Annotated in this window: 49 protein-coding genes and 3 pseudogenes; 21 read left to right on the top strand and 31 right to left on the bottom strand. The window is 71.3% G+C overall.

The features are described from left to right. Positions 1-333: 333 nt before the first annotated feature. Positions 334-1,155: a chitosanase gene (locus ABT112_RS26540; RefSeq protein WP_351513679.1), complete on the top strand. Its 822-nt coding sequence runs from the start codon at positions 334-336 to the stop codon at positions 1,153-1,155. Positions 1,156-1,198: 43 nt separating this feature from the next. Here ABT112_RS26540 and ABT112_RS26535 read toward each other — a convergent pair whose 3' ends face one another. The 7 genes from ABT112_RS26535 to ABT112_RS26505 all read right to left on the bottom strand — a co-directional run bounded on the left by ABT112_RS26535 (position 1,199) and on the right by ABT112_RS26505 (position 7,183). Beyond that, the gene (locus tag ABT112_RS26535) at positions 1,199-2,614 is read right to left on the bottom strand and encodes a nucleobase:cation symporter-2 family protein (RefSeq protein ID WP_351513678.1); all 1,416 of its coding nucleotides are present in this window, start codon (positions 2,612-2,614) and stop codon (positions 1,199-1,201) included. Between the two features lie 228 nt (positions 2,615-2,842). Next, positions 2,843-4,216 carry an 8-oxoguanine deaminase gene (locus ABT112_RS26530; RefSeq protein WP_351513676.1) on the bottom strand — a complete coding sequence of 458 codons (1,374 nt, stop codon included), beginning with the start codon at positions 4,214-4,216 and terminating at the stop codon, positions 2,843-2,845. Between the two features lie 206 nt (positions 4,217-4,422). Continuing rightward, positions 4,423-5,379 (bottom strand): factor-independent urate hydroxylase, encoded by a 957-nt coding sequence (gene pucL / locus ABT112_RS26525; RefSeq protein ID WP_351513674.1) that lies wholly within the window; start codon positions 5,377-5,379, stop codon positions 4,423-4,425. A 7-nt stretch (positions 5,380-5,386) separates the two neighbouring features. Further along, complete coding sequence (locus ABT112_RS26520; RefSeq protein WP_351513672.1) at positions 5,387-5,812, bottom strand: hydroxyisourate hydrolase; 426 nt, start codon at positions 5,810-5,812, stop codon at positions 5,387-5,389. Then, positions 5,809-6,324, bottom strand: a complete 516-nt coding sequence (gene uraD, locus ABT112_RS26515) for a 2-oxo-4-hydroxy-4-carboxy-5-ureidoimidazoline decarboxylase (RefSeq protein WP_351513670.1) — start codon at positions 6,322-6,324, stop codon at positions 5,809-5,811. The genes ABT112_RS26520 and uraD overlap by 4 nt, the downstream gene beginning before the upstream one ends. 233 nt (positions 6,325-6,557) lie before the next feature. Next, positions 6,558-6,881: a helix-turn-helix domain-containing protein gene (locus ABT112_RS26510; RefSeq protein ID WP_351513685.1), complete on the bottom strand. Its 324-nt coding sequence runs from the start codon at positions 6,879-6,881 to the stop codon at positions 6,558-6,560. Between the two features lie 50 nt (positions 6,882-6,931). Continuing rightward, positions 6,932-7,183: a hypothetical protein gene (locus tag ABT112_RS26505; RefSeq protein WP_351513668.1), complete on the bottom strand. Its 252-nt coding sequence runs from the start codon at positions 7,181-7,183 to the stop codon at positions 6,932-6,934. A 348-nt stretch (positions 7,184-7,531) separates the two neighbouring features. Between ABT112_RS26505 and ABT112_RS26500 the strand changes: the two genes are divergently transcribed. The 3 genes from ABT112_RS26500 (at position 7,532) to gcl (ending at position 11,462) form a co-directional block, all read left to right on the top strand. Next, entirely contained in the window at positions 7,532-8,431 is a 900-nt protein-coding gene (locus ABT112_RS26500) for a TIM barrel protein (RefSeq protein ID WP_351513666.1), read from the top strand. 291 nt (positions 8,432-8,722) lie between these two features. Beyond that, positions 8,723-9,676, top strand: a complete 954-nt coding sequence (locus ABT112_RS26495; protein WP_351513664.1) for a 2-hydroxy-3-oxopropionate reductase — start codon at positions 8,723-8,725, stop codon at positions 9,674-9,676. Between the two features lie 79 nt (positions 9,677-9,755). After that, complete coding sequence (gene gcl / locus ABT112_RS26490; RefSeq protein WP_502975453.1) at positions 9,756-11,462, top strand: glyoxylate carboligase; 1,707 nt, start codon at positions 9,756-9,758, stop codon at positions 11,460-11,462. Positions 11,463-11,774: 312 nt separating this feature from the next. Here gcl and ABT112_RS26485 read toward each other — a convergent pair whose 3' ends face one another. Beyond that, complete coding sequence (locus ABT112_RS26485; RefSeq protein WP_351513663.1) at positions 11,775-12,269, bottom strand: lamin tail domain-containing protein; 495 nt, start codon at positions 12,267-12,269, stop codon at positions 11,775-11,777. Between the two features lie 315 nt (positions 12,270-12,584). Further along, a complete protein-coding gene (locus ABT112_RS26480) occupies positions 12,585-13,343 on the bottom strand; it encodes a GntR family transcriptional regulator (RefSeq protein WP_351513661.1) in 759 nt (252 codons plus the stop codon). 246 nt (positions 13,344-13,589) lie between these two features. Between ABT112_RS26480 and ABT112_RS26475 the strand changes: the two genes are divergently transcribed. The 3 genes from ABT112_RS26475 to ABT112_RS26465 all read left to right on the top strand — a co-directional run bounded on the left by ABT112_RS26475 (position 13,590) and on the right by ABT112_RS26465 (position 17,059). Beyond that, on the top strand, positions 13,590-14,366 hold the full coding sequence (locus ABT112_RS26475) for a hypothetical protein (protein WP_351513659.1): 777 nt from the start codon (positions 13,590-13,592) through the stop codon (positions 14,364-14,366). Positions 14,367-14,607: 241 nt separating this feature from the next. After that, positions 14,608-16,065 (top strand): catalase, encoded by a 1,458-nt coding sequence (locus tag ABT112_RS26470; RefSeq protein WP_351513657.1) that lies wholly within the window; start codon positions 14,608-14,610, stop codon positions 16,063-16,065. 247 nt (positions 16,066-16,312) lie between these two features. Beyond that, a complete protein-coding gene (locus ABT112_RS26465) occupies positions 16,313-17,059 on the top strand; it encodes a hypothetical protein (RefSeq protein ID WP_351513655.1) in 747 nt (248 codons plus the stop codon). A 92-nt stretch (positions 17,060-17,151) separates the two neighbouring features. On the opposite strand, the gene ABT112_RS26460 is transcribed toward ABT112_RS26465, so the two are convergent. Further along, on the bottom strand, positions 17,152-18,774 hold the full coding sequence (locus ABT112_RS26460; protein WP_351513653.1) for an AMP-binding protein: 1,623 nt from the start codon (positions 18,772-18,774) through the stop codon (positions 17,152-17,154). Beyond that, on the bottom strand, positions 18,771-20,444 hold the full coding sequence (locus ABT112_RS26455; RefSeq protein ID WP_351513651.1) for an AMP-binding protein: 1,674 nt from the start codon (positions 20,442-20,444) through the stop codon (positions 18,771-18,773). The genes ABT112_RS26460 and ABT112_RS26455 overlap by 4 nt, the downstream gene beginning before the upstream one ends. Before the next feature lie 90 nt (positions 20,445-20,534). Between ABT112_RS26455 and ABT112_RS26450 the strand changes: the two genes are divergently transcribed. Further along, positions 20,535-21,407 carry a helix-turn-helix transcriptional regulator gene (locus ABT112_RS26450; protein ID WP_351513650.1) on the top strand — a complete coding sequence of 291 codons (873 nt, stop codon included), beginning with the start codon at positions 20,535-20,537 and terminating at the stop codon, positions 21,405-21,407. A 369-nt stretch (positions 21,408-21,776) separates the two neighbouring features. Here the strand turns inward: ABT112_RS26450 and ABT112_RS26445 are convergent, their stop codons facing one another. Beyond that, positions 21,777-22,517, bottom strand: a complete 741-nt coding sequence (locus tag ABT112_RS26445; protein ID WP_351513648.1) for a PP2C family protein-serine/threonine phosphatase — start codon at positions 22,515-22,517, stop codon at positions 21,777-21,779. A gap of 479 nt (positions 22,518-22,996) precedes the next feature. Between ABT112_RS26445 and ABT112_RS26440 the strand changes: the two genes are divergently transcribed. Continuing rightward, entirely contained in the window at positions 22,997-24,163 is a 1,167-nt protein-coding gene (locus tag ABT112_RS26440; protein ID WP_351513646.1) for a magnesium and cobalt transport protein CorA, read from the top strand. A gap of 84 nt (positions 24,164-24,247) precedes the next feature. Here ABT112_RS26440 and ABT112_RS26435 read toward each other — a convergent pair whose 3' ends face one another. Then, positions 24,248-25,405 carry a Dyp-type peroxidase gene (locus ABT112_RS26435; RefSeq protein ID WP_351513644.1) on the bottom strand — a complete coding sequence of 386 codons (1,158 nt, stop codon included), beginning with the start codon at positions 25,403-25,405 and terminating at the stop codon, positions 24,248-24,250. Positions 25,406-25,493: 88 nt separating this feature from the next. Between ABT112_RS26435 and ABT112_RS26430 the strand changes: the two genes are divergently transcribed. After that, positions 25,494-26,837, top strand: coding sequence for a right-handed parallel beta-helix repeat-containing protein (locus ABT112_RS26430; protein ID WP_351513642.1), 1,344 nt, complete (start codon positions 25,494-25,496; stop codon positions 26,835-26,837). A gap of 7 nt (positions 26,838-26,844) precedes the next feature. On the opposite strand, the gene ABT112_RS26425 is transcribed toward ABT112_RS26430, so the two are convergent. Beyond that, positions 26,845-27,573: a hypothetical protein gene (locus ABT112_RS26425; RefSeq protein ID WP_351513640.1), complete on the bottom strand. Its 729-nt coding sequence runs from the start codon at positions 27,571-27,573 to the stop codon at positions 26,845-26,847. A 252-nt stretch (positions 27,574-27,825) separates the two neighbouring features. Beyond that, positions 27,826-30,369, bottom strand: a complete 2,544-nt coding sequence (locus ABT112_RS26420) for an SdrD B-like domain-containing protein (protein WP_351513638.1) — start codon at positions 30,367-30,369, stop codon at positions 27,826-27,828. 502 nt (positions 30,370-30,871) lie between these two features. Here ABT112_RS26420 and ABT112_RS26415 point away from each other — a divergent pair. The 3 genes and pseudogenes from ABT112_RS26415 to ABT112_RS26405 all read left to right on the top strand — a co-directional run. Further along, positions 30,872-31,060: pseudogene (locus ABT112_RS26415) on the top strand (CorA family divalent cation transporter); the annotation flags it as partial. 544 nt (positions 31,061-31,604) lie between these two features. After that, positions 31,605-31,781, top strand: a pseudogene (locus ABT112_RS26410) (CorA family divalent cation transporter); the annotation flags it as partial. Positions 31,782-31,974: 193 nt separating this feature from the next. Beyond that, complete coding sequence (locus tag ABT112_RS26405) at positions 31,975-32,424, top strand: hypothetical protein (RefSeq protein ID WP_351513637.1); 450 nt, start codon at positions 31,975-31,977, stop codon at positions 32,422-32,424. Positions 32,425-32,595: 171 nt separating this feature from the next. On the opposite strand, the gene ABT112_RS26400 is transcribed toward ABT112_RS26405, so the two are convergent. The 4 genes from ABT112_RS26400 to ABT112_RS26385 all read right to left on the bottom strand — a co-directional run bounded on the left by ABT112_RS26400 (position 32,596) and on the right by ABT112_RS26385 (position 36,463). Further along, positions 32,596-33,396, bottom strand: a complete 801-nt coding sequence (locus ABT112_RS26400) for a hypothetical protein (RefSeq protein ID WP_351513635.1) — start codon at positions 33,394-33,396, stop codon at positions 32,596-32,598. A gap of 245 nt (positions 33,397-33,641) precedes the next feature. Beyond that, positions 33,642-34,691 carry a fatty acid desaturase family protein gene (locus tag ABT112_RS26395; RefSeq protein WP_351513633.1) on the bottom strand — a complete coding sequence of 350 codons (1,050 nt, stop codon included), beginning with the start codon at positions 34,689-34,691 and terminating at the stop codon, positions 33,642-33,644. Beyond that, positions 34,691-34,999 (bottom strand): YihY/virulence factor BrkB family protein, encoded by a 309-nt coding sequence (locus ABT112_RS26390; RefSeq protein WP_502975452.1) that lies wholly within the window; start codon positions 34,997-34,999, stop codon positions 34,691-34,693. The genes ABT112_RS26395 and ABT112_RS26390 overlap by 1 nt, the downstream gene beginning before the upstream one ends. 570 nt (positions 35,000-35,569) lie before the next feature. Continuing rightward, the gene (locus tag ABT112_RS26385; RefSeq protein WP_351513629.1) at positions 35,570-36,463 is read right to left on the bottom strand and encodes an SDR family oxidoreductase; all 894 of its coding nucleotides are present in this window, start codon (positions 36,461-36,463) and stop codon (positions 35,570-35,572) included. Between the two features lie 241 nt (positions 36,464-36,704). Here ABT112_RS26385 and ABT112_RS26380 point away from each other — a divergent pair, with 241 nt between their 5' ends. Next, complete coding sequence (locus tag ABT112_RS26380) at positions 36,705-37,082, top strand: hypothetical protein (RefSeq protein WP_351513627.1); 378 nt, start codon at positions 36,705-36,707, stop codon at positions 37,080-37,082. Positions 37,083-37,251: 169 nt separating this feature from the next. Then, positions 37,252-38,076, top strand: coding sequence for a YhjD/YihY/BrkB family envelope integrity protein (locus tag ABT112_RS26375; protein ID WP_502975451.1), 825 nt, complete (start codon positions 37,252-37,254; stop codon positions 38,074-38,076). Positions 38,077-38,519: 443 nt separating this feature from the next. Here the strand turns inward: ABT112_RS26375 and ABT112_RS26370 are convergent, their stop codons facing one another. Both ABT112_RS26370 and ABT112_RS26365 read right to left on the bottom strand, forming a co-directional pair. Continuing rightward, positions 38,520-39,476, bottom strand: a complete 957-nt coding sequence (locus tag ABT112_RS26370; RefSeq protein WP_351513625.1) for an NAD(P)-dependent alcohol dehydrogenase — start codon at positions 39,474-39,476, stop codon at positions 38,520-38,522. Between the two features lie 206 nt (positions 39,477-39,682). Beyond that, the gene (locus tag ABT112_RS26365; RefSeq protein ID WP_351513623.1) at positions 39,683-40,591 is read right to left on the bottom strand and encodes an NADP-dependent oxidoreductase; all 909 of its coding nucleotides are present in this window, start codon (positions 40,589-40,591) and stop codon (positions 39,683-39,685) included. 209 nt (positions 40,592-40,800) lie between these two features. On the opposite strand from ABT112_RS26365, the gene ABT112_RS26360 reads away from it, so the two are divergent. Continuing rightward, positions 40,801-41,403 carry a TetR/AcrR family transcriptional regulator gene (locus tag ABT112_RS26360; RefSeq protein WP_351513622.1) on the top strand — a complete coding sequence of 201 codons (603 nt, stop codon included), beginning with the start codon at positions 40,801-40,803 and terminating at the stop codon, positions 41,401-41,403. Between the two features lie 239 nt (positions 41,404-41,642). Here ABT112_RS26360 and ABT112_RS26355 read toward each other — a convergent pair whose 3' ends face one another. The 4 genes from ABT112_RS26355 to ABT112_RS26340 all read right to left on the bottom strand — a co-directional run bounded on the left by ABT112_RS26355 (position 41,643) and on the right by ABT112_RS26340 (position 45,443). Beyond that, positions 41,643-42,182, bottom strand: coding sequence for a MarR family winged helix-turn-helix transcriptional regulator (locus ABT112_RS26355; RefSeq protein ID WP_351513620.1), 540 nt, complete (start codon positions 42,180-42,182; stop codon positions 41,643-41,645). A 418-nt stretch (positions 42,183-42,600) separates the two neighbouring features. After that, positions 42,601-43,323 (bottom strand): DUF4142 domain-containing protein, encoded by a 723-nt coding sequence (locus tag ABT112_RS26350; RefSeq protein WP_351513618.1) that lies wholly within the window; start codon positions 43,321-43,323, stop codon positions 42,601-42,603. Positions 43,324-43,641: 318 nt separating this feature from the next. After that, entirely contained in the window at positions 43,642-44,478 is an 837-nt protein-coding gene (locus ABT112_RS26345; protein WP_351513616.1) for an ABC transporter permease, read from the bottom strand. Next, positions 44,475-45,443 (bottom strand): ATP-binding cassette domain-containing protein, encoded by a 969-nt coding sequence (locus tag ABT112_RS26340; RefSeq protein WP_351513614.1) that lies wholly within the window; start codon positions 45,441-45,443, stop codon positions 44,475-44,477. Before ABT112_RS26340 ends, ABT112_RS26345 begins: the two co-directional genes overlap by 4 nt. Before the next feature lie 89 nt (positions 45,444-45,532). Between ABT112_RS26340 and ABT112_RS26335 the strand changes: the two genes are divergently transcribed. Both ABT112_RS26335 and ABT112_RS26330 read left to right on the top strand, forming a co-directional pair. Beyond that, complete coding sequence (locus tag ABT112_RS26335; protein ID WP_351513612.1) at positions 45,533-46,270, top strand: TetR/AcrR family transcriptional regulator; 738 nt, start codon at positions 45,533-45,535, stop codon at positions 46,268-46,270. Between the two features lie 229 nt (positions 46,271-46,499). Next, positions 46,500-46,985, top strand: a complete 486-nt coding sequence (locus ABT112_RS26330) for a hypothetical protein (protein ID WP_351513610.1) — start codon at positions 46,500-46,502, stop codon at positions 46,983-46,985. A 370-nt stretch (positions 46,986-47,355) separates the two neighbouring features. Here the strand turns inward: ABT112_RS26330 and ABT112_RS26320 are convergent, their stop codons facing one another. Together ABT112_RS26320 and ABT112_RS26315 are read right to left on the bottom strand one after the other, a co-directional pair. After that, complete coding sequence (locus ABT112_RS26320) at positions 47,356-48,024, bottom strand: DUF4232 domain-containing protein (RefSeq protein WP_351513609.1); 669 nt, start codon at positions 48,022-48,024, stop codon at positions 47,356-47,358. 259 nt (positions 48,025-48,283) lie between these two features. After that, the gene (locus ABT112_RS26315; RefSeq protein ID WP_351513607.1) at positions 48,284-48,913 is read right to left on the bottom strand and encodes a GNAT family N-acetyltransferase; all 630 of its coding nucleotides are present in this window, start codon (positions 48,911-48,913) and stop codon (positions 48,284-48,286) included. A gap of 163 nt (positions 48,914-49,076) precedes the next feature. Between ABT112_RS26315 and ABT112_RS26310 the strand changes: the two are divergent. Further along, positions 49,077-49,184 (top strand): annotated as a pseudogene (locus ABT112_RS26310) (SMI1/KNR4 family protein); the annotation flags it as partial. Positions 49,185-49,308: 124 nt separating this feature from the next. Here the strand turns inward: ABT112_RS26310 and ABT112_RS35430 are convergent. The 4 genes from ABT112_RS35430 to ABT112_RS26295 all read right to left on the bottom strand — a co-directional run bounded on the left by ABT112_RS35430 (position 49,309) and on the right by ABT112_RS26295 (position 52,069). Beyond that, a complete protein-coding gene (locus ABT112_RS35430) occupies positions 49,309-49,401 on the bottom strand; it encodes a DUF1963 domain-containing protein (protein ID WP_502975450.1) in 93 nt (30 codons plus the stop codon). A gap of 108 nt (positions 49,402-49,509) precedes the next feature. Further along, on the bottom strand, positions 49,510-49,944 hold the full coding sequence (locus tag ABT112_RS26305; RefSeq protein ID WP_351513605.1) for a hypothetical protein: 435 nt from the start codon (positions 49,942-49,944) through the stop codon (positions 49,510-49,512). Positions 49,945-50,379: 435 nt separating this feature from the next. Continuing rightward, positions 50,380-51,132, bottom strand: coding sequence for an ABC transporter permease (locus tag ABT112_RS26300; RefSeq protein WP_351513603.1), 753 nt, complete (start codon positions 51,130-51,132; stop codon positions 50,380-50,382). Between the two features lie 157 nt (positions 51,133-51,289). Then, positions 51,290-52,069, bottom strand: coding sequence for an ABC transporter ATP-binding protein (locus tag ABT112_RS26295; RefSeq protein ID WP_351513602.1), 780 nt, complete (start codon positions 52,067-52,069; stop codon positions 51,290-51,292). Positions 52,070-52,143: 74 nt separating this feature from the next. On the opposite strand from ABT112_RS26295, the gene ABT112_RS26290 reads away from it, so the two are divergent. Together ABT112_RS26290 and ABT112_RS26285 are read left to right on the top strand one after the other, a co-directional pair. Continuing rightward, entirely contained in the window at positions 52,144-52,782 is a 639-nt protein-coding gene (locus ABT112_RS26290; protein ID WP_351513600.1) for a TetR/AcrR family transcriptional regulator, read from the top strand. 11 nt (positions 52,783-52,793) lie between these two features. Further along, positions 52,794-53,090: a DUF6204 family protein gene (locus tag ABT112_RS26285; protein WP_351513598.1), complete on the top strand. Its 297-nt coding sequence runs from the start codon at positions 52,794-52,796 to the stop codon at positions 53,088-53,090. Positions 53,091-53,183: the final 93 nt, after the last annotated feature.

Genomic DNA, 53,183 nt, shown 5'->3' with positions numbered 1-53,183 from the left:
CTTCCGTGTATTTGTGGCCCCCAGGGCCGTAAATATACGTTCCGGAACCCCCCACCCCTGCGCCCCCACCCCCTTGCGTACGGACCACCAGCCCGTCGTGGCGCGCCGCCGTCTTTGTCCGGTGCCCTGTGGCCTTTGTGGACTGGCCCGGCTTTGTCTTTGCCCCTGGCGGTCGTCCAGCCCATCGCCTGCGGGTCCATGCGTTGACGTCCGAACGGCCTCGGTTCACTCCGGTCGGCGTGCGCGGTGGCTGGAATGTGGGTTGTCGGGGTGGTGGGGTCCTGGGGATACGAGAATGCCGGTGCTGATGGATTCGTGGCATCGGAGGAGCGCATGGCTCGGGGCGGCAGGGGGCGCGCGGTCTCGTGGACGGCGCTCGGGCTGGTGGTGCTCGCGGTGCCGGTTGTGGCGGTGGCGGTGTCCTCCGAGCCGCCCCGGGCGTCGGCGCCCGTGGTGCGGGCCGGGCTGGACGATCCGGTGAAGAAGGAGATCGCCATGCGGCTGGTGTCCAGTGCGGAGAACTCCTCGCTGGACTGGCGGGCCCAGTACGCGTACATCGAGGACATCGGGGACGGGCGCGGCTACACCGCGGGCATCATCGGGTTCTGTTCGGGCACCGGTGACCTGCTGAAGGTGGTGCGGGCCTACACCGACGCCCGGCCGGGCAACGGGCTCGCCCGGTATCTGCCCGCGCTGCGGCAGGTCGTGGGCAGTGCCTCGCACGAAGGGCTGGATCCCGGGTTTCCGCGGGCGTGGCGTGCGGCGGCGAAGGATCCGGCGTTCCGCCGGGCGCAGGACGAGGAGCGCGACCGGGACTACTTCGGTCCCGCGGTGCGGCGGGCGAAGGCGGACGGGGTGGGTGTGCTGGGCCAGTTCGCGTACTACGACGCGGCGGTGGTGCACGGTGTGCGCGGTCTGCGTGCGATTCGGGAGAAGGCCGTGCGCGGGGCGGAGCCGCCGGCCCGGGGCGGTGACGAGGTGCGGTATCTGCACGCCTTCCTCGATGCCCGGGTCGCCGCGATGCGTCAAGAGAAGGCGCACCGGGACACCAGCCGGGTCGACACCGCCCAGCGGGTCTTCCTGGAGCGGGGCAATCTCGCGCTGGACACGCCGCTGGACTGGAAGGTCTACGGAGACCGGTACCACCTCGACTGATGCCCGTGAGTGGGTGCCGGGCCCCGGGGCCCGGCACCCGGGGTCAGGCGGCCACCGTCGGTTCCGGTGCGGGGGCCTCCGTGCCGGTGGGGCCGGGGTTCCGGTCCCTGCTGCCCAGGTGGTTGAAGAGCAGGTTGAGGACGATCGCCACGATGCAGCCGGTGCTGATGCCGGAGTCCAGGATGACCAGCAGGTCGTCCGGGAAGGCGTGGTAGAAGTCCGGCGCGGCGATGGGGATCAGCCCGACGCCGACCGACGCGGCCACGATCAGCGCGTTCTCGCCCTGCTCCAGGGCGGCCGTGGCCAGGGTCTGCATTCCGCTGGCGGCGACCGAGCCGAACAGCACGATGCCGGCGCCGCCCAGGACCGGCAGCGGTACGAGCGCGATGACGGAGGCGGCGACGGGACACAGGCCGAGCAGGACCAGGATGCCGCCCGCGGTCGCCACGACGTACCGGCTGCGCACCCGGGTCATGGCCACCAGGCCGATGTTCTGGGCGAAGGCGCTGCACGCGAAGCCGTTGAAGACCGGGCTGAGGGCGGTGCCGAGGGTGTCGGCGCGCAGGCCGCCCTCGATGGTCCGCTCGTCGGCCGGGCGGTCCACGATCCGGCCGAGGGCCAGCATGTCCGCGGTCGACTCGGTCATGCAGACCAGCATCACGATGACCATGGAGACGATCGCGGCCGTGTCGAACTGCGGTGCCCCGAAGTGGAACGGGGCCGGAAAGCCGATCAGTCCGGCGTTCCTCAGGGCGCCGAAGTCGGTCATGCCGAAGGGGATCGCGAAGAGCGTTCCGGCCACGAGGCCGAGGAGGATGGCGATCTGCTGGAGGAAGCCGCGCAGCACCCGGCGCAGCAGCAGCACGATCGCGAAGGTCAGGGCGGCGAGGCCGATGGCCCGCGGGGAGCCGTAGTCGTCGGCGGCCGGGTTGCCGCCCTGAGACCAGTTGAAGGCGACCGGCAGCAGCGACACCCCGATCAGGGTGATGACGGTGCCGGTGACCACCGGTGGGAAGAACCGGACGAGTTTGCAGAACCAGGGGGCGAGGAGGAAGCCCAGGACGCCGGCGACCATCACCGCGCCGAAGATGACCGGCAGAGCGTCGTCGGGGCTGTGGGCCTTGCCGATGGCGATCATCGGGGTGACGCCGGCGAAGGAGACGCCGTTGACGAAGGGCAGCCGGGCGCCGACCTTCCAGAAGCCGATGGTCTGGAGGAGGGTGGCCAGGCCCGCGGTGAAGAGGCTGGCGCCCATCAGGAAGGCGGTCTCGGTGGCGGTCAGGCCGACGGCGGGCCCGAGGATCATCGGCGGGGCCACCACGCCCGCGTACATGGCGGCCACGTGCTGGAGGCCGCTGGTGAACATCCTCAGCGGCGGAAGGGTGCGGTCGACCGGGTGCGTGGCCGGGTCGGGCTGCGGGGAGCGGGTGGTCCTGGGGAGCCTGGGCGCTGCGGCCACGGGGGTTCCTCCTGTCGATTTTCGTGTCGCGGACGACACGGCTTTCCGGGAGGCCTTGCGGGTGCGGTGCGTGGGGGTGCGGGGCGGGGCCGCTGTCGGTGGTGCGGGCAGGGCGCGGCCGGCGTACTCGGGGGCGCGGAGTCCGCGCCCCCGAGTACGGCCTGCCACGGCTCCCGCTCGGTGCCGTGGCCGCCGGCCGGGAGCCGTCCCTCCCGGCCGGACGTCGGGTCAGCTCTCGGCGGCGATCCGCGCGAGCCGCTGGGCCTCGTCGCGCGCGGTGCGGGCGATGTCGTCCTCGTCGGCGGTGGTGAGCCGGCTGTCCTCGACGACGGGCCGGCCGTTGACGAGCAGGAGGGTGAGCGGTGCGGCGGCGCCGAGGACGAGGGCCGCGACCGGGTCGGCGATCGTGGAGTGGCCGAGGCCGTCCAGCTTCCACAGCGCCAGGTCGGCCAGCTTCCCGGGTTCCAGGGAGCCGATCTCCTTTTGCCGGCCGAGGACCTGGGCGCCTCCGTAGGTGCCCAGTCGCAGGGCCTGACGGACGTTCAGGGCCTTCTCGCCGCCGGCGAGGCGGTGGACGAGGAGGGCGTTGCGCAGTTCGGTGTGGAGTTCGCCGGACTCGTTGGAGGCGGTGCCGTCCACTCCGAGGCCGACCGGCACCCCGGCCCCCAGCATGTCGGGGACGCGGGCGGTGCCCGCGGCGAGCCGCGCGTTGGAGGACGGGCAGTGGGCCACGCCGGTGCCGGTGCGGGCGAACGCCGCGAGGTCGGTGTCGTTCATGTGGACGCAGTGCGCCATCCACACGTCGTCGCCGAGCCAGCCGGTGGACTCGAAGTAGTCGGTGGGCCCCATCCCGAACAGCTCCTTGCAGAACTGTTCCTCCTCGACGGTCTCCGAGCCGTGGGTGTGCAGCCGGACGCCCTTGCGGCGGGCCAGGGCGGCCGCCTCGCGCAGCAGTTCGGTGGAGACGGAGAACGGCGAGCAGGGGGCGACGCCGATGCGCAGCATCGAGTCGAACGAGGGGTCGTGGTGGGTGTCGATCGCCTCCTCGGTGGCGATCAGGGCGGCCTCGGTGGTCTCGACGGCGAAGTCCGGGGGCAGGCCGCCGTCGGAGGCGCCGCGGTCCATGGAGCCGCGGGTGGGGCTGAACCGTACGCCCAGCTCGCGGGCGGCCCGGATCTCGGCGCCGAGCAGGTCACCGGCGCCGCGGGGGAAGACGTAGTGGTGGTCCATGGCGGTGGTGACGCCGCCGCGCACCATCATGGCGAGCGAGCCGCGGGCGGCGGCGTACACCATCTCCTCGTCGATCCGCGCCCAGGTCGGGTACAGGGTGACCAGCCAGTCGAAGAGGTTGGAGTCCTGGGCGAGGCCGCGGGTGAGCCACTGGTAGAAGTGGTGGTGGGTGTTGACCAGGCCCGGGGTGAGCAGGTGTCCGGTGCCGTCGACGCGGCGCACCACGTCCCGCAGATCGTCGGGGGCTCTGCCGGCGCCCACCGATTCGATGCGGTTCCCGGCGACGACGACATGGCCCGAGGCGTGTTCGGTGTCGTGCGCGTCCACGGTGGCGATGGCGCAGTTCTCGATGACGGTGCGCGGGGCTGCCATGGCGGTTCCTCGTTCTTCCGTTGGTGGACGGGCCCGGGGGCCGGGCGGGGTGACGACCGGGTCCGTGGTGCCCGGGCGTTTCCGGACGGCCGGGCGGTGGCTGCGCAGCTGCCCCCGCTCCCCTCCGTGCCCCCGGGGCGGGATGCCCCGGGGACCGACGCCGGCGCGCACGTCGGAGGGTGTCGCCGGGAGGCGACGGGTGGTTGCTAGAGGTTGGTCAGGTCGGTCGGGATACGCGGTTCCACGCCGTCCCGGAGGACGGTCGCCTCGATGAGCCCGTAGGGGCGGTCCGCGGCGAAGTAGACGGCTCCGTCCTTGGCGTCGTTCTGCAGCCCGAACGGCTCCAGATCGACCTGGAAGTGGTGCTTGTTGGGGAGCGAGAGCCGGATCTCGTCGATCTCGGTCCGGCTGCTGATGACGCGTGACCCCATCTGGTAGAGGGTCTGCTGGAGGGAGAGGCTGTAGGTCTCCGCGAACGCCTCCAGCAGGTGCTTCCGGGCCCGGTCGTAGGAGGTGTTCCAGTCGGGCATCCGGTCGTCGTCGGCGGCCCAGCGGTAGCGCCAGCGGGCGTGCACCTCCGTGGCGAGGATGCGGTCGTACGCCTCCGGCAGGGTGGTGTACTGGTCCTTCACATAGCCCCAGAACTCCGAGTTGGTGGAGTTGAGGACGGTGAGGTCCTTCAGGCCGCCGATGACCTCGAAGGACGTTCCGTCGTAGGTGATCTGGGCGGTGCGGGTCTCCTGGCCCTTGCGGACGAAGGAGTGCCGCACCTCGTCGGCGCCGATGAAGCGGGAGTTGGCGTCGGAGGGGGCGATCCGCTCCCAGGCGTACTCCTCGATGCGGATGCGCGCCCGGTGGATCGGCTCCTGGCTGGTCACGAAGTGCCGGGCCAGATGGATGCCGAACTGCTCGGCCGACGCGATGCCGTGCTCCTTGGCGAAGGCGAACACGGTGTTCTTGGTCGTGTCGGTGGGGAGCACGTTGGCGTTGCTGCCCGAGTAGTGGACCTCGTCCATGTCCCCGGAGAGGGAGACGGAGACGTTGAGGTCCTTGATGTGGTGGGTGTCCCCCTCGCGCACGATCTTGACGACGCGGTTCTCCGCCTTGCCGTACTGGTTCTGGCCGAGAACCACGGGCCTGGCGGGCGGCTGGTTCGGTGACATGTCGGTGCTAGCTCCCTCGGTATACGGAGTAGCCGAACGGGTTGAGCAGCAGCGGCACGTGGTAGTGCTCGCCCGGTTCGACGGCGAACGTGATCGCCACCTCCGGGAAGAAGGCTCCGCTGTCCCTTGCGCGGGGGGCGTCCTGCTGTTCCTCGGCTGGCCGGTCGTGACGGTGCTGGTGGCTGTGGTGGTCGCTGGTGCGGTGGGTGAAGTACGGCTCGACGGCGAAGAAGAGCCGTACCCGGGTGGTGCCCTCCGGCAGGGCCGGAAGGTCCTTGCAGCGCCCGTCCGCGTCGGTGACGGAGGTGCCGTGGACGGTCCATGCGGCGCTCTCGCCGCAAACGGACATCTCGACGGCCACTCCGGCGGCCGGGCGGCCGATGCTGGTGTCCAGGATGTGGGTGGACACGGAGGTGGTGGTGCCGTCGCTCATGCCGCGGCCCCTCCTTCTGCGAGACGGGTCAGCCGGATGCGGTTGATCTTCCCCAGTTCCCGCCGGACGATCTCGCGCTCCTGCTCCGGCGCGTTGCCGCTGCGGGCGCGGAGAGCGTCCCGCATCTGCTCCCCGGTGAGGCCGGTGGCACAGATCAGGAAGACGTGCCCGAACTTCTCCTGGTAGGCCAGGTTGAGTTCGAGCATCTCGGCCTTGAGCCGGTCGGACGCGCCGGACATCCCGCTCTGCTCGCGGGCGGAGGTGGGGTCGCCGGGCTTCGGTCGCCCGATCGGCGGATGTCCGGCCATGGCCTCGGCGAGATCCGCCGCGGTGAGCCCGGCCATGGCGGCGTCGCTCGCGGCGAACAGGGCGTCGAGGCCGGCGTACGGGCGGCCGTCGAGGATCCGGCTCCCCCACGCCGTACTGGCGCACACCTCGTGCAGGGCGGCGCGGGCGGCACCGGCCTCCGCGGTGTTGAACCGGGCGAGACCCGGTGGCGAAGTCGACGTCACGGGTGCCTCCGTGGCCTGGGCTGGACGGGCTCCGCCCGTGGCTGGTGCCGGACGGGCTTCGCCTAGCTAACGCCTTCCCGCAACATCACGTCAACACTTTGTTGAAGCTATCTTGTGAACGGTGTGTTACGCGCGGCGCAGTGCCGTGCGGCCGAGGCGTGCGGCACGGAATCCGCGGACCCGGGGCCCGTTCGGCCGTCACCCTCGGCCGCTCAGCCGTCGCCGTTCGCCGGTCAGCCGTCACCCTTCGCCGCGTTCTCGCGGTTCAAGTAGTTGTAGACGGTGAACCGGCTGACCCCGAGGGCGCCGGCCACCGTCTCCACGCCGTGCCGCACGGAGAACGCGCCCCGCGCCTCCAGCACCCGGACCACCGACTGCTTCGTCTTGCGGTCGAGCTGGGCCAGCGGCACCCCGTGACGCCGCTCCAGGTCCGCCAGGATGTGGTCGAGCGAGTCGGACAGATGGGGCAGCCGCACGGCCAGGACGTCCCGGCCCTCCCAGGCGAGGACGACGTCGTCCCCGCGGGCGTGCTCGGGCGCCACCATCTCGCCGCCCATGGCGTCGACCAGCGGCTTGACCGCAGCGATGAAGGGGTGGTCGGCCTCGGTCACGCGTCGCCCTCCCCGACCACGTTCACCTGCAGGGAGACCCGAGTGGCGCCCGCCTCGAGGGACTTGCGCAGCAGGGTGTCGACCGCGCTCAGCACCGCCCCCGACGCCCCCTCGGCGGTGTTGCCGAACGGGCCGACGTCGACGGCGTCCAGCTCGGCGGACTGGACGACCTCGCGCGCGACCACCGCATGGGGCGGCGCCTCGTCGAGGTCGAACGGCTCGGTGGTGAATTCAACCCTGAGTCTCACGCCCCTCAACCTACTGCGCCGCCCCCGGGCCGCGACATCTCCGGACGGGGACGCGCCCGGACCGTGACACCGTGCCCGCCGCACCGGGTCCGCCGCACCGGGTCCGCCGCACTGGTCGACCGCCCGCCGCCGGTCCGGCGAGGGTCGGCGTGAGTCGGCGTGGGCGGCCTGGCGCGGGCGGTCGGGCGCGGGCGGGCGGCCCGGCGTGGGTGGCGGGGAACCCGGCCGCGCCTCTTGACAGCCTCGGCGAGGCTGGGCACTCTTCCATCAGGCAGAAACTAGATTCCACATTATGGAATTACGCGATGATGGGAATCGGTCACCCGAGACGGAAGTGAGGCAGGTGTCATGGCTCTTCCGGAGACCGGCGGCACGGACCGGCGCGACTGGCATGACCGGCACGACCGGCATGACTGGCACGACTGGCGCTTCGATGTGAACCTCTCGATCCTCTTCACCGAGCTGCCGCCGCTGGAACGGCCGGCGGCGGCCGCCGCGGCCGGGTTCACCGCGGTCGAACTCTGGTGGCCGTGGACCGGCACCCCCACACCGGAGCAGGCGGAGCTCGACGCCCTGCGGGCGGCACTGCACCGGGCGGGCACCCGGCTCGTCGGCCTGAACTTCTACGCCGGCCGGCTGCCCGGACCGGACCGGGGCGCCCTGTCGCTCCCCGGCGAGGAGTCCGACCGCTTCCGCGCGAACATCGACCTCGCCGCCGACTTCGCCGGATCCGTCGGCTGCCGGGCGCTCAACGCGCTGTACGGCAACCGGACCGACGGCGTGGACCCGCGGGTGCAGGACGCCCTGGCGCTGGAGAACCTGACCCTGGCCGCCCGCGCCGCCGACCGGGTGGGTGCGACGCTGCTGATCGAGACCCTGAACCGGGCCGAGTCACCGCGGTATCCCCTGCAGACCGCCGACGCCTCCGTCGAGCTCGCGGACCGGGTGAACGCCGCCACCGGGCTCGGCAACGCCGCGTTCCTGATGGACCTCTACCACCTGTCCCGGAACGGCGAGGACCTGCACGAGGTCATCCGCCGCCACGCCGGGCGGACCGGGCACGTGCAGATCGCCGACGCCCCGGGCCGCGGCGCCCCCGGGACCGGCGACCTGGACCTGGCCGGAGCGCTGAACGCCCTCCGGGCGGCGGGTTACGACGGCTGGATCGGCCTGGAGTACCGGGGCGAGGGCCCGGAGGCGTTCGCCTGGCTGCCGGCGGACCGCCGCGCGGCGCCGGCCGGGCGCTGATCCGGGCGCCGATCCGGCCGCTGCCCCCGGTCCGCCCTGGTCCCGCCCCCGCTTCCCTGCCGTTCGGCACCGCCCGCCCGTTCAGCGCTGCCTTGCCGTTCAGCGCTGCCTTCCCGTTCGACCCCGCTTTCCCATTCGGCCCTCTTCTCCCCGTCCCGCCCCGACCGTTCGGCCCAGCCGTTCGGCCCGGCCGCCCGCACCCACGAAGGCCGCATCCCCGAAGACCGCACCCACGAAGGCCGCATCCCCGAAAGCCGCACCCTCCCGCACGTTCCCAGAGAGGCACCCCTCATGGCCCCTGACTCCCCGCGCACCGCGCTCCCGCCGGACACCGGCCCAACTCCCTCCGACGACGCCCTTCCGCGCATCGCCTGGATAGGCCTCGGCATCATGGGCTCACCGATGGCCGAGAACCTGGTCAAGGCCGGCTACCCCGTCACCGGCTTCACCCTGGAGCGGCAGAAGCTGGACCGGCTCGCCGCGAACGGCGGCACGGCCGCCGCTTCCGTCGCCGAAGCCGTCCGGGACGCCGACGTGGTGATCACGATGGTCCCGGCCTCCCCGCAGGTCGAGGCGGTCGCCTACGGCGAGGACGGCATCCTGGCGAACGTCCGGCGCGGCGCCCTGCTGATCGACATGTCCTCGATCACCCCGCAGACCTCCGTCGACCTGGCCGCGGCCGCGGCGCCGTACGGGATCGACGTCCTCGACGCCCCCGTCTCCGGCGGCGAGGCGGGAGCCGTGGAAGCGGCCCTCTCGATCATGGTGGGCGGCGAGCGGGCGGTCTTCGACCGGGCTCGGCCGATCCTCGAAGCGCTGGGCCGGACGATCGTGCTGTGTGGCGCGCACGGCTCCGGACAGACCGTCAAGGCCGCCAACCAGCTGATCGTGGCGGTCAACATCCAGGCGGCCGCCGAGGCCGTGGTGTTCCTGGAGAAGTCGGGGGTGGACCTCCCGGCGGCACTCGACGTGCTCGGGGGCGGGCTGGCCGGGTCCACCGTGCTGGCCCGCAAACGGGCCAACTTCCTGGACCGGGACTTCACTCCGGGCTTCCGGGTCGACCTGCACCACAAGGACATGGGCATCGTCACCGACGCGGCGCGCGCCGTCGGGGCGGCGCTGCCGGCCGGCTCGCTGGTGGCCGGGCTGGTCGCCTCGCTGCGCGCCCAGGGCGACGGCGGACTCGACCACTCCGCCCTGCTGCGGGGCGTCGAGCGGCTGTCCGGATCGTGGGCCGGGGGCTGACGCCATGACCGCGGAGACGATCGCACAGCACACCGCCGACGGCACGGCGCCCCGGCCCCCGTACACCGGCGCGGTGCGGATGCCGGCCATGGAGGCGGCGGTCCACATCATGAAGGACGAGGGCGTCGACATCGCGTTCGGCTGCCCGGGCGCCGCCATCCTGCCGCTGTACCAGGCGATGGTACGGGTCGGCGGGATCGAGCATCTGATCGTCCGTCACGAAGAGGGCGCGACCCACATGGCCGACGGCTGGGCCCGGACCAACGGCCGCGTGGGCGTGGCCCTCGCCACCTCGGGGCCGGGCGCCACCAACTTCGTCACCGGCCTCTACACCGCGCAGGCGGACTCGATCCCGCTGCTCTGCGTCACCGGTCAGGCGGTCTCCCCCAAGCTGCACCAGGAGGCCTTCCAGGCGGTCGACATCGTGGAGATCGCCCGGCCGGTCACCAAGTGGGCCGTGCAGATCAAGGAGGCGGCGCAGATCCCCTGGGCTTTCCGGGAGGCGTTCCGCATCGCCCGGGAGGGCCGTCCGGGCCCGGTGCTCATCGACATCCCGGTGGACATCGCCCGGCGGGAGATCGCCTACGACGCCTCGCTCGACACCCCGCTGCCCGTACCGGCCGTCCCGCCTCACCTGCCGCGCGTCGAGGCCGCCCTCGATCTGCTGCTGGCGGCCCGGCGTCCGCTGGTCCTCGCCGGCGGCGGAGTGATCCTGGCCGAGGCGTCGGCGGAGCTGCGGGAACTCGTCGAGTATCTGCGGGTGCCGTTCCAGGTCACGCTGATGGGCAAGGGCGTCATCGAGGACGACCACGAGCTGAACCTGGGCACCACCGGCATCCAGACTTCGCAGCGCTATGCCAACGCCTCGTTCCTGGAGTCGGATTTCGTGCTGGCGGTCGGGGCCCGGTTCGGCGACCGGCACACCGGCGCGGACCTCTCCGTCTACCGCGGCGACCGGACCTTCGTGCAGGTGGACATCGAACCGCGCCAGCTGGGCCGGGTGTTCGAACCTGACCTGGGCATCGTCTCCGACGCGCGGCTCTTCCTGCGCGCCCTGCTGGACGCCGCACGCCGGCGCGGGGCACGGGCGGATGTCGCGGCCTGGGTGGCGCGCTGCCAGGAGCTCAAACGGACGCTGGTGCGCAGGGAGGACTTCGACTCGGTCCCGGTCAAGGCCCCGCGGATCTACCGGGAGATCAACGAGATCTTCGACGAGCACACCTACTTCGTCACCGCGATCGGCCTGTACCAGATCTGGGGCGGCCAGCATCAGAAGGCCCATCTGCCGCGCCACTACCAGGTGTGCGGCCAGGCCGGTCCGCTCGGCTGGGAGATCCCGGCCGCGATCGGAGTCCGCAAGGCGCTGGACGGCATGGGCCGGTCCGACGCCGAAGTCGTCGGCATCGTCGGCGACTACGGCTTCCAGTACATGGTCGAGGAGCTGGCGGTCGCGGCGCAGTACCGGGTGCCGTACGTCCTGATCATGCTCAACAACGAATACCTCGGGCTGATCCGCCAGGCCTCCCTCGGCTACGGGATGAACTACCAGGTCGACATCCACTACGACGAGCACGGCACGGACAACGTCCGGCTCATGGAGGCGTACGGCTGCTCCGGCCGCCGCGTCGCCGACCCGGCCGGCATCCGCCCGGCGATCGAATGGGCTCGCCGGGAAGCCGTCGCGACCTCCCGGCCGGTGCTGGTGGAGATCCTCATCGAGCGCGAGGCGAACACCCCGCACGGCCCGGACATCGACGCGGTGCGGGAGTTCGAACCGGAGCCCTGACCGGGCCGCCCTCAGCCCCGGGCGGCGGCGCCGACACCTGTCCTGTCGCGCCAGGCGCCGCCGCCCGGAACCCTCGGTCCACCCTTGCCGCCCGTCTACCCCGCCCCACGGGCGCTACCCCCGGTAACGGCTCACAGGGCGGGCCCCGCCTCCACGTCGATACGTCGGTACATCGACACGTCGGAAGCGGGGTCCGCACGGACTGCTCACGAGCCCAGGAACGCAACCAGCTCACAGACCCCAGGAGTTCAGGGACTCAGGAATTCAGGAGCTGCGGAACCCGGAGAGCCCACGACCCGAGGAAGCGATCCCTCAGGAGTGGTAGCCGATGTAGCCGTTGCCGTCGCGGTCGGATCCGCTCCGGGTGTAGGAGTGGACGTCCGCGCGGCTGCCCGAGGGCTTGTACAGGTAGATCGTGTCGCGGTCGTTGTTCCACAGGAAGTTGCAGTTGTCGCGGTAGACCACGTTCCGCGCGTCGGAGTCGCCGCCGTGGCCGCCGCGGAGCTTCACATGGTCACCGGGCTGCAGGTAGTGGTTCGCGGTGAAGGTGAAGCGGTTCCCGGTGGCGTCCTTCACGACATACCCCTTGAGGTTCACGGTCGCCGAGGACGAGTAGTTCTTGACCGTCAGGTACTCCTCGTCGGTGTTGCCGGACGAGCAGCTGTTGGAGTCCCGGCCGGGCGCGTCGTACTGGACGCCACGCACCTTCAACGCCGAGCCGTACTCCGCGGCCTGAGCCGGAACGGCGGTGAGAACGGCCATCGCACCGGCAGCGACGGCTGCGGCTATGACGGGAAACTTGCGCATGAGAGATCCCCCTCCATTGGTGATGAAACTGTGTTGCATGTGGAGGACTCGCAACGGGGCGCGATGGTTGCACGGTGAACTACATTGACTGCGGCTGATCAGAAGTGATCACCAAGAGGCGGAGAAGGGCGCAGAATCCGGGCACGGATCGCGGTTGAGGGCGCGGCTATCGCGGGCAGCCGGGACCGGACGCCGTACTAGTCAACCGACGGGCCCATGAGGTCGGGGCTTCACCAACGCCACGCCGACCGGCAACCGGCACGCAGCCCGGGCCGACCAGGTAGCGAGCCTCGGAGCTCGACGAAGAGGGTCGGATCACCCGTCGAAGTCGTACTCGAGGACGTACGAGGCCGAGTCGAGGGTCATCTCGTTGACCTCCACCGCTCCGCCGTCAGCAGTGAAAGCCGTCCGGGCGATCAGGAACACCGGCGTACCCATGGTCAGTTCCAGATCGTCGGCCTCATCGGCGGAGGGCATCCGGGAGCGAATCTCCTCCCGGAAGTGCACCGGCTTGTGACCGAGGTCGGCGAGGCGCGCATAGATGCCACCCGGCCCGGTGTCCTGCCGAGTGATCGCCGAGCCGGAGACCAGGGCCGCCGGGAGGTACGACACCGCGAGAAGAACCGGCTTGCCGTCGAGGACGTACCGCCGACTCCTGACACAGACGGCGTCACCCTCGTCCAGCCCGAGTACCACAGCGACCCGTGCCGGCGCAGGCTGCTCATCGACGGAGACCCGGTCGACAGTGACGCTGCGGCCGTCGTCGTCGGCCGACCACAGCGAGCGCCCGTTGCCCCAGGCCTCCTCGGCGAGGCGCTGAATGCCGTGCCGCCGCAGCGGACGGAAGGACCGAACGAAGACTCCGGCACCCTTGCGCGCTTCGGCCAGCCCCTCGTTCTGCAACACCCCAAGGGCCTGCCGTGCAGTCATCCGGGCCACCTCGTAGGTCGCCATCAGGTCGTTCTCACCGGGGAGCCGATCGCCCGGGCCGTACCGACCCGCATGAACCGCCCGCTTCAGGTCGTCGGCGATCCGCTGATACTTCGGCCGGCTGCCCGCACCCCGATTGGCCATCAGACGCCCCCTCCTCTCGCCTCCGGACACCCTAGGGGCTCTCGCTTCGCCCGGCGGGTACGCAGGCCACACCATCGCCGCCGGAATCCGCCGTCCATCACGAGGGCACGCAAAGCCCGTGATCCGGGAGCGCCCCCCTTCGGGGTACTGGACCACCCTTCGTGCGTCTGGCGCTCCGCACCTACGAGAGCTGGTCCGCATGGGCTAACAAGCGCGCGTTCCCCCGGCCGGGAGGTCACTGTGTGAGTGGGCTCCGATGGGCTGCCGTCACCCCGGGACGCCGCGCCCCAGGACGACGGAGACGACGCCGAGCCGCACGAGAGCCGGACGAGGACAGCACCACCGGAGCTGGGAGGATTCATGCGGGACAAGCCGCTGAGGAGCGTCGGCGCCCGGTTGTTCCGCAAGCGTCGCAACGCCGCGTCCCACGGCTCACGGAAGCGGTCCGGGCCGGGTGAATCCGTGCTCGACATCGCGCTGGTCGATGCCTTCATCGCCGGCACGCTGGACCCGCAGGGCGAGGCGACCCTCGCTCAGCAGGTGGCGGGGCTCATGCCGTTCCACTGGGACCTGCCCAACAAGATCGCGGAGGCGCTGGCGCGGCTCACCGACCATCTCGACGGCCCCCGCGCACTGCTCGCCTGGCTGGACCGGCACCCCGGCAGGCCACGGCTCGCGGCCCGGCTGTACGTGCTGGTCGAGCTGCTCGACCAGTACAGCGCCCGGCCCGCGGTCGTGACGGCGGTGCGCGAGGTGCGGGAGGGGACGCCGTATCCGCCGGGCCTGGAGCACCATCTGGTCCCGCCCACCGACGACGAGACCCTGGCCGGGCTCGGTTCCGCCATCGAGTCGCTGCTCGGCGAGGACCGGCCCGAGGACGCGGTGGCGCTGGCGAGGGCCACGGTGGCGATGGTCCAGCAGGCGGCACCCCGGGCCGCGGAACTCGACCACGATGTACGGAACTTGGGCGAGCTGATGGAACACGTGGAGCAGGACATCGTCGCGGCGGGCGACGACTCCTGAGAGCACGCTCGCCGGTCGCGACCGGCGACCGCTCGGCTCCACGCCTCGGTAGCGGTCGGCAGCGGCGCCACCGAGCCGGTCGCACCCCGGGCCCCGCACGGGCTTCGAACGGCGCACCCCCACCCCGCGCGCAGCCGCCGCACCCCCACCACCTTTCAACAAACTGTTGACGTTCGCTCGGAGGGCTCCCTACGCTCCAGACGCGGACGTCGAATTCCGCGCTCCCGGACGGAAGGTCACCATGCCGAAGCCCACGCTGACGACGGAATCCGGCGCTCCCGTCGCCGACAACCAGAACTCCGCCACCGCCGGCGCCGGCGGTCCGCTCCTCCTCCAGGACCAGCACCTGCTGGAGAAGCTCGCCCGCTTCAACCGCGAGCGGATACCGGAGCGCGTCGTCCATGCCCGGGGTTCCGGTGCCCACGGCCACTTCGAGGTGACCGACGACGTCACCGGCTTCACCCGGGCCGGCTTCCTGAGCGAGGTCGGGAAGCGCACCGAGGTGTTCGCCCGGTTCTCCACCGTCGCCGACAGCCTCGGCGGGGCGGACGCGGTGCGGGACCCGCGCGGCTTCGCGCTGAAGTTCTACACCGAGGAGGGCAACTACGACCTCGTCGGCAACAACACCCCGGTCTTCTTCATCAAGGACCCGCTGAAGTTCCCGGACTTCATCCACTCGCAGAAGCGCGACCCGTTCACCGGCAGCCAGGAGCCGGACAACGTCTGGGACTTCTGGGCGCACTCCCCCGAGGCCACCCACCAGGTCACCTGGCTGATGGGCGACCGCGGCATCCCGGCCTCGTACCGCCACATGAACGGCTACGGCTCGCACACCTACCAGTGGACCAACGCCGAGGGCGAGGCCTTCTTCGTCAAGTACCACTTCAAGACCGACCAGGGCATCCGCTGCCTCTCCAACGAGCAGGCGGCCGAGCAGGTGGGCCGGGACGCCGACTCGCACCAGCGCGATCTGCTCCAGGCCATCGAGCGCGGGATGCACCCGTCCTGGACGCTGTACGTGCAGGTCATGCCGGCTGCCGAGGCGGCGGACTACCGCTTCAACCCGTTCGACCTCACCAAGGTGTGGCCGCACGCCGACGTCCCGCTGCGGCGGGTGGGGCGGCTGGTGCTGAACCGCAATCCGGAGAACGTCTTCGCCGAGGTCGAGCAGGCCGCCTTCTCCCCCAACAACTTCGTGCCGGGCATCGGGCCCTCGCCGGACAAGATGCTCCAGGGCCGGCTGTTCGCCTACGCGGACGCGCACCGGTACCGGCTCGGCGTGAACCACACCCAGCTCGCCGTCAACGCGCCCCGGGCGACCACGGCCCACACCTACGGCCGGGACGGGTTGATGGCGGTCGACACCGGGGGCCGCTTCGCGAAGAACTACGAGCCGAACTCGTACGGCGGACCGGTGGAGACCGGGCAGGCGCTGTCCGCCCCGCTCCCGGTCTCCGGGCACACCGGGACCCACGCGGCGCCGGCGCACACCAAGGACGACGACTTCTTCCAGGCCGGTGAGCTCTACCGGCTGATGTCGGAGGAGGAGCGGGAGCGCCTGGTGGCCACCATCGCGGGCGGGCTGTCCCAGGTCACCCGCGAGGACGTGATCGAGCGGAACCTGGCCCACTTCCACGCCGCCGACCCGGACTACGGCAAGCGGGTCGAGGCGGCGGTGGGGCGGCTGCGCGACAGCTGACGGGGGCGTACGGTCGCCGGCCGGGAGGGACCGGTGGGCGGGACCCGTGGGCGGGACCGGTGGGCGGAACCTGCGGCCGGAGGTGTCCCGGCCGGGCCCCGGAGCGGCCCCGCCGTGGGATGCCCTTCCGGGCGCCGGCCTGCGATACCCCTGGCGAGAACAAAACCGCCGACTCCCTCCCAACCCGGCACGCTTTGATGGACGATGGAGCGAACATCCCTCCTACGGATCTGTGCTGGAGCCGAACATGGCAGAGAGCGTGCCGGTGCGCTGCCCCGCGTGCCGCCGCGAGCACTCGTTCACCCCGCCCGCCTTCCCCTGTCCCTGCGGCACCCCGGTGACCCTCACCCTGCAGACGGAGGCCCCGGCGGAGCCGATGGAGCACCACACCTGGGAGGAGTCCTGGGTGACGGCCCGCTGTCCGTCCTGCGGCCGGGAGGACCAGTGGCCGCATCCCGAACTGGGCTGCCCCTGCGGCTGTGTGCTGCGGCTGCCGGTGGCGCCGCCGCCGGAGCCGTCCGACGCCGGACCGCGCAGCTCCGCCGCGGGCGCGCGGCACCCCGGGCCCGGCTCACCGGCGCGGACGCAGCCGCCGTCCTCGGCCGTGCTGCGGCCCGCGTTCCGGCCGGTGACGATCCGCACCAGCCGGGACGCCGTGACCGCCGCGGCCGAGTATCTGAAGTGGCTGGGCTTCCGGGAGGTGCTGGAGGCCGACGACCGGCCGACGTCCGGGGTCTCCGTACGCGGCAGGGGCGTGGTCGCGCAGGTCGATCCCACGACCCGGCCGTCCACACTCCGCGATGTCGAGTGCCTGTGGCTGAACGGTCTCACCGACTCGGCGGAGAGCGTCTTCTTCTCCCTCGCCGGCTACCGCCGCGAGGCCCGCGCCCGCGCCGACGACCTGCACATCCCGCTCTTCGTCATGGATCTCACGGGCACCCCGCAGCCCGTCAACGACGCGGCGGACGACCTGATCCGCATGGGAGCGCAGTAGTCCGCGTCCACGCCCCGGGACGCCGGGGCGTGACGTCCGGCGGGCCCTTCGGCGGCCCGCCGGACGTCACGCGTGAGGGCATCCTGCCGCCGCTACGCGCCCGTCGGACGCTCCGCGAACCGCTCCCGCAGCTCGATCTTGCGCACCTTGCCGCTGACCGTCATCGGGAAGGTGTCGAGCAGCCGGAGGTGGCGCGGCACCTTGTAGTGGGCGAGCCGCCCCCGGCAGTAGTCGGCGAGTTCGTCGAGCGTCAGCGGCCGTGCGGCGTCCCGGAGCACGACACAGGCCAGGATCTCCTCGCCGTACTTCTCGTCCGGCACCCCCACCACCTGCACATCGGCGATCTTCGGGTGGCCGTGCAGGAACTCCTCGATCTCCCGCGGGTAGACGTTCTCCCCACCCCGGATGATCATGTCCTTGATCCGGCCGACGATCGTGAGGTAGCCGTCCTCGCGCATCACCGCGAGGTCGCCGGTGTGCATCCAGCGGCCCGCGTCGATCACCTCGGCCGTGCGCTCCGGCTCCTCCCAGTAGCCCAGCATCACCGAGTAGCCTCGGGTGCACAGCTCCCCCGGTGCGCCGCGGGGCACGGTCACCCCGGTCGACGGGTCGATCACCTTGACCTCGATGTGCGGCAGCACCCGGCCGACCGTTCCGGTGCGCCGCTCCAGATCGTCCTCGCGCCGGGTCTGGGTGGACACCGGGGAGGTCTCGGTCATGCCGTAGCAGATGGACACCTCCGCCATGTGCATCTCGGCGACCACCCGCTTCATCACCTCCACCGGGCACGGCGAACCGGCCATGATCCCGGTGCGCAGCGAGGTGAGGTCGTAGGACGCGAAGTCGGGCAGCCCGAGTTCGGCGATGAACATCGTCGGCACGCCGTACAGCGAGGTGCAGCGTTCGCGCTCGACGGCGCGGAGCGTGGCCTCCGGGTCGAAGACGGGGGCCGGGATGACGATGCAGGCGGCGTGGCTGGTGGCCGCGAGGTTGCCCATGACCATGCCGAAGCAGTGGTAGAAGGGGACGGGCACACAGATCCGGTCCTCTTCGGTGTAGCCGACCGTCTCCCCCACCCAGTAGCCGTTGTTGAGGATGTTGTGGTGGGAGAGCGTGGCGCCCTTCGGGAAGCCGGTGGTGCCCGAGGTGTACTGGATGTTGACCGGGTCGTCGCAGCTCAGCTCCGCGGCGCGGGCGGCCAGTCGCTCCCGCGGCACCTCCCGGCCCGCGGCCAGGAGTTCGTCCCAGGACGGGGTGCCGATGAAGACGACGTCCCGGAGGGCCGGGCAGTCGCCGCGCACCTCCTCGACCATGCCGCGGTAGTCGCTGTGCTTGTACGCGACGGAGGAGACCAGGACGTCCACTCCGGCCTGGTTCAGCACGTACGCCAGCTCGTGCACCCGGTAGGCGGGGTTGATGTTGACCATGACGGCGCCGATGCGGGCCGTCGCGTACTGCACCAGGACCCACTCGGGGCAGTTGACGGCCCAGATGCCGACCCGGTCGCCCTTGGCGACGCCCTTGGCGAGCAGGCCGAGGGCCACCTCGTCGACGTCCCGGCCGAACTCGGCGTAGGTCCACCGCCGTCCCGAGGCGACGTCGGCGAGCGCCTCGCGGTCGGGGTGGGCTGCGACGGCGCGGTCCAGATTCACGCCGATGGTGTCGCCGAGGAGCGGTCCGGTGCCGGTGCCGCTGGTGTAGGAGAGTTCGGTCATGCGGTGTCCTCTTCGGTGTACTCGCTGGTGCTGCCCCCGGCCGTACGTTCCCGCAGCTCGATGCGGCGGATCTTGCCGGAGACGGTCTTGGGGAGGTCGGCGAACTCGATCCGGCGGATCCGCTTGTACGGCGCCAGCGTCGCCCGGGAGTGCGCGAAGAGGACCCGGGCGGTCTCCGGGCCGGGCTCCCACCCCTCGGCGAGCACGATGTACGCCTTGGGGACGGCGGCGCGCAGCGGGTCGGGCGCGGGGACGACCGCGGCCTCGGCGACGGCCTCGTGCTCCAGCAGGGCGCTCTCCAGCTCGAAGGGCGAGACCTTGTAGTCGCTGGCCTTAAAAACCTCATCATTCCGCCCCACGTACGTCACGTAGCCGTCCTCGTCGCGGGCGCCGATGTCGCCGGTGCGGTAGTAGCCGGCCGCCATCGCCTCGGCGGTGCGCTCCGGGTCGCCGTGGTAGCCGGTCATCAGACCGACGGGCCGGGCGGAGAGGTCGAGACAGATCTCGCCCTCGCTGCCGGGCTCGCCGGTGACCGGGTCCAGCAGCGCCACGGTGAAGCCCGGGGTGGGCCGGCCCATGGAGCCGGTCTTCAGCGGCTGGCCCGGGGTGTTGGCCACCTGCACGGCGGTCTCGGTCTGGCCGAAGCCGTCCCGGATGGTGACGCCCCACGCCTCACGGACCCGCTCGATCACCTCGGGGTTGAGCGGCTCACCGGCGGCGACGGCCTCCCGCGGCGGGGTGCGCAGCAGCCCCAGATCCGCCTGGATGAGCATCCGCCACACGGTGGGCGGGGCGCAGAAGCTGGTGACGCCGGCCCGGTCCATCTCGGCCATCAGCCGGGCGGCGTCGAACCGCGTGTAGTTGTGGAGGAAGACGGTCGCCTCGGCGTTCCAGGGGGCGAAGAGGTTGCTCCAGGCGTGCTTCGCCCAGCCCGGCGAGGAGATGTTGAGGTGCACGTCCCCGGGCCGCAGCCCGATCCAGTACATCGTCGCGAGATGGCCCACGGGGTAGGAGGTGTGGGTGTGTTCGACCAGCTTGGGCCGGGCGGTGGTGCCGGAGGTGAAGTAGAGCATCAGGGTGTCGTCGGCGAGGGTCGGCCCGTCCGGCTCGAACTCCTCGGACGCGGTGGACGCCTCGTCGTAGTCGGCCCAGCCGGGGGCGCCGGCGCCGACCCGGATCCGGGTGTAGTCGCCCGGCACCTCGTCGAACTTGGCGGTGTCCTCGGCGCGGACCACCACGTGCGCGGCCCGGCCGCGGTCGATCCGGTCCCGCAGGTCCGCCGGGCCGAGCAGCGGGGTCGCCGGGATGACCACGGCCCGCAGCTTCATCGCGGCGAGCGCGGTCTCCCACAGCTCGGTCTGGTTGCCGAGCATGACGACGATCCGGTCGCCGGCCCGGACGCCCAGCCCGCGCAGCCAGTTCGCCACCCGGTTCGACCGGGCCGCCAGCCCGGCGAAGGTGAGACGGGATTCCGAACCGTCCTCCTCGACGATGTGCAGCGCGGGACGGTCGTTGTTCTCCGCGATCCGGTCGAACCAGTCCAGCGCCCAGTTGAACCGCTCCGGCCGGGGCCAGCGGAATCCCGCATACGCCGTCCCGTAGTCCTCCCGGTGCCGCAACAGGAAGTCCCGCGCGCTCCGGAACTCCTCCGTCGCACTGGTTGCCGCCATGTGTCCTCCTCATTGCCGGCGGAATGACTAGCATCGTGTATTCAGTGACCTGGGTCTCACTACCCCCGGACGGGGGTGAAGGGGTTGGCCGTGGTGCAGACGGGCGAAGCAGTCGACGTACGAGCAGCGCTGCTCAGGCTGCGCTGTGCCAGTGGCCTGCCGGTGGTGTTCGGCGGCCTCCTGGAGGATCACGGGCGGCTGCGGATCCGCCAGCTGACCGGGACGGAGACGGACGCGCTGCGCGGGCTGAGCGTCGCCACCGGCAACGGCATCGGCGGGAAGACGCTCGCCCTGACCCGGCCCACGGCCGTCGCCGACTACCCCGCGTCCCGGACGATCAGCCATGAGTACGACGCGGCGGTGGCGGAGGAGGGCCTGCGGGCGGTGCTCGCGGTGCCCGTGGTGGTGCGCCACCGGGTGCGCGGGGTGCTGTACGGCGCGCTCCGCGAGCGGGTGCCGCTCGGCGACCGGACCATCGCGACGGCCATGGACGCCGCCCGGGGCCTGGAGCGGGCGCTGGCCGAACGGGACGAGGCGCAGCGGCTGCTGGCCGTCCGCCCCCGCCCGGCCGACCCGCGCCGGGCGCCGACCGGTGCGGATCCCGGCCCCGTCGCCTGGGAGGAGGTCCGTGCGGCCCACGGCGATCTGCGGGCCCTGGCGGCGCGGGTGGCCGACCCGGCGCTGCGGGAGGAGATCCTCAGCGCCTGCGGCCGGCTGGCCACTGCGGCGGGCGGCGCCCCGTGCGACGCGGACGGCCCGGCGCCCGGGGTCCGGCTGGCGCCGCGCGAGCTCGACGTCCTGGCCTGCGTGGCCTCCGGGGCGACCAACGCGGGGGCGGCGGAGCGGCTGGGGCTGCGCCCGGAGACGGTGAAGGGCTATCTGCGGTCGGCGATGCGCAAGTTGGGCGCCCGCACCCGGCTGGAGGCGGTCGTCACGGCCCGCCGGGCGGGGCTGCTGCCGTAGCGGCCGGGCTGTGCCGGGGGCCCGGGCGGGGGCCTGGCAGCGGGCCCGGGCGGGGGCCATGGCCGGGGGCCGGCGGCGACGGGCCCGCCGGGCGGGGCAGCGTCTGATCGGGGACGAGGCCGTGGTGAACGGGGCCGTCAGTGCGGGACCGTGGTGAACGGAGCCGTGGTGAACGGGCCGGTCAGTGCGAGGCGAATGCGGTCAGTTCCGGTCCGCTTGCGCGGGGTGCTGCGGGGCGGCGTCGGAAGCCGCCTGCCGCTGGTGGGCGCGCCGGGGGCGCGGCGTGCGGCGTGCGGCGTGCGGCGTGCGGCGTGCGGCGTGCGGCGTGCGGCGGCCCACCCTGCCTGGGGGGCGCAGCGTGCGGCGGTGCTACTCGCCGATGCGGACGAGGGCGAGCGTGACGTTGTCCGGTCCGCCGGCGTCCATGGCGGCCTTCCAGAGCTCGAAGGCGGCTCTGCCGTCCGCGTGCACCCGGAGGATCCCGCCCAGCTCCTCGTCCGGCACCGGGTCGGTCAGCCCGTCCGAGCAGATGAGCCAGCGGTCACCGGTGGACAGCGGCGTGCCGGACACATGCGGGTCGACGGGGCTGAAGTCCGGCGTGCCGCCGAGGGTCTGGGTGACCACGGTCGAGCTGCGCTCGCCGGGTGCCAGGGGCGGGTTGTCGTCGAGCGTCAGCTCCCGCACCTCCTCCGCGCCGACCCCGTACACCCGGCTGTCGCCGATGTTGAAGACGATGACCCGGTCCCGGGTCAGCACCAGGCCCGCGACGGTGGTGCCCATCATGATCAGGTCGGGGTCGCCGTCGGCGGCCGCGTACACCGCCCGGTTGCAGCCCTCCAGGGCGTCCCGGACGGTCTCCTCGCTGTCCAGCGCCGGACCGACCCGGGACAGCCTGCGCGCCACCATGGCGCTGGCGACCTCGCCCGCCGGATGGCCGCCGAGTCCGTCGGCGACCGCCACGACCAGCGGGTTTCCCAGCGGGAAGAGCAGCGTCTGCGGGCTCTCGGTGACGGTGCTGCACAGTGTCCAGGGCCCGACGACCAGACTGTCCTCATTGCTGTCGCGCAGCAGCCCCGCGTGACTCAGCGCGCTCACCACGATGTAGGCCATGGATGTCCTCGTCTTCCGGACGGGATCTCCCGGAGGGGCTCCTCGATGGGCCCTCTGCACGGAACCGGCACCTCAGGTACGGGTCCGGGCGTCACGGCGTCCGGCCCCGGCGCCCCGAACGGGCCGTCCCGTCTCCGGAGCGGGCCCCGGGGAGGGCAGCGCCCGCCCGCCTGCCGTGTACCTCCATTGTGCTGCCGGTCCCGGCGACGGGCCCGCCGGCAGCCGTGTCCCCGGCCCGCTCCCGCTCACCCGCGCGAGGTTCGCCCGCGGCTTTCGCGCCGTATATCCTGCCTGGTGGCTCAGTGACATGCGGGCGAGGCAGGAGGTGGGGCTGTGATGCGCAGCGAACCCCCCAGTCGTACGCCGTGGAGCACCGGCCCGTCCCTGCGCTGCCTGTCCCGGCGCTAGCGGAGAGCCGGGAACGGTGCGCGCGGTGCGACCCGATGCCGACCCTGCCGTTCCCCACCGAAGGGACCCCCATGTCCGAGCGCCGTCCTCGCCCCCTGCTTCCCGGGCGGAAGCACTCCTGGCTGCGCCCGTCCTCGGCCCGGCCCGCGGACGTGCCCCCGTCCGCAGCCGCGCCCGAGCCGGCGGAGACCGGTGCCGAGGGCACGGGCAACGGGGAGAGCAGCGTGGTGCACGCCGCGCTGTACCGGGACGGGCGGCGCGTCAGCACTCCGGCGTCCCTCGCCGACACGTTCCGCGAGCTGCGCGAGCAGCAGGACGGCATGGCGTGGATCGGGCTGCACCGGCCGACCGAGGCCGAGCTGCTGTCGCTCGCCGAGGAATTCGATCTCCACCCGCTGGCGGTCGAGGACGCCCTGGAGGCCCATCAGCGTCCGAAGCTGGAGCGGTACGGCGACACGCTCTTCGTGGTGCTGCGCGCCGCCCGCTACCTGGACGACCCCGAGGACATCGACTTCGGTGAGCTGCATGTGTTCGTGGGCGCGGACTTCGTCATCACGGTGCGGCACGGCGCGGCGCCGGACCTCTCCGGGGTGCGCCGCCGGATGGAGGAGACGCCCGAACTGCTGAGCCTGGGCCCGGAGGCGGTGCTGTACGCGATCCTCGACGCGGTGGTCGACGGGTACGTCCCGGTGGTCGCTGGGGTGCAGAACGACCTCGACGAGATCGAGACCGAAGTCTTCCTCGGCAAGCCGGAAGTGTCCCGCCGGATCTACGAACTGGCCCGCGAGATGGTCGAGTTCCAGCGGGCCACCCGTCCCCTGGTGGGCATGCTCAACGGCCTGATGGCGGGCTTCGCGAAGTACCGCACCGACGAGGAACTGCAGCGCTACCTCCGGGACGTCGCCGACCACGTCACCCACACCAGCGAGCGGGTGGACGGCTTCCGCCAGGCGCTCGCCGACATCCTCACGGTCAACGCCACCCTCGTGGGACAGCAGCAGAACGCGGAGATGCGGGCCCTGGCGGAGGCCGGGTTCGAACAGAACGAGGAGATCAAGAAGATCTCGGCGTGGGCGGCCATTCTCTTCGCACCCACCCTGGTGGGCACGATCTACGGCATGAACTTCGACCACATGCCGGAGTTGCACTGGGTGTTCGGCTACCCCTTCGCCATCGCCCTCATGGGAGTGGTGTGCGTCAGTCTGTACGTCATCTTCAAGCGGCGGGGCTGGCTCTGAGTCATCCCATCGACAGGGGGCAACAGTCATGCCGGACCCGGAGGCCGGCGGCCCTCTTGCAGGACCGCGAAAAAGATGACGGGGTCAGGCGAACAGCTGGGAACCGAGTGGGCGTTGCCGGTCGAAGCCGGGGAGGATCAGGAAGGTCGCGCTGGCGGTTGTGGTGGTGAATTGCAGCAGTGCGTCGGCGGTGTCCATGTGGGTGAGGGTGGCGGTGAAGGTCCGCAGGTCGTTCTGGAAGCTGATGAAGAGCAGGCCGGGGGCGGGCTCGTCGGTGCTGTAGGAGCGGCGGAGCATGAGGCCGGCGCCGACCACGGAGGGGTTCGCCCTGCGTACGTGGGCGTCTGCGGGGACGAGATAGCGTCCGTCCGGTGTCTTGGCGCCGAGTCGCGGGTCCGAGGCGACGGTGCCGCCGGAGAGAGGGGCGCCGCTGGCCCGGCGCCGCCCGAAGACCGCTTCCTGCTCGGCTACGGACAGGGCGGCGAACCGGGGCAGGTCGAGTTCCATGCGCCGCAGTACGGCAAGGGTGCCGCCGGCGACCGCAGGGGGCCCGGCCAGCCACAGGTCGCGGTGTTGTTCGGCGGCCGTGTGTGGACCCACGATGCCGTCGATGAAACCGAGCGGGTTTCGTGGCGCGGTGAGGCCGTTGCCGACGGGCACGTTCGTACCGCGGCGTGCGGACTGCCGCCAGCGTTCGTGGATGCGGTCACCGGCCTGGTCCACAAGCGCGGCGGCGACGACCGGCAGGAGCAGCGCGTCGCTGGCGCAGATCTGCATCAGCAGGTCACCGCCGCGTGCCCGCGGGGCGATCCGCTCGCGGGAGAATCGCGGGAGGTCGGCCGCGCCGGGCAGCGAGGCACCGGCCGTGCGCACCAGTCGGGGGCCCACGCCGACGGTCACGGTGAGGTCGCCCGGTGGCAGGCCCAGCAGCCGCGGGTCGTTCCCCGCGACGAGTGAGCGGATGGCCTGGCCCAGGTCGGCCAGTAACGGGCCGGGAGCCACGGTGGCACCGAGGTCGGCCACCACGGCCAGCAGGTTGCGCTGGGCCGGCTGGGGGAGCGTGATGCCTGCCTGATGCCGGCGCGTCGCCACCACCGGCGTCGGCGTGGCCGGTGCGGTGGGGGCGTGCCGGCCCGGCCGGGCGGAGTCCGATGTGCACCCGGCGGTCAGGCCGGCGGCCACCACGGTGCCGGTGACATCGAGGAACGCGCGGCGCGACGGTCGGTGATCGGCTCGATGCATGGGGTGCAGAGTGCCACATCCGCATCGTGTGCGGGGGTCGATCTCACCGATTACGGCGTGGAATTGGGCGTTCTGCCAGACTGCGATCATGCCTCGATTAGCTCTTCGCGTGGTGGCGGCGGTACTGGGCACGCTGGCACTTGTGGTCGGCTGCGGCGGCGGTGGCGATGACGGATCGGGCAAAGGCCGTCGACCGACCGGTGCGCATGTGACGATCCGAGTGCCTGCCGATGCCCCGACGATCTCGGATGCGGTGTCCTTGGCTCGGCCCGGTGATCTGGTGCTGGTTGCTCCTGGCGTGTACCACGAGTCGGTGAAGATCGACACGGCTCGCATCACTCTTCGCGGCGCGTCCCGGGACAGGGTCGTCATCGACGGGCGGTTGCGGCAGCCGAACGGTGTCGTCGTCGCGGCGCCCGGAGTGGCCGTGGAGAATCTGACGGTGGAGAACAACACGCAGAACGGCGTGCTGGTCACCGGTTCCGCGGCGGCGGCCGCGGGTCTGCCGGGGCAGAGCGGCGGCTACGACACCGGCGATGAGCCGGTCACCTTCCTGAAGTCGTTCCTGGTCTCGTACGTGACCGCGACCCGCAACGGTCTGTACGGCATCTACGCGTTCTCCGCGCAGGACGGTGTCATCGAGCACTCGTACGCGTCAGGCGGGGCCGACTCGGGGATCTATGTCGGGCAGTGCAAGCCGTGTCGCGTCGTGGTGCGGGACAACGTCGCCGAACTCAACGCGGTCGGTTACGAAGGCACCAACGCCGGCGGCGACATGTACGTGGTCCGCAACCGTCTTGTCGGCAACCGGGTCGGCCTGACCACCAACTCCGACCACCAGGAGAAGCTGCTCCCGCAGCGGGACGCAGTCATCGCGGGCAATCTGATCGCCGCCAACCAGCAGCGGGCCACCCCGCAGCAGGCCGACGGCGGGTGGGGCACCGGCATCGGCATCGACGGCGGCAGCGACAACCAGTTCGTCCGCAACCGCATCGCCGACAACAGCAACGCCGGGCTGGTGATCACCGCAACCGCCGACTTACCGTCGGTCGGCAACCGGATCGTTGACAACACGTTCACCCGCAACGGCGTCGACGTCGGCTGGATGTTCCCCACCGCCACGCGGGGACGGGGCAACTGCCTGCGTGGCAACGATCTGCGCACCACGGTGCCCGCCCGGCTCGCGACAGCCGCGTCCTGCCCGCTGCCCGCCAAGTCGCCCTCGCCGGACGGCAGGTGGGCGATGCAGACGGCACCCGGTGGCATCCCGTTCACCAAGGTCGCGGCGCCTGATCGACAGCCGCAGTTCCCTCACGCCACCACTACGGGCGCCACCGCCGTCCCAACCGTTCCGGCCCTGCCGGACGTGGCCGGCATCCCGCTGCCGCCGGCGTCCCTGCTCGCCACGGACGCGCGGGTGCAGATTTCCTGAACAGCGGCTACCGCGTCGGGGTGACTCCCGGCACCGGCTCGACCGGAACGTACTTGTGGGTGTCGAAATCGATGACCACCGGCTGCGACCCGGAACCCACGCTGATGCGGACCCGGTACATGGTGCCGTCCGAGCCGACCCAGTAGCGCACCCTGTCCGCCGTACCGGAGCGGTCGCGGGAGGACGGCCCGGTCATGACGTCCACCCGATGCCCGTCCACCTGGTCTCGTCCCAGCCAGGCGGCGCCGTTCTGCGGCAGCAGTTCGGCGTTGTCCGGCCGGTCGATGCCGAGGCTGAGTGCGATGGCCAGCGCACTGTCCAGCGAGCTGCCGGACGACTGCAGCGGACGGCTGTACCAGCCCGAGCGGGGCGGCGACGCGGGGGCGTGCGCCGGGGCGTTCGCCATCGGGTGGACGAACACCGCGGTGGCCGTCCACCCGATCAGCCCGTCGCTGGATGTGTCGCGCCCGGTGCCGTGCACCACGCCGTAACCGATCTTGCGTTGGTAGTCGACGGCCCCGGTGACGATCAGTCCTCCGGCGGTGCCCGGCACGGTGATCGTCAGCGCGCGTCCGTGCGCCTCGTAGTTGCGGAACCGCGTCATCGCCAGCCGGTTCACTTCATCCGACGTCAGTGCGCGCGGACCGGTGGGGCCAGAACCGCCGTCGGCGACCAGGAACGCGGCCCCCGCGACGGCCGCTACGCCGATGACGGCTGCCGCCCAGCGGGGCCGCAACCTTCGGCGCCGGTCAGCCGCACGGCCCGGTCGAGTTTGCCGGCTTCTCACGCTCCGCACGCGGCTCGACGCTGACACTCTGCTGATTCACCCTCTCGATCACCACACCGCTCGGCGGCCGTGCGGTCGCGGCGGCGCTCGGCAGTCCGGTGACAGACGACTTGAAGGCCGGCCCTCGTGGACCGGCCGACGTGATCCGCCTGACCGCGCCCTACGGATCGCGGGCAGGCAGATCACTGTTGTTCGCTTCGTTCAGTGTTTCTGGGCGCGACGCTTCCGGCTCACGAACACGATGGCCAGACCCGCACCCACCAGCAGACCGACGAGGGCGATCACCTGTGGCAGCCCGGACATACCGGTGTTCGCCAGCGGACCCTTGCTCCCGCCGGCCGGGGCCGGGTTGGCAGGCGGCGCGCCTGACGGCGGCGAGGCCGGGGCCGGGGTCGGGGTCGGTGGTGAGGTCGGGGTCGGGATCGGGGTTTCGGTCGGGGATGGGGTCGGGTTCGCGGTATCGGTCGGAGTCGGGCTCGGGTTCGCGGTATCGGTCGGGGATGGGGTCGGATGCGCGGTATCGGTCGGAGTCGGAGTCGGCGTTGCCTTCGGGATGTACACCCCGGCGTCGATCGTGTGATCGACGCCGCCCGGCTTGTCCGGCGCCGTGACAGGCGCGGAACCGTTGCACAATGGCCCGTTGGTCGGCGGGGTCACATGGGAGTCATGCGCACGGTCGGCACCGGCTCGCGGGAGTGTGAACCGCAGCTCGCTCGCCGGGGGCCGGCCGGGCACCTTGTCGGTGTCCGCGGTGCACACGTCGAACTGCACCGTGTACTTCGCGCCCGGCGTGAGCTCGTACTCCGCGCCGACACCACCGAAGTAGTACTCGCCTGCGGCATTGGTCCTGGTCGTGGCGACCTGTTTGCCGTCCGCGTCCAGCAGGTTGATCGTCGCCCCCGGCAGCAGCACGTGGCCCGGGTCCTGGATTCCGTTGTGGTCGCCGTCGAACCACACGACGTTGCCGATCTGGATCGGCGCGTTCTCCGCCGCGTACGCGATGTCACCGAGCCCGCCGGCCTTGCCGAACCCGCCTTGTACCCCGCTGACGAACTGGAACCCGTTGGCGGCCGGGTTGTTGCCCGGACCCTGACCGGTCGTGATGTCGTGGTACCCGGTCCCTGAGGTCGCGACGTTGACGACCGGGTCGAACTCCGTGCTGACGACCCACTGCTGCTGCGGGATATAGGCCACCGACCCCAGCGCGGTCTCCTGGTGCGCGTTGGCGTAAAAGTCGCCCGGGAAGTATTCGACGACATCGGCGGCCTGGCCGCCATTGTTGGCGGGGGTGGCGTGGTTGGGGCAGCTCCCGGTGCCTTCCCACTGGTATTCACCGGTGGGAGTGGCGCAGACCATGGTGATGTCACCACCGGACATGGCGTTTTCCGCTGTGTCGTTCCCCGGGCGGGGGTCCAGCCCTCCCCAGCTGAGCACGTCCATGAACCGGTCGCGGAAACCCAGGATCATCGAGCCGTCCCGGGCGAAGGCGAGGGAGGCCAGCTCAGGCTGCGGATCGATGAAGACGCCGCCCGCCTTCCGGTCGTCCCACGTGTCCAGGCCGGTGTTCCACGGGTTCCAGTGCGTGGCCTTGTCGCCGGAACCGAAGACGCTGCCGCGTTCGTCCGTGAGCGGATGGCTCAGCACCGTGGTGAACCGCTTGCCGTCGTAGGTGGAGACGAAGGCTTTCAGGTCCGCGCGCTGCTGCGTGCTCTCCGCGCTGCATACGCCGCCCACGTACAGCGTGTTGTTGTGGACCTGGAGACCGAACGGCCGCCAGTCGCCGGGGCTCGCACACCCCGGGTCCGGGATCGGGACCGTCGCCTCGGGCTCCGCGGCGGTGGCCCCTGTCGCGTCGAAGCTCACCAGGCTGCGGGTCCGCAGGTTCACCGCGTACAGCGTGGAGCCGTCCTCCGACAGGGCCAGGCCACCGATGCTCTCCTTGCCCGGCGCGTCGGTGAACCCGGCATCCTTGATCATGTTGGCGGTGTCGTGCTGCGTCACCGCGGCGTCCGGCACCTGCGCGAACAGCTGTGGCGCACCTGAGCCGTTGACCGGCACCGTGTAGATCGCGCCCGCACCCTGCGGCCCGTACGGGGCGTACCGGCGGGCGAATGCGCTCTGGAACAGCCGGGTCCGGTCCTTGTCGTACGCCAACCCGAACGTCGTGCCCACCTGGTCCTGCGTGGCCAGCGTGTCCGGGCACGCCACATCGGTGGGACACGTGCCCCGGGTCTTCGTCCCGAACGCCACCAACGCCCGGTTGTCCGTCCCGTTGGCGCCGTTGTGGACCGGTACGAAATACCGCGAGTCCGGCAGTGCGTAGTCGGCCGGATCCCACACCCCCGTCACCACCGAGGCGTTCTTTCCGTCCGACACATCCACGGACGAAGTGAAGCTGTTGAAGTGGTTCTCCGCCGTCGACGCGGGCGCCGCCCGCAGATAGTCGCTGTACGGTGCCGGGATGCTGACGTCGACGCGGTACTGGCCGCCGTTCAGCACCGTCGACTGCGCCACCACGACCTTTCCGGTGGCATCGGTGACGCCCGTGACAACGTGCCCGGCAGGGTCGGAGATCTCCACCTTCATGCCCCGCTGGGGCACGTCCATCGTGGTGTTGATCACGCCGGTGCCGAAGAAGTCGCGCAGCACCTCAACCGTCAGCGTGCCATCTGCGGTCGAAGCGGCGGCCGGTCCAGTCGTCGCTCCTACGGCGCCGCCCGCCAGCAAGAGAACGGATAACCCCATGCGCGCCAGCGGCCCCGCAATCCTGCGGGCCGACCGGCGTGAGTCTCTGCCGACTCGGTTCATGGCACCACACTCCACACTTCTCTTGTCGTGAACACGAAGCACCCGCTTCTCGCCGCGCGTCCAGTGGCACCGGACGCGCGGATGCCGGCCGCGAACGCCACGGAAAAGGAAAAGGGCCCACCGCTGTTGCGTGGACACCTTTGTGCTGATCGTTTGAGGGCATTGCGGGCGAGCCACAACTGCCGTGCGCCAGGAAAAGCGAACGCGCGTTCAGAGCCTTGAGCAGGACCGCCCCGGGTTGTGTCTTTTCGCAGCTCAACCACGGTGTTCTTGCCCCCACCGCCGACCTCACCGACCGCCATTGCGAGCAGCGCGCGATATCTTATCCGCTGGAGTCTCGCCGTCACCAGTAGAGCCCCTGGAATCATCGGGATCCGCGATGCCCCGAGCACCCGGAGAATGGTGAGCGGAAATATGTGCGACGGCGACGCAATGGCCGGACTTCAAGAAGATCCCGGCGTGGGCGGCCATTCTGTTCGCCCCGACGCCGGTCGGCACGATCTACGGCATGAACTTCGACCACATGCCGGAGTTGCACTGGGTGTTCGGCTACCCCTTCGCCATCGCCCTCATGGGAGTGGTGTGCGTCAGTCTGTACGTCATCTTCAAGCGGCGGGGCTGGCTCTGAGTTATCGGCCGTGCGAGCGCGCGCCCTGCGAGACCGTGGCAACGCGTACGCGCGCCGCAATCACTCTCCGGCCTCTGGGGAGAATGAAATGGACACCGGACCCCGCCCGGCGGGCCAGTGGCCGTCTGTCTGGAGGTACCGGTTCATGTGGCGTGGCGATGGCGTGGGCCGCGCTGCCGTCGTCGGACAGCCCGGACGTCGAAACCCTCGTGGGCTGGTCGGATGCACACATGCCACAGGCCGCCTGCGCCCGACGCGCCGATGACACCGCACGGACAGAAGAGGAAACCTGGGCGGAAGGGCCCCGCCCCGCGCCCCGCTGAGGTCCCCGAGTGCCGGTGGAGGTGGTGGACGACCCCCGCGCGCATCAGTAATGGCGCAACGGCCCCGGCGTATACACACCGGGGCCGCCCTTCCGGGTCGTCGCACGTGAGAGTGCGCCGACCCACTCACCATGCTATGCCCTGACAGGCTATTCCGACATCATGGGCTTTTCGGATGCCCCTGGCGCCCGGAGAGGACCCTTGCTGCATCATCCGCGTCGATCTCGGCCTGGGCGGCCATCCTCTTCACCCCGATCCTGGTCGGGCACGATCCACGGCATGAACTTCGACCACATGCCGGAGCTGCACTGGGCGTTCGGCTACGCCTTCGCCATCGGCCTGATGGCGGGGTGTGCGTCAGCCTGCACTTCATCTTCAGGCACCGCGACTGGCTCTGAGCGATCGACTCACAAGCACTCACACGGCGGGCTCGGCGGCGCGAGCGCGCACCCGCAGGCACCGCTCGAGCCGCTGGGGCGAGTCTGGGGGGGAACGGAACGCCCCCGCTTCGGCCGGCCCTCCCCATCGCGAGCGCCTCTGGACCATCCCTTCCGCGCCATCGCCCACCGGGAGCGTCGGCCGGCACGGTGAGTGATCAACCGGTTGGGCAACAATCGCCAAGGAGGGGCGCAGCACTGCTGCGCCCCTCCTGCTCTCAAGCACCGAGAAGCTCGGGAAGGGGCCGACCAGGCGCACCGAGCCGCCAACGTCGACCCTTCCCGCATCATCGCCATCGGCCAGATCGAGAACGCGCCCGACACCACCGACATCGAGGACCTGTTCTCGGCCAAGGACTACCTCTGGCTCTGCAACAGGGCGACCGGCAGCGACCGCCGCGAAGCGGATCTGATCAGCACCTCAAATCCCACGCCGATTCTGATGCGCTTGAAGATCACGCGAGAGAAGCGGCAGCAGCCCGGTACCCTCGACCGCGTCCGCCCGGCCCACGAGCTCGCCCGTGATCGGGATGCCTTCTTCGAGCAGGTCGACGACGAGACACTGAACCGCTTCGAAGACGTGTTCAAGCGGCTCGTCTCCTAGCCCAGTTCAACAGCACGAAGCCCCGGGTTCCCCGGGGCCTGGCTATGCACTGGTGTGTCGGAGACGGCCAACCGGCCCACGGATCCGAATCTTCCCCAGCACGGGGATGAACTGCTCGTCAGGACCCAGGCGATCCGTCGTGAATGCCCGCAGAAGTCGGGGGGGGGACGTCTACCGAAATTCGGCGCTGGTGATGAGGACCGCGACAGTGACCGGGCCGGGTGCGTCTCCGGCGGCAGCCTCGGCCAGCGCTGCTCGAAGCGTGCGCGTGACATCCAGGGACCGGTGGCCCGCAGCGACTGCCACCTGGACGGTCACGTGCCAGCCGGTCGGCTCCCGGTATGCCACCCCGACCGGGCGGGAAAGGCCTCCCAGGACGGGGGCGAGGCGGGCGACGCCGGGCACATCCGCCGCCACGCCGGCCAACTCGACAGCCGGGTCCCGCACGAGCACAGGTCCGGGCGACCGGTGCCCGGCCTCTGCGGCTCCGCCCTGCCGCCCACCTGTCGTGGCCTCTTGGTCCCCGGCCATGAAGCGCAGCTCTGCCCGCAACCGGGCGGCGGCCGCGGGCAAGTCCTCCAGCAGACCTGTGACCTGCAAGTCGGCTTCCACCGCAGGCAGGCCCAGGCGTACCTCGGCTGCGGTGAGCAGCGCGCTCCGCAAGCCCTCGGCGCTCTCGGCCAGGGGCCGGGTCATGGCCGCTGAGAAGTCCGCCTCGATCCGCAGCGGCCCTGGTGGCAGGGCGCTGGCCGGCGGAGGCACAGCAGGTTCGCCAAGGGGCTCGGTGCGGGCCGGCCCGATCCGCATGGTCTCCACGCTGACGCCGTCCACGTCCAGGGCAGCGCGACTGAGCACCCGTACGGCGGCCTGTTCGGTGATCCAGGCGCCGTCCTCGGGCCCGCCGAGCGGAAGCAACCGGCCAAGGCCGAGCTGCTGCCGCACAGCCTGCGTCCATGTATCAGCGGCCACCATCCGACCATATCCCCGACGCGCCTCTCTGGGGCTGACAGCTTGGCTCTTCCACCACGACCGGACAGCATGACGGGCGCGTACGGCCGCCCGCGAGGTGATCGGGAACGGGCACCCCGGTCCGAAGGCCTGCCCAGTGCCCGCACTCCCTCTCCATGAGCCCTACGGGTGGCCCGGCCGGCTACCGTCTGTACGTGTCCGGAGACGCGCTGCGCTTTCGGGCGGCATCACACCGAGGTGGGCGCCGGCTACTGCCCAGAATCCTTGAGATCCGGTGATGGGCCGCGTCGCAGGGGTGCTCCGGCGCGGTGGAGGCTGGTGAGAGCTTGCCGCCATGAGGCGGTCAGGCTGGTCTCCGCATAGTCCACGCCCACTTCGTGACAGTAGTCGCGGACGAGGGGCTGTGCCTTGCGCAAGTGAGGGCTGGGCATGCTGGGGAAGAGATGGTGTTCGATCTGCCGGTTCAAACCGCCCATCACCAAGTCGGTCAGCCACCCGCCCCGAACGTTGCGTGCGGTGAGCACCTGGCGGCGAAGGTAGTCGAGCGGGTCCTTGCCGGTGACGATGGGCATGCCTTTGTGATTGGGGGCGAAGACCGAGCCGACATAGACCCCGAACAGTCCTTGGTGGACGGCGAGGAAGGCGGTCGCCATGCCCGGCGGCAGGACCAGGAAAAGCGCCGCGAGATAGGCGGTCACGTGCGTGCTCAGCAGGACGCCGTCCAGCGTGCGGTGTTTGAGACGGCGGTTGGTCAGAGCCCGCAGCCCGGAAGCGTGCAGGTTGAAGGCTTCCAGCGTGAGCAGGGGGAAGAACAGGAATGCCTGCCAGCGGCCGATCAGGCGGGGCAGCCCGGTCGCGGCGCGAGCCTGATCGCGCGTCCAGACCAGCAGGTCGGGCGCAATATCGGGGTCGAGACCCTCGTGGTTGGGATGCGTGTGGTGGCGGGTGTGCTTGTCCTGCCACCACCCATAGCTCATCCCGATCGCCGCGCCGGCGATGCGTCCACAGATTTCACTGGCCCTGCGCCGGCGGAAGACCTGTCGGTGAGCGACGTCGTGGGCGACCAGGGCGACCTGTCCGAAGAGCAGCGCCATGAAGACAGCGATCACCAGAGTCCACCAGCTGTCGCCCACGAGCACGAAGGCGACCCAGCCGACTGCGTACAGGGTGGCCACCGCGGCGATCCGGATGACGTAGTAGCCGTGGCAGCGGCGCATCAGGCCGGCTTCAGCCACTCTGCGTGACAGCCGGGCGAAGTCGCTGCCGGGAGAGGGGTGAGCCGAGGTGTCGGCCGTCATCAGAGCTTGCGGGTGTCGCGGGGCTCGGCGTAGGGCTCGTCGCCCGGGGCATGTCCGCGTTCGAGTTCGCCGTTGAACTCCAGCCCGAGGAGGATCGCGATGTTGGTGAACCACAGCCAGATCAGCGCGACGACAGGGGTGGCGAAGGCGCTGTAGGTCTTGTTGTAACTGCTGAAGTCGGCGATGCAGAGGGCGAACGGCGCGGAGGCGATGAGCCAGATCACCACGGTCAGGACACCGCCGGGCATCACCCGCCGGACTCGCCGCTTGACGTTGGGGGCGGCCCAGGGCAGCAGCATGACGATCACAGCGACCAAGAGGCCCGGGATGCACGGCCGGCATCCCCGCCGACGCCACCCTCACCGTCACGGGGTGGGCTAACCGCGCCGCCACTGCTGACGTTCAGGCGCCGGTGACCGTCACCACCATGGTCAGCGCCGTGGACATCGTGGTGTTCGCGGTCCGGGCCACCAGAGGGGGGCGTCGCCACATGCACTCCTTCGTCGAGCGCCGACGCTCCCGACGGCCGGGCGCGCTCAGTCGCACTCTGCTTCGCATGCAGCTCCGACGCCTCCAGCAGTGCCCAGGATGCTGCCCGCTGAGGCGGTCGAGAGGCCGCCTCCCCATCACACCCGCTGAGCTGGGTGACGGAGACTGGATGGCACCCATGTGGTCCAGCCGATCCCACCTGCGGGTGGAATGGATCACTGATTAAGGGGCGACGTGGATGCGCACTGTCGGTCATCCAGTCCTTTCCTCCGTGCACGTGCCTCTACTGCTGAACCGGTTTGCCAGCGACGACCGCCCCCACCGGCCCCTACAAGACACTTCACACCTGGGGGTATCGATGGATGTGCCACCCGTCCGTGACCATCCGTTCAGCCGGGCGGGGAACCGGTTCCGGCGGCCCGGTCGGCTCGGCCACCGGGGCCGAGCATGCCGGTGGCCCTGAAAGGCTCCGCAGCGGCGAGACGAGGCAGTTCACGTCGCGACAGCATGGTGACCACAGGCGGCATCGCGGCCCGCGCGATCTGGACCGACCGCAGCCAGCGGGGCACATAGACCGATGGGCGGCGCCGTTCGATCGCGGTGACCAGCCGGTCGGCCACGTAGGTGACGGGGTACACCTTGCGCGCCGGTGCCGGCATGTGGCCACGGAGCTCCCGCAGCACCGCGTACTCGTCGGCGTCGCGGACCATGTCGGTGTCCGTCCAGTTGATGTAGGCGATCCCCACACCGACATGCCGGTGGGCCACCTCCGCCCGCAACGCGTGGGCGAACGACTCGACCCCCGCCTTCGACGCGCAGTAGGCGCTCATCATCGGTGCCGCGCCGAGGGACGCAAGCGAGGCGACCTGAAGGAAAAAGCCGCCAGTATCGAACAGATCCACCAGAAACGTGCGGGCGGTGGCGGCGGCGCCGATGAGGTTCACCTCGACGACCCGACGCCAGACCGCGGGATCGGACCGGTCGAACGGGCCGCCCTCGGCCACGCCCGCGTTGGCGACCACCACGGAAGGCCGCCCGAGCTGCGCACGGATCTCGGCACCTGCCCGGGCCATACCCCGGTCGTCCGTGACATCGACCTCCCAGCATGCGGACACCCCCGGCAGGGAGTCCCTGACCCGGGCGAGCGTCCTCTCCTCCCTGCCGAGCAGCGCCACCTTCGCTCCCCGACCGGCCAGGTCCCGGGCCACCGCCTCGCCCAGGCCGCGCGCCGCTCCGGTCACGACCGCGGTCCGATCGTGCAGGGGGCTCTCTGCAACCGTCATGGAACGGTTCCTCTCCCGCGGCGGCGCCTGTCCCGCCCACGCTAGGCGTGTACGACCCCGGCGGCACCCGGGCCACTGCGCCTGGCGCTCCGCCCCGCTCGAAGGTCCGGCAAAGTCGGGCCGGGCCACTTGGCCGCCATGTCCGTGATATCCGATAAGGACGTGAATAGGGTGATTCGACTACCCTCAAAAGGGCGGGCCGCACAGCGCCCTCGCGGATATGTGAAAGGCGGACCCTGCCATGTCGAAGCACGAGAAGTCCTCCGAGCCCCGGCCTGGAGAGGGGCCGAGCCGCCACAAGGGCAGGGACCAGCACGGCTGGTCACCGGACGTGGATGAGGCCGGCCAAAAGGACAACCCCAGCGCGCACCGTTCCTTCCATCCCGACGAGCACGCAGCGAAGAGCGGCCCCGGCAGGACTGTCTCCAAAGAGGAGACCCAGAAGGTCACCGACACGAAGGGCGAAACTCGCCGCGGTGAGAAGCAGGCCGACAGGCTCGGCAGGAAGGACATGCAGGACACCGGCCCCCAGGGCCGCTCCCAGCGTCCCAGCGGCAGCAGGCACCCTTCTGCGCGTACCGGCATCAATCCAGAGGACCCGCCTTCCGACTCCCGGTGATCCCGGCATCCCGGACCTCGGAGGGCGGCACCCCGAACAGGCCGCTCACGGCTCGGATGGCCGCCGTGTCGCGTAGGTGTCACACTGCTCTCCGCCGCGGGTGACGAGGCTGTCTCCGGTTGCGCCGTGCACGGCGGCGTCATCGGCCCGGCAGTCGACAGGACTGCCGATGAAGTCTTCCAGCATCACGGACGGTTCCCTGTTCGGACGCATGCGCCGCGCAATCCGCAAGTCGCTGGCCATGCGCCTATGGAGGCGGTTCCGCGATCTTGAGATGGGGTCGCGTTCGCTGGGCTTTGCGGCGCTCGGGTTCCTCACCCTGGTTCCGCTACTGATCGTTGTCTCCGCGGCCGACCCTGAGCACGGGCGGGGTTTCGCTCAGTGGCTGGGGGAGGGGCTCGGCGTGTCGAAGGCCTCCAGAGGAGAGGTCGAGGAACTCTTCGCCCGGCCCGGCCAGGCATTGCGCACCACTACTGCGTTCGGCCTTGCCTCACTCGCAGTCTTCGGCCTGACCTTCGGGGCGGCAGTGCAGACAGGCTACGAGAAGGTCTGGGATCTGGCCCCGGCCCGGTGGTATGCCAGGTGGCGTCACTTGGCGTGGCTCACCGTACTCATGGTGTATCTCTTCGCGTCCGCGACGGGGAGATTGTGGCGAGGGTCCCTGATCGGCGCCTTTGCCGCAGGTCTGAGTGCCGTCCTCTTCTTCTGGTGGTCGCAGCGGATGCTGCTCGGGGGGCGGATCGGTTGGCGCGCCCTGTTGCCCGGCGCGGTGGCTACCGTCATCGGGCTGCTGGGGCTGAGGGTCTTCTCCCGGCTCATCTTCTCCCCGCTGATCGCTTCCAACGCTGTCTCCTACGGGCCCTTCGGAACCGTGTTGGTCCTCCAGTCCTGGCTTGTCGGCGTCGGCGTCGTCGTGTTCGGCGGTGCACTGGTCGGCCGTCTGCTGCACGACGAGCCCCCACGAGTGGCACTGGCCCTGAAGCGACGAAGGTGAGATTCGGGGTCTTCAGGAACGTTCGATGCAGACGTTCGACGCAAAGGGCGGCGATGTGGGCAGCAGCCCGCCCGAGGGAGACCGCGTCATGGCCGCGTGATCGGAGCTGTGGTCTTTCGAAGACGCTGACAAGACAGCCGTCCTCGATTCTGTGGACCACCATCGAGAAGCCCCCTCCCGCAAGCCCCGGCTCGGAGCTGGGGCAGGCCGTCCTCCGTGGTCCCGCGCAGGCGAGGGTTGACTCTGAGCCGTCCGACGCGAGCCGCGTGCCATTGCTGACGTCACACGGGCGAAGGTGACCGAAGAGCAGAACCCTCTGGGCGGGTACGGCGGCGCCGTACCCGCCCTCGGGCAGGGCCTGATCGAGAACCGTCGCGCGGGCGAACGGCGACGGCTGCGGCTGCGGCTGCGACATAAGGAGGGCACTTCGCCCCGCGCCCCGGTCACGACGCGGACACCGCCACCACCTGCTTGCCCACCACACCGCCGCGTTCGAACGCCTGGTGCGCCGCGGCGATGTCGGTCAGCGGATACACGCTGTCGACCACGGGCCGCAGCCCGCCGGAGGCCACATGGCCGGCCAGGGCGCGCAGCACCGCCGCGTCGGGGTCGGAGCTCAGCGTGCGGATGCGGCGGGAGCCGTGCACGGTCGAGGCGGCGATCGCGGCCACGGAGGAGGCGGACAGGGCGATGGTGGCCATCCTGCCGTCGCGGGTCAGCCGGCGCCGGTAGCCGTGCAGTTCGGAGCCGACGGTGTCCAGGACGACGTCGAAGGGGCCGATCCCGTCCGGTGCGGTGGCGCCGTAGTCGAAGACCTCGCCGGCTCCCAGGGCGCGCAGCGCCTCGGCATGACGGGGGCGGGCCAGCGCGGTGACATGGCACCCCATCGCGTGGGCCAGCTGCACGGCCGCCGTGCCGACTCCGCCGGCGGCACCGCGGACCAGGAGCCGTTCGCCGCTGGTGAGGCGCAGGGTGTCGCGCAGCGCGGTGAGCGCGGTGGCCCCGGCGACGACGAGGGAGGCCGCCTCCACCGAGGAGATGCCCGCCGGGGCGGGCCCGACGCGGTCCGCGCCGACCAGGACGTACTCGGCCGCCGGGCCGGCGGTGCGCCGCTTGAGCGGGGGCACGGTGCCCCACACGCGGTCCCCCACCCGGTGGTCACGGACATCGGCACCGGTCGCGGCGACGAAACCGGCGAAGTCCAGTCCCACACCGATCGGGAACCGGCGTCCGGTCACGATCCGCAGTCCTCCCGCGCGAACGATGGTGTCGAGCCCGTTCACACTGGATGCCTCGACCGCCACCAGCACCTGACCCGGGCCGGGGGCGGGGCGGTCGACGTCGTTGATCCGCAGGACGGCCGGCGCGTTGCCGTAACCGGTGATCTGGGCGGCCTTCATGTGGTGCTCCTAGAGGTTGTTGCCGGTCAGGGCGGCAGTGGTGGTGTGTTCGGCGCAGGCCGGCCGGGCGCGCGGCCGGGCCCACGGGCTGAGCGTTCACGGACTGAGCGTTCACGGGCCGGGCATTCACGGACTGAGGTGCACGGGCTGAGGTGCACGGGCTCGGCCGAGGTGGGCGGCTCGGGTGGGGCAGGCGACGGCCCGGGTCAGGGCAGGAGGACGACCTTGCCCCGGCTCAGGCGGGCCTCGATGTCGGCGTGGGCGCGGGCGGCCTCGGCGAGCGGGTAGGTGTGCCCCACGGGCACGTCGAGACGGCCGGCGGCGATCAGACCGGCCAGTCGCGGCAGGGCCTCGGGGAAACGGTCGGCCGGGTCCATGCCGGTGAACCGCACGCCGTGCTCGGCGAAGGACGGGTCGGCAATGGTGATCACCCGGTCCGCGTCGCCGGTCAGGGCGACGGAGTCGGCGAGGACGCCCGCGCCGGAGGTGTCGAACACGGCGTCCACACCGTCCGGGGCGGCGGACCGGACCCGTTCCGCCCAGCCGTCGCCGTAGCGCACGGCGACGGCGCCGAGGCCGGTCACCCGCTCGATGTCCTGCTCGGCGGTGGTGCCGATCACGGTGACACCACGGGCGGCCGCCACCTGTACGGCGATGGCGCCCACGCTGCCGCCGGCGCCGTGGACGAGCAGCGTCCGCCCCGGCCGCACGCCGAGGTGCTCGATCGCCCGCCAGGCGGCCTCGCCGACCGTCACCACCGCGGCCGCGGTCTCGAAGGACACCTCCGCGGGCTTGGCGACGGGCCGGTCGAGGAGGGCGTACTGGCTGTAGCCGCCGACGGAGGCGACGCCGAAGACCTCGTCACCGACCGACGCGGTGGCGCCCTCGCCGACGCGGTCGACGACACCGGCCACGTCCCAGCCGGGGACCGCCGGGAAGTCGACCGGGAAGACGCCCTGCATCATCCCGGCGCGTATCCGCAGGTCGATGGGGTTAACGGCGGCCGCCCGCACGCGGATGCGGACCTGGCCGGGGCCCGGTTCGGGGGTGGCGACCCGGGACGGGGTGAGGACGTCGGGTCCGCCGTACTCGGAGTAGGTCATGGCAGTGGACATCAGGCACTTCCTGGGATCGAGAGCCGCACCGATGCGAATCATCCAGTGCGTGTGATTCCGTTCTATCACACACACTGGATGATTCACACAGGCTGGATGATTCACACGCGCCGGGCGATCCATGCGAGCCGGATGATTGATGCGGGCCGAGCAATCGGCGATGTGGCTTGAATCACACGATACGTATGATTCTTCGCTAGGATGGGCCCATGCAGGAGCCCCTCCACCGCCGCCGGCCGACCCCGAGCAACCCGCGCGTCCAGCGCACCCGCACCCGCGTGCTGTCCGTCGCACGCGATCTGCTGCCCCAGGCCGGACCGGCCGGGCTGACGTACGCACTGCTGGCCGAGCGCGCCGACGTCACCCGCCAGACCCTCTACCGCCACTGGCCCAACCGGGCCGCGCTGCTCTTCGATCTGATCCTGGAGGGCCCCGACCTCGGCACCTACCCCGAGCCGGGCGACGACGTACGCGTCGTGGCCACCGACTGGCTGAAGAGCCTGCGCGACGGCATCAGCGAACCGGCCATCCGCACCGCGGTGCTGGCCGTCACCGCCCAGGCCGACCACGACCCCGACAGCGCCCAGGCCCTGACGCGCATCGGCCAGGACCGCCGCGCGGCCCTGAACCGGCTGCTGGAGCCGTCAGGGATCCAGATCGACGACACCGAGCACACCCTGCTCTACGGGCCGGTCCTCGCCCGCCTCTTCTTCGACCGTGATCAGGTGACCGATACGTTCATCGACACCGTCGTCGCCCAGTGGGTCACCACGCTCGAACAGCGGCGACAGCCGGGGACTCCGCAGGACTGACGAGACCGGTGCGCCGCGTCCCGCTGCTCCTCGGTGCCCGCCTCCGCGCCCCCGCGTTCTCGCGTCCCCACGTTCTCGCGTCCCCGCGTTTCTCACGTCCCCGCGCACCGCGCACCGCGTCCCCATCCCGTCGCGAACCCGGCATCCCGCAGTGCCGACGGCCGCGGTCAGGTACGCGCACGGCCGCAAGAACCCTGGAAGCGGAACCGGACTGCGGAGGGCCCTGCAGGACCGCTACCTCAACCCCGCTCGACCGACCAGCCGAGGGGATACAGGTCACGCCCCGAATCGCGGATGGCGGGCTCGTCGCCGGCGCCGGTGAAGGCCGTCAAGGCGTCGACGAGGGCCGCCCGTTGAGCGGGAACCATGCGCGCGATGGTCCGCGCGATCTCGTCGCGCCGCCTGGTCATGACCTGGTCGACGACCGTTCGCCCTTCCCCGGTCAGTCGCAACAGGCTCTCCCGCCGGTTGCTCGGATTGACCTGGCGGTCGGCCAGCCCCGCCGCGATGAGCCGGTCCATCATGCGCATGGCGGTGGACGGGTTGACCCCCAGGCTCTCGGCCAGGACGACGAGCTTCGCCGCGCCGTGCGTCGCGAGCACGACGAGCAGCCGGAACTGCGGGAGCGTCAGCCGGTCCTCAACGGCCGCGAGCGACCGGGCCGACATGGCGACGAGCAGCCGGGACGCCGTCATCACCGCTTGCGTGACGGCGTCCACATCGTCGAGGTCCCGTGCAAGATCGTCGAGGTCCTGTGCGGGGCGTTCTGCATCGGCCATGCCCTCTTTTCTACCCGATGCTCCGCCCTTGCGCAGACGCTGCTCGGGCACCTCGTCCGGCGCCCCGGCATGCGATCGAGATGCCCTGGCACGCGACCGAACGGGCCTGGCCGTAGAGGGACAAGGACGGCCGTCACGATCCGGAGCCGCGTCGCTTCTCCACGGACAAGTCCTGCTCCGAACAGGGTGGCGCCGTAGGCCACATGCGGCGAACGGCCCCGCGAGAGATGCCCGGCCAGTGCCGGAACGGCGGCGCACCGTGCCAGTGCCGCGCCCTCCCCGAACTCGCCTGTCCGGCGAGCCCTCACCACCCCATCATTGCACAGTGCAAAAGTCCAGAGGTGGGGCAGCCGAAGAGAGAGGGCGACTGCCGAGTACCCGTCAGCAGCGCGCTCCGGAACGGTCCGAGCGCCGTCGTCTACTCCGGCCTCGGGGCGACGGCCTTCTCGACCTCCTTGAAGGTGGATTCGCTCACCAGGCCGGTGTCCTCCAGGACCTCCATGTGGTCCATGACGGTGGTGTTCGCCTGCCGGGCATGACGGCGGATCAGGTCGTTCTGGGTCGCCGCCCGCACCTCGGCGATGGTGGCGAAGATCTTGCCGTGGGACGCGCGGAGCAGATTCGCGAACAGCCGGTCGAACTCCGCCCCCTGTGCCTTCTTGAGCTGGTCGACCCAGCCCCGCTGCTCGGCGGAGGCCTCCTCGGGCAGCCCCACGCCCAGGATCTCGGCGTCCTCCCGGACCAGTTGGTCCAACTTGCTGTGCCCGTCGAGCAGATGCAGCCCGGCCCGCTTCACCGCCTCGCTCTCGCCGTGGGTCTGCGCCAGTCGACCGGCCGGGATCTCCCACAGCCCCGCCTGGCGCACCTTGACCAGGAACGTCTTGTCGACCTGCGTGACGGGCTGCGGCCCCGACGCCGCCCGCCCTGCCGCGGAGCCCGCCTCCGTCCCGGCCCCGTGGCCCGCACCGTGCGGTGAGGCGCTGCCGACGCCCACGGTTCCGTCCGCGGAGGTCTCGCTCGCGTCGCTCTGCTGCACAGCGAACACGGAGAGGCCGACGAGCGCCGCGGCAGCGACGGCCGACGTGATGACGATCGTGCGCGTTTTGCCCTTCGGCTGGGCATCGCGACGGTGGTGGTACATGGTGGTGCCTCCCTCGACACAGGTGCTGACGTTGTCGCGGGAGAGGCGGCTGGCACGGCGCGCTTCCCTGCAGTACGGAGGCGGCCGGCGCAGCGTTCAGTGGCGGCACGTATGCATCGGATCCGGGCCGGAGCCAGGAGCCGGACCCCCGGAGCCACGAGCCCGAAGCCGGGGGCCAGAGCCAGGAACCCTGCCAGGAACCCTGCCGGGAACCCGGAGCCGGGGCCCGAAGCCCGCGGCCCGGAGCCACGCACTCCGAGCGCGAAGCCCGAAGCCCGGCCCCCGGACACCGGCCCCCGGACCCCAGGCCCGGTCATCTCACCGGCTCAGCCGCTGGAACTGCCGCACCGCCAGCGGCAGGAAGACCGCCGTGATCACCAGTGGCCACACCACTGCCATGAGCAGCGCGTGCTGCTCGACCCACGTGTCGCCCCCGGCGCCCGGGTTCCCGAAGAGCTCGCGGGTTGCGGCGACGGTGGACGAGACGGGGTTCCAGGCCGCTACGGGTGCCAGCCAGCCCGGCATCAGCGAAGGCGCCACATAGACGCTGGAGATCATGGTGAGGGGGAAGACCACGGCGTACAGGCCGCCCGCCGCCTCCGCGTCGGGCACCACGAGGCCGCACCACACCCCCACCCAGATCAGACTGAAGCGCAGGAGCAGCAGCAGCCCGAAGGCCGCGGCCGTCGCCGCGAGCCCGCCGTCGGAGCGCCAGCCGATCGCGAGGGCGGTGGCGGCGAGGATGGCGAGTTCCGCGGCGGCCACGACCAGATCGGCCACCCCCTGGCCCGACGCCACCGCCGAAGGGGCCATCGGCATGGATCTGAAGCGATCGGTGACCCCCTTGGCCGAGTCCGCCACCACGGCCATCGCGGTGCTCATGAAGCCGAACACCATGGTCGTGGCGAACATCCCCGGCATCAGGAACGGCCGGTAGTCGCCGCCGTCCGGCACCTGCATGGCGCCGCCGAAGACGAAGCCGTACAGCAGCACGGAGACGATGGGGAAGCCGAGTCGCCAGAGAATCGCGACCGGCTGACGGCGGTAGTGCAGCATGCCGCGGCGTACGACGTTCCCGCAGTCGACGAGCGCCCAGCGGCTCCGCTCGTACAGACTCTCCGCCCGGGGGACGGCCGGTTCGGCAGCAGTGGTCATCGGGCAGCCTCCGTGCGGTGTCCGGTCAGGCGCAGGAAGACATCGTCGAGACTCGGCCTGCGCAGTCCGAGGTCCTCGACCTGAACACCCTCGTCACGCAGGGTCCGCGCGACCTCCGTCAGCGCGGCCACCCGGTCGTCGACGGGTGCGTGCACCCGGCGCTCCCTCTCGACCGTTTCGGGCTCGGCGCCGGGGGCGGCGACGCGGGCGATCACCGCGGCCACCCGCCTCAGGTCGCGGGCGTGGGCCGTGACGACCTCGATGCGGTCGCCGCCCACCGTGTTCTTCAGTCCGCCGGGGGTGTCGTCGGCGATGGCCCTCCCCCGGTCCATCACGGTGATGTGCCCGGCGAGCCGGTCGGCCTCGTCCAGGTACTGCGTGGTCAGCAGTACGGTCGTGCCGCCTGCGACCAAGGTCCTTACGGTGTCCCAGACTTCGCCCCGGGCCCGCGGGTCGAGTCCGGTCGTCGGTTCGTCGAGGAAGAGCACCTCGGGGGTCAGGATCATCGACACGGCGAGGTCGAGCCGGCGCCGCATCCCGCCGCTGTACTCGGCCACTCCTTTGTCGGCGGCCTCCGTGAGGCCGAACTCCTCGAGCAGTTGGCCGGCCCGGTGCCCGGCGCGTCGGCCGCCGAGACGGAAGAGCCTCCCGAACACTTCCAGGTTCTGCCGCCCGGTGAGGCTCTCGTCCACGGCGGCGTACTGCCCGGTGAGACCGATGCGCCGCCGCACTCCCTGCGGGTCGCGCGCAGGATCGACCCCCGCGACGGTGACCCGGCCGCCGTCCAGCCTGACCAGGGTCGCCAGGATCCGGACCGCGGTGGTCTTGCCCGCGCCGTTGGGGCCGAGCAGTCCGTGCACCGTGCCCCGGCGCACCGCCAGGTCGAAACCGTCGAGGGCGCAGGTCTCTCCGTAGCGCTTCCGCAGGCCGTCGGCCCATACCGCGTACTCCTGCCGTCCGTTCATGTCCGTCACCCCTTCGAGAAACTGAGTACACCGTACCCCTTTCAGCGTACGGTGTACTCGATTTTGGGGCGAAGGCATAGAGTGAGCCCATGACGAGCAGCAGCCTCGAACTCCTGTGGGGCACCGGCGAACGCCCCAGCCGCGGCCCCAAACCGGGCCTCAGCCTCGACCGGATCGTCACCGCCGCCGTCGAGGTCGCCGACGCGGAGGGCCTGGCGGCCGTCTCCATGCGCCGCGTCTCCACCGAACTCGGCGTCGGCACGATGTCGCTGTACCGGTACGTCCCCGGCAAGGCCGAGCTGCTCGACCTGATGCTCGACCGCGTCCAGGCCGAGTCCCTCGCCGCGGATCCGCCACGGGCCGCCGACTGGCGCGCGACCGTCGGCCTCCTGGCCCGCAGCCATCGGGAGCTCTTCCACCGGCACACTTGGCTGATCGAGGTCAACGAGGCCCGGTCCGCCCTCGGCCCCAGCACCCTGCGCGGGCTGGAACTCTGCCTGACCGGCCTCCGGAGCATGGGCCTGAGCGGCCCCGAGACGATCTCGGTGATCATCGCGGTGCAGAGCTTCGCCACGGGCATCGCCCGGATGGAGATCCAGTCGGCGCAGGCCGCCGAGGAGACCGGCGTGAGCCACGAGGAGTTCTGGGAGGGGCAGCGGCCGTTCCTGGAACGGGCCATGCAGAGCGGACAGTTCCCGCATATGGCCACCCTGTCCGAGGACACGTTCTCCCAGGATTTCGACCACTTCGGCTTCGGACTCGAGCGCCTCATGGACGGCCTGGAGGCCCTTGTCGCACGACGGACCGCGGAAAGCGACGCGGAATGAACACGGCCGGCCGGCCGAGCCCCATGTGATCACCAACGGACCGCGTCCGGGCACCGCAGCCGTCATGACCGGCGGGAGTCCGACAACACGGCGCGTCCGGTCCGGGAACGGAAGCGGGACCGGGAGCGGGAGCGGGAAGGGACCGGGACCGGGAGCGGGAAGGAACCGGGGCCGGGGCCGGGTCCAGGGAGGGACCGGGGCACCGGAACCGGAACGAGGAGGTGACGGGATGCACGACAGCGGCGGCGAACAGCACCGTCACTTCGAGGCCGTCAGCGGCAACGGAGCCGCACACACCGGCAACGCCGAGGCCCGCGCAGCCCAGGTGCGCACCGCCTTCGCAGGGTTGCTACAGATCCGGGCCGTGATGAACACCGGAGCCGCGGAGCCTCACGCGCTTCCCGCCCCATGGGAACGGCACCGGCCCGTCCAGGCCGTGGCTCTCGCTCTGGAGGCCGCGGGTATCCCGCCCTCGGCGACCGGCCCCGACGGCCGCCGTACCGCTGTCGGGTACGGCGTCGGCGAGACCGACGCGCCGGGCACGGTCCGCGTGGAATGGCTCGGCCCGCCGGGCAGCGGCGCGGCGCAGCACCAGCAGGCCGAGCTGAAGCGGTGCGCCGAGGTCCTGCGCCCCCTCGGCTGGGAGGTCCTGGAGTACCGGGGCCGCGGCCGGCAGCGCTTCCTGGAAGTGGAACCCCTTCCGCTCCCCATCTGACCGCACATCCGGCCTCCCGTTCTTGGCGAGCCGTGCTCGGTGATCGCGAGGATCTGCGGGTCGGCGTCCGGGCGGTGCAGCGGTGGCGTCGGGCATGGGCCAAGGGCGGCCCGCGGGCCTTGCGCTCGGCCGGATCGGCCTCGCCTCCGGACCCTGAGCGAGGCCCAATTCGCCCGGCTAAAGGCGCGGGTGGCTCAGCAACGTCGCCTTCCCCAGCCCCGACCACCTCATCCAGACCATCCGGCGTGGTCTGCGCACCATCCAATACCGCAGCGACCTCATCGACGGCTGCCTCGCCGGCACCGGCCAGTCCCTCACTCCGACGACTTCACGAGTTCAGGCTCAGTGGCCACCGGGCCTGCCGCGACTCCTACTTGGTCGTGTGCGTGGGGTAGACCTGGACATCGGTGTAGGCGCCCTTGATCTCTCCCGCGCCCGCGGGCCACTTCAGGCTCACGGTGTGGGTCTCGTTGGGGGGCGTCACCAGGATGTTGGTCGGGTGCGCGAGACTGTCGCCGGTGCTGTCGATGTCGTAGGCGAGGTTGAAGACAGCGGCGTCGCCGGGCTTCAGGGTGAAGATACGCGGCTGGGCGTGGCCGCGCTCGATGGGGTTCGAGGTGTTGTCGGCGTCCTTGATGTCGACGCCCGCGAAGCCCGTCGCCGAGCAGGTGGCCGAACCCCGGTTGATCATGGTGATGTCGATCCTGCCGGAGGACTCGTCGGTCGCGGCGTCCCTGGCGTCGATGGCCAGGTCCTGCGTCTTGCAGAACTTGACCTTGCCGCCGGCCTCCGTCGCGCCGTTCGCGGCGCCGGCGCGGGCCTCGGTGTCCTGTCCGGAACCCGGCTTCGCGTCGCCGGCCTCCGACTTCGAGCTGTCGGAGTCCGCGCCGCTCTCCGCCTGCGAGCCGCCTTCCGAGGGCGAGGAAGAGGAGCCCTTGGAGGTCGAGTCCTTCCCGGAGTCATCGCCGCCACAGGCGGTGAGCGAGAGGGAGGCGGCGACGCCGATGGCGGCGAGAGCGGCGATGCGGGTGTACTTCACGGTGGTCCCCCAGACGGAGCGCGGTACGTGCGGTCTGAAGTATTTGTATCTCGCACCGAGTTACAGGCGGTCCTCCGTGACGTCTTCGTTCTGTCACGGGCGGCCGACGCAGCAGATCACCGGCCCCCTCGGCCAGGACCTCGTCGGCCTGCGCATTCAGGTTCCGAGGAACGCCGTCATACCGTGCTCACGGCATGACGGCACCGACCCGAAGTGTCTGCGGAGTCGGCCACCCCCGCGTACGGCAGATGCTCCTGCTTCAGGGCCGGTAGCTGCACTCCGCCAGCTTCGCGTGCCGTTTCCAGCCCAGCGTCTCGTACAGCGCGCGCCCGGCGTCGGTCGCGCCCAGAACGCCGAGGACCGCGCCCGTCTCCAGGGCGTGGTCGGCGAGCGTACGCATCACGAAGTTGCCCAGTCCGCGCCGCCGATGGGCCGCCTCGGTCACCACCCGGTCGACGACCACGGCTTCCCCGACGGATGCCATCTGCCCCTGGGCCGCCTGCTCGCCCGCCGCATCCAGCACCCGAGCGCAGGTGACGGCTCCCACGGTCTCCACGGTCACGGTGTACCCCGCAGGCACGACCGGGTCCGTGGCCATCAGGTCAACGGCCATCAGGTGGCCGGTCTCCTCCATCACCCACCCCCGAGGCAGCCAGGACTCGAGCTCCTCCGGCTCCGCGGGCATCTTCATCCAGGTCCGCGGCACGGACACCGAGGCCGCGGCGCTGCGCACCGACGACTCCTCTGGCTCGGGCAGGACATGGCGCCCCACTTCGTCGGGGTTGCCGGCCACCTCGACATAGAGCCCCCAGGGCTTCCTGACAGGCGGGGGCGTCCGCCGGGACAAGGCCCATCCCGCCACCCAGGTCATGACTGTGTCCGCAACCATCAAGCCCTCCCGAAACTGGGGCCGCATCAACGGCCAGGTAATAGGCAGTAGCCAGGGTCACACGTTACGCCGCGGTGCAGACCGCGGCATCTGATATGCCGGGGTGCAGATCTGACGGGCAGTCGCCAACGATCGCAGACAGCGCTGCGGAGGAACCGCCACCCGCTGGCTCAACCACATGCGCAAGGGACGTGACAACCGGGCTCTGGAACTCACCTCGCCTCGGCTTCGTGCCCATCCGAACCGCCACCGCATGGCTCCGAAGCTCTGACGCCCGGCAACCGCTCCGCGGAAAGTGAGTCAGGACCTGAGCTCGTCCGGCTCGCCGCATCGGGTCGCGCAGGGGCCGCCGCCCCCTCGCGCGGCACGAAGGCGGTGAACGGCCGGCCCAGGAGTCAGCTGCACTGCCAGGTGAACATCGCCCGGTCGAAGCGGCGTCGGGCCAGGTCCTCGGGGCGTATGGGCCAGGAGGACAACGGACCGTTCACATCGGGGGGCTTCACACCACGGACCGCCCCCGCCCGCGCCCCAGCCCCCGAACGGGGAACCGGAGGCGGGCGGGGGCGGCCGTCGGGTGCCTACTCCGCGATGGGTGCCTACTCCGCGATGTCGATGTGCATGTTGAAGGTCCGCCCGGCGATCTTGACCAGGAGGTTGCCCTGTACGCCGCGGGTGTCGAGGGTGTCCCCGACGTTGCCCTTCCCCGCCTTGGCCTTGTCCTGCGGCTCGAAGCTGTGGAAGTTGGTGAAGGCACCGTCGCCGGAGGCGAAGCCCGCCGCCTTGTCCCACTGGCCCTGCAGGGTCTCGTAGGCGGTGCTGCTCATGGGCTTGCCGCCCAGGCCCAGGTTGACCCGCTGCCCGCCCACATAGGCCTCGGCGCACAGTTCGAGGATCTTCGGGACCTGGGTGGTCTTCAGTGTCTTGTCCTGCTTGACCGCGGCCAGCAGCCCGTCGGCGTCGGCGCTCAGCTTGCGCTGCCGGGCCTCCCGTGCGGCGGTCGAGGTGATCTCGATCTGATCGCTGTCGATCACCTTGTGGGCCTGCTCGAACCCGTACGCCTTGTCGCAGGCGATGCCGAGCGTCGTGCTCCACTGCTTCCGCGCTGAGCCACTCGCGGTCGAACCCGACCGACGCGCAGTACGCGATGAGGTCCGCTTCCGCTTCCTCCGTGCTCTTGGCGTACTTCCCCTTGGGCATGGCGCTTCCCCCCGGTTCCCCAGTGTCGTTCCGGTTGTCGATCCGACGGCCACCAAGGTCCCATGACGGGCCGTCACTGTCACCCGGTTCCACCCATTCCGATCCCATCAGGACCGAATGCCATGCATTCACCCTGGTAGGAGCCATACCGAACTGTTGTCCCTTTAGAGGCTGATTGCCCGACAACCTCCGGATTTCCGTGGGGTGAGCCACGGGTGCGGGGCCCGGACTCAGACCCGAACCCGAGGCCCCGGACTCAGGCCCCGGCTTCAGACCCGGGCGCGGCCGAAGAGGCGCGCGCCGCCGAGCAGGCAGACGGCGGCCAGGGCGAGGGTGACGGCGGCGCCGGCGGCCACGGTGCCGTTGGCGTAGTGCCCGAGGAATGCCTGGCGCACCGCGTCGGCGGTGTAGCGGAGCGGCACGGCCCGGGAGACGCCGTTCAGCCAGCCGGGGGCGAGGGTCATCGGCAGCAGCAGGCCCGAGAGCAGCATGACCGGCATCACCGCCGTGTTGACGACGGCGGCGAACTCCGGCGCCGTCCGGATGTTCATGGCCAGGCCGTAGGAGAGGGCCGACATCGCCGCCGCGAGCACCGCGACGAAGAGCAGGCCGATGAGGACGCCGGGCAGCGGGGCGCGGAGGCCGAACGCCAGGCCGATCAGCACGAGGAGTACGGACTGTGCGAGGAGCTGGACGACGTCGCGCAGGGTGCGGCCGAGCAGCAGGGCCATGGGGCTCACCGGTGTGACGCGCATCCGGTCGATCACCCCGAGGTTGCGGTCCATCAGCAGCCCGAGGCCGACGTAGGAGCCGCCCAGCAGGGCGAGCTGGACGAGCACGCCGGGCACGAACGCCTGCCAGGAGGAGCCGCTGGTGCCGAGGTCGACCTCGGTCAGCAGCGGTCCGAACAGGGCGAGGAAGAGCAACGGCTGGAGCATGCCGAAGAAGAGGCTGGTCCGGGAGCGGAGCGTGGCGCGCAGGTAGCGGCCGAAGACGATGCCGGTGTCGGCGAGCAGGGTCATGACGGGAACCTCGGGTCGGCTGCGGGATCCGGCGGTGGACCGCGGATCCGGCAGGTGGACGGTTCAGGGCAGCGGATGGGCTGCGGAAGTGGCGGACGGGCTGCGGACGCAGCGGGCGGGCCGCGGAACAGCGGGTGACGCGTCAGAAGGTGCCGCGTCAGAGAGTGACGGGCTCGTCGGCCGCCGTCCGGCCGGTGATGGCCAGGAAGGCGTCCTGGAGCGTGGCGGTGGGGTCGCCCGCGTAGCGGGTCTTGAGGTCGGTGGAGGTGCCCTCCGCGACGACGGCTCCGGCGTCCACGACGACGATGCGGTCGGCGAGGGCGTCGGCCTCGTCCAGGTAATGCGTGGTGAGGAAGACCGTGGCGCCGTGGGCGGAGCGGATGCGCCGGACCAGGTCCCAGAGTTCGGCGCGGCTGCGCGGGTCGAGTCCGGTGGTGGGCTCGTCGAGGAAGAGCACTTCGGGCCGGTTGACCAGGCCGAGAGCGATCTCGGCCCGGCGCCGCTGGCCGCCGGAGAGCGCGGCGGTGGGCCGGTCCAACAGGGCCAGCAGGTCCAGTTCGCGGGCGAGTTCCTCGGTGCGCTGCCGCACCACGGGCCGGGACAGCCGGTGCAGCCTGCCCTGGGTCGTCAGTTCCTCGCGCACGGTGCAGGTGGGGTCCAGGCCGCCGGACTGGGCCACGTAGCCGATCCGGCGGCGTACGCCCGCGGGGTCGCCGAGCAGGTCGAGCCCGGCGACCTCGGCTTCACCGCCGGTGGGCGGCAGGAGGGTGGCGAGCATGCGCACGGTGGTGGTCTTGCCCGCGCCGTTGCGGCCGAGGAAGCCGAGGATCTCGCCGCGGTCGACGGTCAGGTCGAGACCCCGGACCGCGGGTACGGGGCCGGTCTTGAGCCGGAACGTCCGGGTGAGGCCCCGGGTCCGGATGGCAGGTGAGGACATGCCGACGATAAAAGCACAGCGCACTGCAAACTTGCAATGGACTTAAACTTTGGCGTCCGGTTAGACTTCCGGCCATGACCGAAGGGCTGCGGGAACGCAAGAAGCGGCAGACGCGGAAGCGCATCTCCGAGGTGGCCGTCGGCCTGTTCGTGGAGCGTGGATTCGAGCACGTCACGATCGCCGAGGTCGCCGAGGCGGCGGAGGTGTCCGTGAACACCGTCTACAACTACTTCCAGGCCAAGGAGGACCTCGTCCTGCCGCCGGACCAGGCGTCCCCGGAGCGGCTCGCCGACATGGTGCGGCAGCGCGCCCCCGGCGAGTCCGCCGCCGGTGCGGTGCTGAGCACGCTGCGCGACGAGGTGCACCGCCGGGACCGCAGCCTCGGCCTGACCGAAGGGTTCGGCCGGGTCTACGCCATGATGCGGGCCGCCCCCACGCTCACCGCCCGGCTGGAGGAGCTCGGCCGGCAGATGACCGACGCGCTCGCGGCCGTCCTGGCCGAGGAGACCGGTGCCGGGGCGGACGACCCGGTGCCCCGGGTGGTGTCCGCGCAACTCGGCGCCCTGCACGCGCTGATCTTCGCCGAGATCGGCCGGCTCACCTCGGCGGGCGCCGGCCCGGACGCGATCGCCGCGGCGGTGCTGCGCCTGCTGAACGCCGGCGAGGACCTGCTCGGCGAACGCCTGTTGGGCTTCGCCGTACGAGAGGAGTGACCGTGTTCCGAGTGACCATCCGTGGAACCTTCGACGGGCTGAGCGAGGCGGACCGGGCCGGTCTGCTCGCCGACGCGGACGCGTTCCGGGCCGCCTTCACCGAGGCCGGCACCTTCACCTACGACCGGGGCCTGTCGGCCTTCACTTTCCGGTGCCAGCTCCCCGCCGGCCCCGACGACGGCGAGGAGGAGGCGACCCGGCGGGCCGTCACGGCGCTGGAGGCCCACGGGTATCCGCACCGGATCCTGCGGGTGGCGGTGACGGACCTGCGGGAGATCAAGATCCGGCGCAAGGGGCGGGCGCGGTAGCCGGGCGGCTGGAGCCCGCCCGGCTGCCGCGCCGCACCCGCTGCCCCGGTACGTCGCCCGTCCCGGCCCCGTCCCGGCGCGGGCCCCCGCCCG

The organism is Streptomyces sp. NPDC002055, from assembly GCF_040296705.1.
In the GTDB taxonomy this organism is placed as follows: domain Bacteria; phylum Actinomycetota; class Actinomycetes; order Streptomycetales; family Streptomycetaceae; genus Streptomyces.
The sequence above is the reverse complement of the archived record's forward strand: the minus strand, read 5'-3'. Positions and strand labels throughout refer to the sequence as shown.

Coding starts and splice junctions, on each gene's coding strand:
- ABT112_RS26380 (WP_351513627.1), top strand. CDS start 36,705: ATGTCGAAGCACGAGAAGTCCTCCGAGCCCCGGCCTGGAGAGGGGCCG.
- ABT112_RS26290 (WP_351513600.1), top strand. CDS start 52,144: ATGACCGAAGGGCTGCGGGAACGCAAGAAGCGGCAGACGCGGAAGCGC.
- ABT112_RS26430 (WP_351513642.1), top strand. CDS start 25,494: ATGCCTCGATTAGCTCTTCGCGTGGTGGCGGCGGTACTGGGCACGCTG.
- ABT112_RS26300 (WP_351513603.1), bottom strand. CDS start 51,132: ATGACCCTGCTCGCCGACACCGGCATCGTCTTCGGCCGCTACCTGCGC.
- ABT112_RS26470 (WP_351513657.1), top strand. CDS start 14,608: ATGCCGAAGCCCACGCTGACGACGGAATCCGGCGCTCCCGTCGCCGAC.
- ABT112_RS26520 (WP_351513672.1), bottom strand. CDS start 5,812: ATGAGCGACGGCACCACCACCTCCGTGTCCACCCACATCCTGGACACC.
- ABT112_RS26440 (WP_351513646.1), top strand. CDS start 22,997: ATGTCCGAGCGCCGTCCTCGCCCCCTGCTTCCCGGGCGGAAGCACTCC.
- ABT112_RS26345 (WP_351513616.1), bottom strand. CDS start 44,478: ATGACCACTGCTGCCGAACCGGCCGTCCCCCGGGCGGAGAGTCTGTAC.
- gcl (WP_502975453.1), top strand. CDS start 9,756: ATGCCGGCCATGGAGGCGGCGGTCCACATCATGAAGGACGAGGGCGTC.
- ABT112_RS26335 (WP_351513612.1), top strand. CDS start 45,533: ATGACGAGCAGCAGCCTCGAACTCCTGTGGGGCACCGGCGAACGCCCC.
- ABT112_RS26295 (WP_351513602.1), bottom strand. CDS start 52,069: ATGTCCTCACCTGCCATCCGGACCCGGGGCCTCACCCGGACGTTCCGG.
- ABT112_RS26540 (WP_351513679.1), top strand. CDS start 334: ATGGCTCGGGGCGGCAGGGGGCGCGCGGTCTCGTGGACGGCGCTCGGG.
- ABT112_RS26530 (WP_351513676.1), bottom strand. CDS start 4,216: ATGGCAGCCCCGCGCACCGTCATCGAGAACTGCGCCATCGCCACCGTG.
- ABT112_RS26360 (WP_351513622.1), top strand. CDS start 40,801: ATGCAGGAGCCCCTCCACCGCCGCCGGCCGACCCCGAGCAACCCGCGC.
- pucL (WP_351513674.1), bottom strand. CDS start 5,379: ATGTCACCGAACCAGCCGCCCGCCAGGCCCGTGGTTCTCGGCCAGAAC.
- ABT112_RS26500 (WP_351513666.1), top strand. CDS start 7,532: ATGGCTCTTCCGGAGACCGGCGGCACGGACCGGCGCGACTGGCATGAC.
- ABT112_RS26445 (WP_351513648.1), bottom strand. CDS start 22,517: ATGGCCTACATCGTGGTGAGCGCGCTGAGTCACGCGGGGCTGCTGCGC.
- ABT112_RS26315 (WP_351513607.1), bottom strand. CDS start 48,913: ATGGTTGCGGACACAGTCATGACCTGGGTGGCGGGATGGGCCTTGTCC.
- ABT112_RS26395 (WP_351513633.1), bottom strand. CDS start 34,691: ATGACGGCCGACACCTCGGCTCACCCCTCTCCCGGCAGCGACTTCGCC.
- ABT112_RS26510 (WP_351513685.1), bottom strand. CDS start 6,881: ATGGGCGGCGAGATGGTGGCGCCCGAGCACGCCCGCGGGGACGACGTC.
- ABT112_RS26400 (WP_351513635.1), bottom strand. CDS start 33,396: ATGGTGGCCGCTGATACATGGACGCAGGCTGTGCGGCAGCAGCTCGGC.
- ABT112_RS26365 (WP_351513623.1), bottom strand. CDS start 40,591: ATGTCCACTGCCATGACCTACTCCGAGTACGGCGGACCCGACGTCCTC.
- ABT112_RS26455 (WP_351513651.1), bottom strand. CDS start 20,444: ATGGCGGCAACCAGTGCGACGGAGGAGTTCCGGAGCGCGCGGGACTTC.
- ABT112_RS26485 (WP_351513663.1), bottom strand. CDS start 12,269: ATGCGCAAGTTTCCCGTCATAGCCGCAGCCGTCGCTGCCGGTGCGATG.
- ABT112_RS26420 (WP_351513638.1), bottom strand. CDS start 30,369: ATGGGGTTATCCGTTCTCTTGCTGGCGGGCGGCGCCGTAGGAGCGACG.
- ABT112_RS26465 (WP_351513655.1), top strand. CDS start 16,313: ATGGCAGAGAGCGTGCCGGTGCGCTGCCCCGCGTGCCGCCGCGAGCAC.
- ABT112_RS26330 (WP_351513610.1), top strand. CDS start 46,500: ATGCACGACAGCGGCGGCGAACAGCACCGTCACTTCGAGGCCGTCAGC.
- ABT112_RS26495 (WP_351513664.1), top strand. CDS start 8,723: ATGGCCCCTGACTCCCCGCGCACCGCGCTCCCGCCGGACACCGGCCCA.
- ABT112_RS26480 (WP_351513661.1), bottom strand. CDS start 13,343: ATGGCCAATCGGGGTGCGGGCAGCCGGCCGAAGTATCAGCGGATCGCC.
- ABT112_RS26435 (WP_351513644.1), bottom strand. CDS start 25,405: ATGCATCGAGCCGATCACCGACCGTCGCGCCGCGCGTTCCTCGATGTC.
- ABT112_RS26355 (WP_351513620.1), bottom strand. CDS start 42,182: ATGGCCGATGCAGAACGCCCCGCACAGGACCTCGACGATCTTGCACGG.
- ABT112_RS26460 (WP_351513653.1), bottom strand. CDS start 18,774: ATGACCGAACTCTCCTACACCAGCGGCACCGGCACCGGACCGCTCCTC.
- ABT112_RS26385 (WP_351513629.1), bottom strand. CDS start 36,463: ATGACGGTTGCAGAGAGCCCCCTGCACGATCGGACCGCGGTCGTGACC.
- ABT112_RS26340 (WP_351513614.1), bottom strand. CDS start 45,443: ATGAACGGACGGCAGGAGTACGCGGTATGGGCCGACGGCCTGCGGAAG.
- ABT112_RS26350 (WP_351513618.1), bottom strand. CDS start 43,323: ATGTACCACCACCGTCGCGATGCCCAGCCGAAGGGCAAAACGCGCACG.
- ABT112_RS26370 (WP_351513625.1), bottom strand. CDS start 39,476: ATGAAGGCCGCCCAGATCACCGGTTACGGCAACGCGCCGGCCGTCCTG.
- ABT112_RS26375 (WP_502975451.1), top strand. CDS start 37,252: ATGAAGTCTTCCAGCATCACGGACGGTTCCCTGTTCGGACGCATGCGC.